This window comes from Microbispora corallina, assembly GCF_016863035.1.
Lineage (GTDB): Bacteria > Actinomycetota > Actinomycetes > Streptosporangiales > Streptosporangiaceae > Microbispora > Microbispora corallina.
In genome coordinates, this window is the sequence record NZ_BOOC01000006.1 from 113324 (window position 1) to 167456 (window position 54133).

Below are 54133 nucleotides of genomic sequence, written 5' to 3' on the forward strand. Positions count from 1 at the left end.
CACGACCCTCTTCCCGCCCGTACGGCCCCGGGGGTGGCTGGAGATCCGGTACCTCGACGCCCAGGGGCCCGACGACTGGCCCGTCTGCGCCGCCGTCGTACACGCCCTCGTCACCGACGACAGGGCGGCCGCCGCGGCGCTGGAGGAGGCGGCGGCGGTCAGCCACCGGTGGGAGGACGCCGCCCGGCTCGGGCTGTCCGACCCGGGCCTGCGGCGAGCAGCGTGCGCGTGCTTCCGGGCGGCCGCCGAGGCCCTGCCCCGGCTGGGGGCCGAGCCGTGGCTGACCGCCCGGGTCTCCGCCTTCGCCTCGCGCCACATCGAATCCGGCCGTTCCCCGGCCGTCGACCTGATGGAGGAGATGATCGCGTGACCGACCTCAACGACCTGCGTGACGTGACCGCCCTGAAGGAGAGGATCGCCGCCGAGCTGGCGGCCGTACGGGACCGGTCCCTGGCCTACACCGACGCCGACGACGAGACCCTGCTGCGCCAGCACTCGCCGCTGATGTCGCCCCTCGTGTGGGACCTCGCCCACGTCGGCAACTACGAGGAGCTGTGGGTCCTGCGCGAGGTGGGCGGCGTCACCCCGCTGCGCCCCGAGATCGACGACATCTACGACGCCTTCAAGACCCCCCGCAAGGACCGGCCGTCGCTTCCGATGCTCGCCCCGGACGAGGCCCGCAGGTACATCTCGGGCGTGCGCGGCCGGGTCCTCGACGTGCTCGACGCGGTGGACCTGGACGACTCCGACCCGCTGCGCGCCGGCGGCTTCGTCTTCGGCCTGGTCCTCCAGCACGAGCACCAGCACGACGAGACCATGCTGGCGACGCTCCAGCTGTCGCGGCAGCCCGGGCTCGTGCGGGACGGCGCGCTGCCGCCCGGCCGGTCGCCGAACCTGTCGGCCGCCCCGGAGGTCCACATTCCCGGCGGCGTCTTCACCATGGGCACCGGCACGGTTCCCTGGGCGTACGACAACGAGCGCCCGGCGTACCGGGTGCACCTGCCGGACTACTGGATCGACCGCTACCCGGTGACCAACGGCGCGTACGCCGCGTTCGTCGAGGACGGCGGCTACCGCGACCCCCAATGGTGGGTGCCCAGGGGATGGGAGTGGGTCGAGCGGGCCGGGGTCGAGGCGCCGCTGTTCTGGACCAAGGACGGCGGCGAGTGGTGGCGGATCCGGTTCGGCCGGGAGGAGCAGGTGCCCGAGGACGAGCCCGTGCAGCACGTCTCCTGGTACGAGGCCGACGCGTACGCCCGGTGGGCGGGCAAGCGGCTGCCGACCGAGGCCGAGTGGGAGAAGGCGTGCGGCGGCCGCCTCTACCCGTGGGGCGACGCCCAGCCCGGCCTCGAGCAGGCCAACCTCGGCCACCACGCCGCCCGGCCCGCCCCGGTCGGGGCCTACCCCGGCGGCGCCAGCCCGTACGGCGTGGAGCAGCTCGTCGGGGACGTCTGGGAGTGGACCGACTCGTGGTTCCAGCCCTATCCCGGGTACCGGAGCTTCCCGTACAAGGAGTACAGCGAGGTCTTCTTCGGCGAGACCTACCGGGTGCTGCGCGGCGGCTCGTGGGCCACGCACCCCTCTGCCGTGCGGACGACGTTCCGCAACTGGGACCACCCGATCCGCCGGCAGATCTTCTCCGGGTTCCGCTGCGCCCGCTCGGAGTCCTAGATGTGCCGCCACGCGGCGTGGCTCGGCCCGTCCAGGGCCGTGTCCTGGCTGGTCGGCGAACCGGAGCACGGCCTGATGCGGCAGTCGTACGCCCCGCGCATGCAGCGGTACGGGACGGTCAACGCCGACGGCTTCGGCATCGGCTGGTACGACGGGTCGCGCGGGGAGCCGGTCCGCTACCGCAGGACCGTCCCGATCTGGGCCGACGCCAACCTGCCCGGCCTGGCCTCGGTCGCGCGCTCGACCTGCCTGATGGCCGCGGTGCGGTCGGCAACGGTGGGCATGCCGATCGAGGAGACCGCGACCGCGCCGTTCGCCGACGGGCCCTGGCTGCTCAGCCACAACGGCCGGGTCCGCCGGGAGGCGGTGCGGGCCCTGGCCGGCGACCCGGAGAGCCTGTGCGACTCCGCGTGGCTCGCCTCCGCCGTGTTCGCCCGGCTCCGCGCGGGCGCCCCGCTCGGCGACGCCCTGACCGTCGTGGTCAGGCACGCCGCCGTCGAGGACCCGCCGGCCCGGCTCAACCTGCTCGTCACGGGAGGGACGGAGATCGCCGCCGTGGCCTGGGGCGACACCCTGTTCACACATCTCGACGAAGGGGTGCTGGTCGCCAGCGAGCCGCTCGACGACCGGCCCGGCTGGCAGGCCGTGCCCGACCGCACCCTTCTGCTCGCGTCTCCCGACGGCGTGCTCATCACACCCATCGACTGAGGAGCGACCCATGGCCGTGACCGACCACCTCGACGACGCGTATCTGCGGCAGTCACTGGAGCAGGACGTCCGCACCGGCCTCACCGCGTCGCCCAAGTGGCTGCCGCCGAAATGGTTCTACGACGCGGCCGGCAGCGAGCTGTTCTCCCGCATCACCCGCCTGGTGGAGTACTACCCGACCAGGCGCGAGCTGGAGATCCTGCGCCGCCACGCCGTCGACGTCGCCGCCGCCGGCGGGGCCGACACGCTGGTCGAGCTGGGCTCGGGCACCAGCGAGAAGACCGTGCTCCTGCTCGACGCGCTCGCCGCCGCCGGCACGCTGCGGACCTACACGCCCGTCGACGTGGACGCGGTCACGCTGGAGGCAGCCGCCACGCGGCTCGCGGTCCGCTACCCGGACCTCGGCGTACGGCCGGTCCGCGCCGACTTCGAGCGGCACCTGTCGCTGCTGCCCCGGACCGGACGGCGCATGGTGGCCTTCCTCGGCGGCACGATCGGGAACCTGCCGCCCGCCGCCCGCGAGGTGTTCCTGAAGGAGCTGCGGTCCACCCTCAGGCCGGGGGACACCCTGCTCCTCGGCACAGACCTCGTCAAGGACCCCCGGCGGCTGGTGGCCGCGTACGACGACGCCCAGGGCGTCACCGCCGCCTTCAACCGCAACGTCCTCCACGTCGTGAACCGGGAGCTCGACGCCGACTTCGAGCCGGACGCCTTCGCCCACGTCGCGCTCTACGACGAGGACCACGAGTGGATCGAGATGCGCCTGCGGGCCACCCGGCCCATGCGCGTCACGATCCGCGCGCTCGGCCTGCCGGTGTCGTTCGAGGACGGCGAGGAGATGCGCACCGAGATCAGCGCCAAGTTCCGCCCCGAGGGGATCGCGGACGAGCTGGATCGGGCCGGGTTCACGGTCTTGCGCTTCTTCACCGACACGGCCGGCGACTTCGGCCTCACGCTGGCCGGGCTCCGGCCCTCGTCCTCCTGACCCGTCACGAGGTGTGAGCCGCGTCAGGGGCGGACCGTCGACGGCGTCAGGCGGCGGGCTCCTTCTGGACCTGGCGCGCGGCGCGGCACAGTGGCAGGCGCAACACGAACCGGGCGCCGCGGGGGGAGTCCTCCACCCGGAGGGTCCCCTCGTGCGCCCCCGCGACGGCCCGGGAGATGGCCAGGCCCAGCCCCGTGCCCTTGGGATCGCGCCGCCGCCCGTCCTGGAGGCGGACGAACGGCTCGAAGACCCGCTCGCGGTCCTCGAGCGCGATGCCGTCGCCGTCGTCCAGCACGGTCACCACGGCCTCGCCGCCGTCCTGCTCGACCGTCACCCGTACGACGCTGCGGGCGTGCCGCTGGGCGTTGACGATGAGGTTGGTCAGCGCCCCGACGAGCTGGATCCGGTTGCCGAGGACGGTGAGGTCCGGCGCGGCGTCGGCGAGAACCGGGACGCCGCGGGTCCGCGCGGTCTCCTGCTCGACGAGCAGGCCGAGGTCGACGGGCTCCGGCTTCACCGGCTCCGCCGTCCGCAGGTGGGCGAGCATCAGGATGTCGTCGATGATCGCCTTGAACCGGTCGGTGGTCTCCAGCGCCGCCTCGATCGTCTCGTGGGGGTCCACCTCGTCCCGGTAGAGCAGCGCCTCCTCCAGGCTGGCGCGCAGGCCCGTCAGCGGCGACTTGAGCTCGTGCGAGACCACCGAGGCGAACAGGCGCTGCTGGCCGACGGCGGTCTCCAGCCGGGCGAGGGTCTGGTTCGCGGTCCTCGCGAGCTCCGCGATCTCGTCGCACCCGGACGGCTGGGGGACCCGCATGCTGAGGTCGCTCACCGTGATCTCCGACATCTTCGCGCGGATCTCGGCGACCGGTCGGAGCGTACGGCCGGTCCGGTACCAGTTCCCCCAGCCCCAGAGGCCGGCGGCCAGCAGCACGCCCGCCGCCGTGCCGAGCTCCAGCCGGTGCGTCGCCAGTATGGCCGGCTGCGCGCGTCCCGCGTACACGGCGTGGGTCTCGCCGCCCCAGATCAGCCCGGTTTGGAAGGGGAGCACCCGCAGCGCGACGAGCACGACGCAGCCGCCGTCCGGGCTGCACTCGGTGCGGTACTGGATGCGGTCCTCGGGAGGCGGCAGGGGAGCGGTCAGGGCCGGCCGGTTGGCCGCCGCCGTGCTCGACACCACGACCCGGTTCCGGGAGTCCACGAGCTGGAGGAGGTCCACCCTGGACATGGGGGTGGGGCGCGGGACGTCCCCCGGCCGCATGCTCGCCAGCCAGTCGGTCGCCGCTCGCTGGGCCTCCAGGTAGAGGTGCGTCTCGACCTTGTTGCGCACGCCGAGGTCGAAGGCGATTCCGAGCACCGTGAAGACGGCGAGGGACGCCAGGGCACTGCTCAACGCCGCCCGCATCTGGAGCGAGCGTGGGCACACGAGGCGTCGTAACGGCCGCAGCCTCACCCGTACCCCCTCACGGTCTCCATGGAAATGCCCTGGTAAAACACTATTGACCGTTTGGGGTTATGGAAATCGACATGACAGTAAGGGGGGTGGAATCAGCCGCAAAACAGACCGACGATCGACCTTCGCATTACGTTCGCCTCGGTCAGGAGGCGGCGGTCTGGTGGACGGGGATCTTCGGGGCGTGCAGCCGCCGGGTGCGGACCGGGGGCGTCGTGAGAGGCGCCTTCTCGAAGCGGAGGCGGTTGACCGCGAGGGCGAGCGAGACGCCCCAGACCAGGTGGCCGGCCAGCAGCGTGGCCTGGCGGCCCGCCCGGTCCTCGGTGGCCGGCGGGAAGGCGCCCACGCTCGGCGCCATCCCCTGATAGCCCAGGTACCAGACCGCCAGGCCGTACGCGGCGCCCATGGGGAGGGGGACGCGCTGCCCGGCGGACAGCAGCCCGAAGGCCGACCCGCACGCGGCGCCGAACGCGTAGTGCGCGATCGTGGCGAGCACGCTCTCGGCGGGCCCGGCGCCACGCCGGCCGGGGAGCATCGAGCGCACGAACCTCCTGGGCGGCCGCTCCTCCAGCAGGCCGGCCTTCTCCCCAGCCATCAGCACGGCGCTGTACACGGCCGTCGCCAGCGCGCCGCCGACGGCGCCGTTCACCAGGTTGCGCATCATGATGATGCCTTTTCCCACCCCGGCCGTCCCGGCCGCCTCCGGACTGCTCCGTTCTCGGCAAACAATCACAGTCAGCCCGTTGACCATGGCAGATGCCGGAAAACCGGCTGACCCGACTCCGGTGACGACGGGACGCGTCCGCTTCCGCTCACGCGCCTCCTGCTCACCGATCGACCGTTCGGGCAGGGGGCGCTCGGGAAACCGCAGCGCTTCGGATCGGGGGCGGCGATGAGGGCCTGGACACGAGCGCTCGTCGTCGTGCTCGCCTCGTTGACAGCCACGCTCGGTGTATGGGCCGGGTTCGCGCCGATGTCCTTCTATCAGCACGGCCCCCTGCCCTCCTGACACGGGCTGGGTGGCGATGCTGCCGCCGTACAGCGAACACCTGGTACGGGACTACGGCTTCATGAATCTCGGAATGACCGTGGGCTTCGTGGTGGCCGCGATCAGGTGACCCCGGTGTTGGTCCGTACCTGCGCGGCCGCGCTGTTCGTGTTCGCCGTACCGCACTCGGTGTTTCACAATCTCCACCTGCACCACCTGAGTGCCGCCGAGGCGGCGGTCCAGACGATCTCCATCGTGGTGCCGAGCGTCGTCCTCCCCGTCGTCGTGTTCCTGATGGCCGGTGGGCTCAAGCAAGCGGAGATCAAGACATGATTCCGTAGGTCCGGGGGAGGAGAAGCCACGCCGCTACCGGCCCGGACGCTGCGGATCACGCTCGCGCCTGATCGCCCCGCTGACCAGGTACTATCTGGCAGCGAGGTGGGGTCATGGACTCAGAAGTCGACTTCGAGGCGGTGTTCAACGCCATCGTTGTCCCGTCGGCGGTACTGACGCCGGACTTCGTCATCGTGGCCGTCAACGACGCCTTTCTGAGTGTGATGCATCGGACCCGGGCTGAGGTGCTCGGCCAACTGGCCTTCACCGCCTTCCCTGACAATCCAGGCGCTCCCAATGATCCCGCCGCGCATGGGATGCGTGCTTCGCTGGAGCGGGTGGCGGCCTCCGGCCGGCAGAACGTTCTGCCCATGCAGAGGTACGACGTCGAGGTGCCCGGCCGGCCGGGGGTGCTCGAGGAGCGGTACTGGAGCGCGGTCACCGCGCCCGTCCTCGGCCCGGACGGCGAAGTGAAACTGATCATTCACGCTGTCGAGGAAGTCACCGATTTCCTCCGGCAGCTACGGGGGCGCGGCGAAGACGGCGTGATCGACACCCGGACGGCGCTGGAGGCGATGACGACCAACGTCTACGCCCGCGCCCAGGAGCTCCACCACCTCAACGAACGGCTCAAACAGACAGCCGGACAACAACGCCATGCCATGGCGGCGCTGAGGGAGGCCATCGAACGGGAGCGGCGGTTCGTCTTCGACGCCTCCCACGACCTGCGCAACCCGATCACCGCGCTCCTGACCGAACTGGAGGTCGCGCTCTTAGAGCCCGACATCGACACGCATGAGACTTTGTCCAAATTGCTGCGGGACGCCGAGCGGCTCAACGAGATCGTGGCCGATCTGCTCGAACTCGCCCGCCTGGACACCGCGGCTCCCGACGCCGAAGTCGAGCTGATCGACCTGGGCCGCTTCGTCGTGGAGGAGCTGGAACGCCGTCGCATGACCGCTTCCGTCCACGCCCGGATCGATTCAGAGGTCGTGGTGACCGCCTGCAGGATCCGGCTGGCCCGGCTTCTGGGCAACCTGATGGCCAACGCCGAACGGCATACCACCACGACAATCGAGGTCGTCGTCGCCGCGGACCCGCCCCATGCGGTGCTTGAAGTCATCGACGACGGTCCCGGCGTCGCCCCAGCCGACCGCGAAAAAATCTTCGAACGGCTCTGCCGCCTGGACGATGCCCGTCACAAGGACCCCGGCGGCTCCGGGCTCGGCCTGCCCATCGCCCGGGAAATCGCCCGGGTCCACGGCGGTGACCTGTACGCCGCCGACCACCCCACCGGCGCCCGCTTCGTCCTCCGCCTCCCGCTCACTGCCGAGTAGCAGACGGTGCTTAGAGGGGTGTGAAGCGCTGTGCCAGCGCGAACAAGTGTGTCGAGGTCGCGCTGCTGCCCGGCGGCGACGTCGGCGTGCGGAACAGCAAGGACGAGGCCGGGCCCGTCCTGGTGTTCACCCCGGGGGAGTGGGACGCGTTCATCGGCGGTGTGAAGGACGGCGAGTTCGATGTCTGAGCCGAGCGCGGACGACTGTACGACCGCTACCCGGCCCGCTGTCGGCGCCGTACTCTCCGCTCACGACCAACCTCGGACTCCTCGACGCATGGAGCCTCTGGCTGGACGGCCAATCCACGATCGGCCACACCCTCTACGGCATCCCCATGATCTGGGTCGGACGAGCCGGCAAGATCCTCGCCTTCATCAGCGCCTTCGCCGTACTTGTCGACATCGTCGGGCCCGACCGGATCAGCCGCTACGGACGCTGGCTCACGAACGTCGACGAGCCCCTGGAGACCAAAACTCCCCTCATCTTCAACTACCTCATCATGGGGCTAGTCTTCGCGATCATCGCAGTGACACTGCGCATCATGCATGTACCACTGAACACACCCTGGCACTTCCCCGGACTGCCGCTGCTCGTCCTCCTTGTCCTCCTAGGGATCCCAGCAGCAGCCATGATGCTCGGGCCCAGACTCCTCGGATGGCTCTTCAGCAAACCGAGCTTCGCCACGGCCGTACGGATCCTGTCCCTGGCAGGGCTCATCATCGGCTTCCACTTCGACCTGCTCGCCTCCTAACTACGAGGATCGGATATGCCGCGTGGCGGGCGGTGAAGTGGTCATGACCCCGGCCGAGGAGGTCACCCTTCTGGTCGGCGAGCTCCGGCCGCTCATCGCCCAACTCGAGGACCTCCTCCCCGAGCCGGTCGAGGACGCCACCAAGGGGTCGACGCAGGCCCACAAGGTGACCGGCTCGCCGGCCCCGTGGCATGCCGAGGCCGGGCCGCTGCTGCTGACGATCCACGCCCGGCGTCCGCGAGCTGGAGGGCGACCTGCGGTACCACCTGACCGGCCACACGCGGTTGCGGCTGCGGTACGAGTCCACCGGGGAGCGCGGTGGCCGTACGGTCCGCCGGGTCGTGAAGGGGGACGCGCAGCGGGGCGGGTCGGACGCGAACACCGCGGCCGCGCTCGACTCCGTCGTGCGCCTGGCCCATGGCGTCCCCGACGACGTCGCGCGGCGAGCTCGGGCCGAGCTCGACCGGTGGGTTCGGCAGGCCCGCGAGGTCCGCGACATCGGCGAGTCGGAGAAGTGGATCCCGATCCACGTCCCGAAGGGCGCGCTCCCGCCGGCGTGCCCGTACTGCAAGACGTTCAGCCTGCGGATCGCACAGGACTCCGGCCGGGTGCGCTGCTCGAACCCCCGGTGCGAGGACGAGACGGGGGAGCGGCCGCGCGGCCGCATCGCCAAGAACCGGCTCGACGGCTCGGCCATGCTGGTCTGGGCTGACGGACGGACGATCTATTACGGAGAGGCCGGCTGACCGGCAGTGTTGATGCGAAAGGCCCTCGCGGCTCCGGTGAGGTCGAGGACACGCTTGAGGATGCCCCGGACGTTGGCGAGTTCCAGTGTGCCGCCCGCGGCACTGACGGTCCGCTCCGCCCGCAGCAGAGCCCAGATGCCGGATGTATCGCAGAAGGTGAGGTTGGCGACGTCCACCACGAGATGCTGTCGACCGCCCTGCAGGGCAGCGTCGATCGTGTCGGTCAGGCGGGCGCTTGAGACCATGTCGAGCTCGCCGTCGAGGGTGAGGATGGTCCGGGTGGATCCGTGCGTGATGGTGACTGACAGAGCAGTCATACCGGCTTCCGATCCCGATGCGAGAGAAGTCGTCTACACGCCCAAGTCGGGCAGGGACAAGTCACCGGTAAAACCACAGTAGCCCCGGATTGGTACCGCAACCACCCATGGAGGAGCAGTGACGAACCCGATCTACGGGGACCGCCCCCTGGGGAGCCCGTCCGGCTCCTGGCTGACGCGGTCGAGGTGCTCCGGCTGAACGGCACCACGAAGGTCATGGACCTGGTGGCCCTGGCCGACGTCGCCATCGGCGCCAGGACCGGTTGGATCGGCGCGATCGCGAGGGCGGGTGATCGGCCGTGACTGACCTGATTACGTTCCTCCATGCCCGCCTCGACGAGGAAGAGCAGACCGCCCGGGCGGCAGCCGCCGCGGCCGGAGGGATGCGCTGGCATGGGAGCGACACCGGGCTCTACAACGAGAACCACAGTGCGCATCCCGGGCCATCCCTGTCGGACGTTTACGGGTACCTCGACGAGGCTCTCGTGGCCCATCTCACTCGTCACGACCCGGCCCGCGTGCTGCGTGAGGTGGAAGCCAAGCGCTACGTACGGGACGGCACATCACTGTCCGCGCTACTTGCTCGATCTTTGCCGAGAACGGCAAGATCTCCACGCATCGTGAATACTTCGATCAGTTAGAGCTGTACAGCCAGCTCGGCTTCGAGCTCCATCCCGCGACGCAGACCCTCTCCAGGTGAGGAACTCCGAGGAGGCGAGGGGCCCCGATCTCCCGATCTCCTGATGGCCGGATACGAGCCGGCAGACCTGCCGTTACCTGTCCTGCCTGGGCGTAACGGTGGGTCGGCGTCGAGTCTGGGAGATCGACGCCGTCGTGCTCAACGGGCGCCAGTTCCTCCGCGACGCCGTCGAGCTATCGACGGTCTCACCGTCGGTGCCGTTCGCCCCGGGATGACCGGTGCAGCCAGGTGTCGAGTTCGATGGCGCACCTTTCGACGTGCCTGCGGCAGGAACCGTCCTGGGTGCTCGTCTGCACCATGACGCCGAGGAACTCGCCCTGGTCGCCCCGCACCACCGTAGGGCTGCCGACCTGGGCGAGGTTCCGGTTCCCAGACGCCTTTCCGGTGTTGACATTGGCCGAGCCGCCTCCGGGCGAGGGCCGGTGCGGCGGAAACGCGGAGACCGCCGCGCTGGCGTAGGCCGGGCGGGCGACGGTGGCGAGGGTGACGACGGCCCAGACGAGCAGGAGGGCGAACGAGGCGGATGAGGAGGCGGCCGGGGGAGCGGTCCGACGAGCGAGGGGGGAGCATCGCGTACGACCGTGTTCGCATGTCGGGCCTGCCATGTGTCTGTCCGCTTCCTGAGCGCCCACCCTCACGGGGTGAGGGAGATATCCTGGTAGGCATCCGTATACCCCGGGAGCACGGACGACTCGCGGGCTTCGGGATCTCTTTGCCGAGCTCGCAAGAAGCCGGCGCGCGAGGGCCGCACCCCTGAGGTCCAGGGCCCTGATCCTCAGGCGCCGCGCACCTCCCCCAGTCAGCGCAGTGCTGCTTCGACCGCACCTACTGTGGACATAACGCGCTGAACGATCTCCTGCTTCTCGCCCACCGGTGCTGCATACTCAATCGCGGTCGCGGCGGCGGTCTCGCCGACCGTGTGGAGCAGCGTCCACGCTGCCAGGTATACGGATGCCAGGCAGCCCCCGGCGGTCGCGATCGGACCCTCCGCATGGAATGGCGTGTCCAGTACCGTCACCCCCTGCTCCTCAAGCCAAGGCCGAGTGATGGTGTCGGTGCAGGCAGGCTGCCCGGCAAGGAGACCAAGGCGTGCCAGCACCAGGGCTCCGGAGCACTGCGAACCGATCAACTGGCGTGCGGGGTCGAGCGGCAGACTCGCCAGGAGCGTGTCATCGGCGACGACATCACGCGTCTTGATGCCACTGCCAAGGAGGACGACGTCGGCCTCCGTCACGAAGTCCAGCGGCCGCTGACAGGCCACCTCCACGCCATTCATCGAGGTCACAACGGGCACCGGCGACGTGATATATGCGGTCACGCCTGCGCCTTGCACGCGCGCGCGATTGATCAGCCCAGACGCGATAAAGCTGTCGAGCTCGTTGAACCCGTCAAATGTGACGACCGCGACCTGCAAGATGACTCTCCCCATGCATGTTCAGCTAGTACAAGTCTCGCACTTCGGGGCGACGAGTGCGGCTAACTCCATACTGGGGTAATGGCTTGGGAGTGGGTGGCTCCAACGGCGACTGGAGTCGCTGGGAGCTTAGGCATGTTCTTCACCTGGTGGTCTGGCCATCATATTCCCAGCGGGAGACCGATAGCCCGGCGCAGGCCGGGCTTTCGCGTATCCGGGGTCAGTCCACACCCCGATCACGCGCCACCGGCCCTGGCAGTGCACGAGTTCCATCACCCCGGACCTGGCCGGCCCCACCGCTCGGACCTTCCAGTGCCGGACGGTCAGCTCCTCGACCGACAGGCCGGCCCGGTTGCCGGTCCACCAGTCGCAGCTCCTCGCTGTACGGCTCCTCCAGCTCAGCCACCCGGTATGTCCGATCCCACGCCTGGGCTTCCTCGCCGGGCTGGCCTACCACCTGCTGATCGACAGGGACAAGAAGGCGCCGTGATCTGATGGCGAGCAAGGGGCGCGGCGGTCACGCCTATCGCCGCCTCATCACCCAGGTCAAGGCACGACCCGACGGGTGGACCTGCTGCCGGTGCCGCCACCCCGTCTACCCCGAGGTGCGCTGGCCCGACCCGCAGTCCTGGTCGCTCGACCACCTCGACCCCCTCATGCACGGCGGCTCGCTGCTCGACCCGAGCATGGTGATCCATATGCCCACGATCAACCGCGACGTTTCCGCAGGTCAGGGCAGGTTTTCTAGATCACTCTGGAAGGGAGACCCCGGGACGAATGACGGGCGTCGTCGGTCAGGGGGTCGGGTTCGCGGTGCCCGGTTCGTCGAGGAAGGCTTTCGTGGCCCGCATGGCGCGGGGGTCGAGCAGAGTCGTCGCGTGTCCTCGGCCGCGGAGCAGGAGGAGGCGGGCGTCCGGGATGCCGCGCGCGGTCGCTCGGGCGAGCTCGGGTGGGATGAGCGGGTCGCGGGTGCCGCCGACGACGAGCGTGGGTGCGGCGATCTCGCCGAGCCGTTCCGTCACATCCCAGTCCTGGACGGCCTCGATGAGCGCGACCTCGCCGGGGGCCCGCTCATCGCCGCCGCCCCGCGCGTAGAGGGCCGCCACGACCAGGCGCAGCGGGCCGTGCGCCACGAGGCCGCTGCCGATCCACGCGGAGGACTGTCCCCGACGTTCCAGCTCGACGCCGCGCAGCAGGTCACGTCGTCCCCGGTCGCTGACCCGGCTCGCGGCGACGCTGACGACCAGGCGGTGCACGACGTCGGCGTGGTCCATCGCGAGCTGGAGGGCGGTGATCCCTCCACCGGAGACACCCATGACGTCGACCGGCTTCCCGAACCGCTCCCGGAGCGCGAGGGCGTGCCATCCGGCCAGTTCGGCGATGGTGGTGCCAGAGCGCATGTCCACGGGACGGCAGATCAGGTGCGCCGTACGGCCGGACCCGAGCGCGACGGCGCGGACCGACCTGGCCAGCGAGCGGGGTACCTCCTTCGACAGGTCGGCGCCCTGGCCGAGACCGGGCAGGAACACCAAGGGCGGGCCGTCCCCGGCGGTCACCACGGACAGACCGTTGTTCAGCCGTTCGCCGCGCATGGGAACCCCCACTCGTGCTCGATGCCGGAAAGCCTACGCAGAAACAGCGGACAGGCGGCGCGGCCGCGCTACCGAGGAAACCCGATTGCCTCGGGGGCCATGGTTCGTGTTGGCTGCGCAGCATGTCTGAAATGCGTACCGATCGGTTGGTTCTTCGCCGATGGCGAGATTCCGACCTCGAACCGTGGGCGGCGATGAACGCCGATCCTGAGGTCCGGGAGTACTTGGGCGACCTGCTTACCCGCGAACAGAGCGATTCCTCCGTGTCGCGGTTCCAGAGCGAGTTCGATCAGCGAGGCTACGGGTGGTGGGCGGTCGAACTGCTTGCCACCGGCGAGTTCATCGGCTTCGCAGGCCTGGACAAGGTGGATGACGGCATGCCGTTCACGGGGGTGGAGATCGGCTGGCGACTCGCCCGCTCAGCATGGGGCCACGGTTACGCTACAGAGGCGGCCCTGGCCGGCCTGACCTTCGGCTTTGAGACTCTCGAACTCCCGGAAATCCTTGCGGTGACGACCGCCACCAACCTCCGGTCCCAAGCGGTGATGCGCCGGATCGGGATGACCCGGGATCCAGGCGACGACTTCGACGATCCCACAGTGCCCGCAGGACCACTGCGCCGGAACGTGCTGTACCGGATCGCCCGTGATGCGAGGACCTGACGTTGTGCGGCGCTAGCCGCGTCCGGTCTCGGCGAAGTGCTCGTGTCCCAGCACCGCGAGGAGTCGCAGCTTCTCGTGGCCCTCGGTGCGCGGGGGAGCGGTGAGCACGAGCAGCGCCTGGGACTGGTCCTCGGTGAACAGCACCTGACAGTCCAGCTCGATCGGACCGAGCTCGGGATGGATGAGCGTCTTGTGGTCCTCGAAGCGCGTGGCCACCTCGTGCCGGTCCCACAGCTCGGCGAACTCCGTGCTCGCCTTCTGCAGCGCCCGCACGAGCTCACCGGCCCGGGACCGCGGGCCCATCGATCCGTAGGCGACCCGCAGGTTCGCCACCTGGGCGCGGCTCTGCCTGTCGCGGTCTTCCTCCGGGTAGCGCAGCCGTTCGGAGGGGTCGGTGAACCACCGGTAGATCCCGCTGCGGGCGAGGCCCGTGTGGCCGGACTTGTCGCCGAACAGGGCGTCGGCCATCCGGTTCTGCACCAGCGTCTCGCCCAGGTTGGACAGGATGAGCGCCGGGGTGTCGTCGAGGCGGTCGAGCACCCGCAGCAGCGCGGGGGCGACGTGCGTCGCGGCGGTCACCGGCGCCGGGGCGTTGTGCCCCGCCATCCGGAACAGGTAGTCGCGCTCGTCGCCGGTCAGCCGCAGCGCGCGGGCGAGCGACGCGAGCATCTGCTCGCTGGGCTGCGGACCGCGCCGCTGTTCGAGCCGGGTGTAGTAGTCGGTCGACATGGCGGCGAGGGCCGCCACCTCCTCGCGCCGCAGGCCCGGCGCCCGGCGGCGGGCGCCCATGGGGAGCCCGACGTCCTCCGGCCGCAGCGCCTCCCGGCGCCTGCGCAGGAAGTCGGCGAGTGCACTGCGGTCCATGCGTTCAGTATCCGCTCCGCGGCCGGGGTCCGATTACCGCGAACCAGGGATCGCCGATCCCCCGATAAGCGCTCTCTGCACCCGCCGCCGTGCGCCGCCCACCCTGGAGGCATGAAAATCTCCGGCAACACCATCTTCATTCCGGGTTCCACGAGCGGCATCGGCCTCGCCCTCGCGGTCGAACTGAACGCCAGGGGCAACACGGTCATCGTCGGCGGCCGGCGCACCGAACTGCTGGATCGGATCGCCGCGGAGCACCCCGGCATCGACACTGTGCGGATCGACACGGCCGACGCCGCGAGCATCGAGTCCGCCGCGAAGGAGGTGCTGGCCAGGCACCCGGACCTCAACGTCCTGGTCACGATGGCCGGCATCATGCGCGTCGAGGACTGGCACAGCCCCGAGTCGTTCCTCGCCTCCGCCGAGTCGGTCATCACGACGAACGTGCTCGGTCCGATCCGTCTCATCGCCGCGTTCATCGAGCACCTGCAGACGCGGCCGGACGCCACCGTCGTCACCGTCTCCTCGGGCCTGGCGTTCACGCCGCTCAAGGTCACGCCGAGCTACAACGCGTCGAAGGCCGCGATCCACATGCTCAGCGAGTCGATCCGGCTGCAGCTCGCCGACACGACCGTGAAGATCGTGGAGCTCGAGCCTCCGTCCGTACGCACCTCGCTGCTGCCCGGCCAGGAGAACAGCGAGCACGCGATGCCGCTCGACGAGTTCGTGGCGGAGGCCGTCGAGCTGCTCAGGACGCAGCCCGACGCTAAGGAGATCCAGGTGGAGCGGGTGAAGTTCCTGCGCTACGGCGAGGCGCGCGGCGACTACAACCAGGTCGTCGAGACGCTCAACGCGTCCGACCCCCACGGCAGATAGCCGCCCGCGTAAGGGACCCGTGGCGGCCGTCCGGACGCCGGTCGTACGTGGTCAGGACTGGTACACCCGGGTCAGCAGCTCCATCAGCTGCCGGCCTTCGGCCGCGCTGAGCGGCGCCAGGAGTTCGGCGTTGGCCCTCTCCGCCAGCTCCGCGCACCGCTCCAGGGTTCGCACGCCCGCCGGCGTCACCGTCACGGCGTTCTTGCGGCGGTCCCGCGGGTCGGGCTCCCGTATCGCCAGCCCGGCCTCCTCCAGCTGGTTGAGCAGGATGACCACGTCCTTCGGGTCGAAGCCCAGCCTGCGCACCACATCCGCCTGGGCGACCGGGCCGTACTCGCTCACCGCCGCGAGCACGGCGTGATGCGACAGTTTCAGCCCCTCGCCGGCGATCGCCTCGGCGACCAGGCTCCGGCCGCGCTCCGCCACGCGGCCGGCCAGCCAGCTCGGCAGGGACTGGATGTGCGCCAGTGCGCGCGGGCGTTCGGTCACGGAGGCAGGGTATCCAAATCCATTGGACTTCCCAATGACTTCTCTCTACGCTGAGATCCGTTGGTAATTCCAATGAATTGGAGATGCCCGTGCGTCGTGTCCGCTACGAGGTGAGCGGCGGCCCTGAGGTCCTCTTCGTCGAGGAGGCGCCCGTTCCGGAGCCCGGACCGGGCGAGCTGCTCGTCCGAGCCGAAGCGGTCGGCGTCACGCTGCCGGCCGTACGGAAGGTGCGCGAGGCCGCGGACCCGGTCCCGCTCGGCGGCGAGGTGGCGGGCACGGTCGCCGCCGTGGGCGAGGGCGTCGCCGGCTTCGCCGTGGGCGACCGCGTCACCGGTCTCTGCTTCTCCCACGCCTACGCCGAGCTGGCCCTGATCCACGAGGCGATGGCCTCCGTCGTTCCCGGGGGGACGACCGGCATCGACGCCGTCGCCCTGGTCCGCAGCGGCCTGGTGGCGCGCGGCGCCTACGAGGCCGGACGCCCCCACCCCGGCGACGCCGTCCTGGTCACCGCGGCGGCCAGTGCGGTCGGCACCCTCGCACTGCAGTACGCGAAGGCGGGCGGCGCCTCCCGTGTGGTCGCGGCCGTCGGCAGCGCGGACAAGGCGGAGTTCGTCCGCGCCCTCGGCGCCGACGAGGTGGTCCTGTACGGGGACGGATCCTGGGGCGATCCGGTCGACGTCGTCGTCGACGGGGTGGGCGGAGACGTCCTCGGCCCCGCGGTGCGCGCCCTCGCGCCCGGCGGCCGGCTGGTCGCCTTCAGCTCGGGCGGCGGCACGGTCGACGCGTACGAGCTGCTGGTCCGCAGCGCCTCGGTCGTCGGCTTCCAGCTGGCGGCCATCGCGCGGGGCAGGCCCGAGGTGTACGCGCGCTGGCGTGACGAGCTGTGGGAGCTCCACCGCGGCGGCACGCTGCGCCCCCACGTGTTCGCCGAGATCCCGCTCGCCGAGGCGGCCCGTGCCCACGAGATCATCGAGTCCCGTCGCAACCTCGGCAAGGTCGTCCTGGTGCCCTGAGATCGGGACGAGCGTCGCCGGAGGCCGGACGTCCGCGGCGCGGTCGTCCGGTGCGCGCTACCAGGCGGTGGAGCCGCCGTCGACGGGGTAGTTGGCGCCCGTGATGTACCCCGCGCGGTCGGAGGCGAGGAACGCCGCCAGCTCGACGACCTCCTCGGGCCGGGCGAAGCGCTTGAGGAGCGTCTTGGCGGTGATCGCGTCCCGGGCCGCCTGGTTGTCGCCGAGGTCGCGGTCGCTGAGCGGGGTGAGGGTGGGTCCGGGGCTGATCGCCACCACCCGGATGCCGTGGGGTGCGCCTTCGAGCGCCAGTTGCCGCGTCATGCCGATGATGCCGGCGTTCGCCGCGCTGTGGGCGACCATCGGGGGGACGGCGCCGCCGATCATGCCGGCGATGGACGCGACGTTGACGATGACGCCGCCGCCGCGCCGGACCAGGTGCGGCCAGGCGAACTTCGACACGAAGAAGGGGATGTCGAGCTCGCCGGTCAGGGTCGCCCGCCAGTCCTCGATCGAGACGTCGGGCATCGGGCCGAAGCGGACCAGGGCGGCGTTGTTGTAGATCACGTCGAGCCCGCCGTAGACGGCCGCCGCGTCGTCGACGGCCCGTCGCACCTGTTCCGGTTCGGTGAGATCGACCGGCGCGAAGCCCGTCATTTCGCCGCCCGCGGCGCGGACGAGCTCGACCGTCTCGTCGTTGGTGCGGGGGTTGATGTCGAGTCCGACGATCTTCGCGCCCTCCCGCGCGAAGACCTGCCCGGCGACTCGGCCCAGGCCGCCTCCGCTGCCGGTGATCAGCACTACCTTCTCGTCAAGCGTTCCCATGGAATCTCTCCTGGTCCAGTCCGTGGTCGTCCGGGTGGCTCCGCGCGTCCCGGTCCGTGGCGCGGCCTCCGTGGTCGAGCCCCCTCGTCGGTACTTGACGAGTCAATCAAATCGATAATTGACGTGTCAATCACATGCCCGTCGTGCCGCCGTGACGCTCGTCACGCCGGTGCCGGCTGCCGGGCGCCTGCCATCATGATCGGATGCACGAGACGTGGAACGCGTGGGGACATGTCGTCGTCGCGGCCGTCCTGGCCCTTCCCGTGGCGGTCCTCGCCGCGTTCCTCCTCGCGCGCCGCCGCCGCCGCGCGGGACATCCCGCTCCCCGGCGGACGGCGTTCGCGGACGTCGCCGTCGTGGCCGGTACCGCCCCCTGGATCTGGATGATCCTCACGCCGGGGACGGCGCGGGGCGTGGACCTCGTCCCCCTGGTCGACCTGGCGGACCAGATCGTGTCGATGCCCCCGGTGGCGGCGTTCGTGCAGATCGGGGGCAATCTCCTGGACTTCGCGGCGCTCGGCGCGGCGCTTCCGGTCCGCTCGCCGCGCTTCGCCTCGCTCACCGCCGTGGCCGCCGTCGCGGCCACGGCCTCGCTCACCGTCGAGATCCTCCAGTACGCCCTCCGGATCGGGCGGGTGAGCTCGGTGGACGACGTGATCCTCAACACGGCGGGCGCGGTGCTCGCGGCGCTCGCCACCCGGAGGTGGTGGGCCCGGCCTCCCGGCCCTCGCCGTGGCCGCGCCGAGGCCCGGGAGGTCAGGCGGCGGCGATCTCGCCGAGCAGCCGGTCCCAGTCGGCCGTGAACCGGCGGATGTCGTAGCGGGCGAGCGCCGCGGCCCGGGCGGCCTTGCCCGCCTGGGCGGCGAGCTCGGGGTCGGAGGCGTACGCGTCGAGCGCCCGGACGAGCGATGTGATCTTGGTGGACACGACGCCGGCCTCCGGCGGCACGGCCTCCACGGCCTCGGTGGTCGCCAGCGCCACGACCGGCATGCCGATCATCATGGCCTCGATGAGCGACAGGCCCAGCGAGGTCCAGCGGTAGGGGTGCAGGTAGACGCGCCGGCGCGCGAGCCCGGCGTGCATCTCGGCCTGCGGCACGTCCTCGTACGCCTGGACCCGGTCCGTCAGGCCCAGAGTCGTGGGCAGCCCGGTGACCCCCATGCCGTACACGTCGAGCGGCGCGGCGGCGGCGAACGTGGGCAGCAGGTCGGTGCCGGCGACGCGCCACCTGCGGATCGGCTCGTTCACGACCACGCCCGCGTGCGGAAGCTCGCCCGTGTAGAGGTGGCCCGGGTCGACCACGCCGTGCTCGATCACATGGGTGGGAGCGTGCCCGGAGTCCCAGAACAGGTCGTTGAAGTGGGTGACGTGGACGAGCGGGATGTCCCCGCGGCCGGCCAGGGCGTGCCGGGTCTTCGGGACGTCGCCCGCCGGGGTGTTGTGCTCGACGTACACGCCGGGCACGGGCCGGCCGAGCCACTCCCGGGCCAGGTCGACCTCGTGCGGCCGCTGGTAGACGACCACGTCGACCTCCTCGTCCGCGAGCCGGTCGAACGGCACCTCGCGCACGTTCTCCGGCCATGGGTAGGTGCGGGCCCGCCCGCGTCCGTCGGGCCCGCGGTCGGGCGTCAGCGGAACCAGGTAGTCGTGGCCCCCCTGCACGAAGGAGGTGGTCCACGAGCCGTGCACGTGCCAGACCAGAATTCGCATCAGATCATCGCTCCCCGTCCGTCGATCGGTCGGCCTTCCCGCGGTCCCTCACGCCGCCCCGTCGGCCCCACCCCCCTGCCCCGCCAACCCGCCTTCATCCCCCTCGCGAGGCGTGCCCACGCCGGCGCCGTCCAGCACCATGTCCACGGCCGCGCCCAGGTCGGGCGCCACCTCGGGGGCGGCGGCCACCTCCTCGGGCAGCGTCACGGGCGTCGGTACGAGGATTCCCCGCGCGCCGGCCGCCCGTGCGGCCGCGACGTCGCGCCCGATGTCGCCGATCACCACGCAGTCGCCCGGCGCCACGCCCAGCGTCCGCGCGGCGCGCAGCACGAGCCCGGGGGCGGGCTTGCGGCAGTCGCAGCCGTCGTCGTCGTCGTGCGGGCACACGGCCCACACGTCGAACGGACCGAGAAGCTCCTCCACGCGGGCGTTCACCTCGCGCAGGGCCTCCGGGCTGATGATCCCCCTGGCCACCCCCGACTGGTTGCTCACGATCCCCATCGGGAGGCCGGCCCGGCGCAGGCGGTCGAGCGCCCGGCCTGCGCCCGGGACCGGTTCGACCAGGTTTGGATCGCTGTTGTATGGAACGTCCCGGATGAGCGTTCCGTCACGATCGAAGAGCACCGCGGCGGGGCGGCGCGAATGGCGTGGCAATACGTCCTCCTGCATGAACCGCCCCCCGGGCTACCCGGGCCTCAAGGTCGCAAACACGGCCATTGACTACTGACAGTGACGATTTCTGAGTTCACCCCCCACTCACGTCGAGTTATCCGCAAAGCGGTGTTTAGAAGCGCTTCTCTCGGTAACCAGACACCCACCGCGCAACGGAGGTAAACCGATGCGATTCCTGGGGATAAACGCGATATTCCATGATCCAGCCGCCGCGCTGGTCGTGGACGGAGAGGTGGTCGCGGCCGCCGAGGAGGAGCGGTTCAGCCGCCGCAAGCACGGCAAACGGCCGGTGCCGTTCTCCGCCTGGGAGCTGCCCGAGATGGCGGCCGCCTGGTGCCTGGAGCAGGCCGGGCTCCGCCCGGAGGACCTGGACGGGGTCGCCTACTCGTTCGACCCCCGGCTCGTCCGCCCCGGGCAGGCCGGGCTCGACGACCGCTGGGAGGACCTGCGCACCACCTACGCCCATCGCGCCCCCAACTTCCTCGCCACCGCGCTTCCCGGGCTCGACCCCGCCCAGGTGAGCTTCGTCCCCCACCACGTCGCCCACGCGGCGTCCGCCGGTCTCGCCGCGCCGTTCCGGGAGTCGGCCGTCCTCGTCTGCGACGGGCGGGGCGAGGCGGTCTCCCACCTCGCCGGGCACTACCAGGACGGCGAGCTGACCGTCCTGGCCACTCAGGAGCTTCCCCACTCGCTGGGACTCATGTACGAGGACCTCACCCAGCACCTCGGCTTCCTCAGGTCGAGCGACGAGTACAAGGTCATGGCCATGGCCTCCTACGGGCGCCCCCGCTTCCTCAGGGAGCTGCGCGAGCTCGTCCACCCGACGGGCGACGGGGGGTTCCGCGTCGAGCCGATCGACTGGAGCGTGTACGCCAAGGCCCTGTCGAAGGGCGAGGCGTGGACGGCCGACCACGCCGACCTGGCCGCCAGCGTCCAGATCCGCCTGGAGGAGGTCCTGCTGGACCTCGTCCGCTGGCTGCACGACCGGACCGGCGCCCGCCACCTGACCATGGCCGGGGGCGTCGCGCTCAACTGCGTGGCCAACACCCGCCTGTTCCACGAGGGTCCGTTCGAGGACGTGTGGGTGCAGCCGGCGGCGGGAGACTCCGGCACCGCCCTCGGCGGCGCGCTGCACCTGGCCCGAGCGCACGGCGACCCGGTCGTCCCGATGCCCGGCGCCGACCTCGGCCGCGGGTGGAGCGACGACGAGCTGGCCGCCTGGCTGGACGTGGCCAAGGTGCCGTACGAGCGGCCGGCGGACCTGGCCGCGGCCGTGGCCGCCGAGCTCGCCGCCGACAGGATCGTGGCCTGGTTCCAGGGACGGGCCGAGTACGGCCCGCGGGCGCTCGGCCGCCGGTCGCTGCTCGCGCACCCCGGCAGGCCGGGCAACACCGAGCGGCTGAACGACGTCAAGGGCCGCGAGCAGTTCCGTCCCATCGCCCCGATGGTGCGGGCGGAGCGCGCCCCCGAGATCTTCGGCAGGGGCCCGGTGCCGAGCCCGTACATGCTGTTCGTCCACGACGTGCGGCCCGAGTGGCGCGGGCGCATCCCCGCGGTCGTGCACGTAGACGGGACCGCGCGCATCCAGACGGTCGAGCGCGACCGGGACCCGCTGCTCGCGCGGCTGCTGGAGGAGTTCGAGGCGCGGACCGGGCTGCCCGTGGTGGTCAACACCAGCCTCAACACCGCGGGCCGTCCCATGGTCGACGACCCGCGCGACGCGCTGGAGTGCTTCGGCTCCGCGCCCGTCGATGTGCTCGTGCTCGGCCCGTACCTGGTGCGCAGAGGGGCGGTGTTCGCCGGATGACCAGACCGACGCCAGGCGGCGACCGCCGCCGCACGACCGCCGCCGCGCCCGGCGCCGCGGCGGAGACCACACCCCGCGCCACGCAGGCGAAGGCCCGCGGGAAGGCGTCCGGGACGGCCGCTGCCCGGGGCCGTACGGCGCGGAAGGACAGCGGGCCCGCCGTGACCGTCGTGATCCCGACGATCGGGCGGCCCAGCCTGGCCGCGACGCTCGCCGCGATCGGGCCCGGCCCGGAGATCATCGTGGTGGACGACCGGACCGGCGACCCGGAGCCCCTGGCCGTGCCCGCGCGCGTCCGGGTCCTGCGATCCGGCGGACGCGGGCCGGCGGCGGCGCGCAACGTCGGCTGGCGCGCCGCGACGACGCCCTGGGTGGCGTTCGTGGACGACGACGTCGTCCCCGGGCCCGGGTGGGTGGAGGCGCTGGCCCGCGACCTGGCGGACCTGCCGGCGACGGTGGGCGGCAGCCAGGCGCGGCTGGAGGTGCCGCTGCCCGGCGACCGCCGCCCGACCGACGCCGAGCGCAACACCGCCGGTCTTGCCGGCGCCCGGTGGATCACCGCCGACATGGCCTACCGCAGGTCGGCCCTGGAGGCGGCGGGCGGCTTCGACGAGCGGTTCCCGGCCGCCTACCGGGAGGACTGCGACCTCGCGTTACGCGTCGAGGCGGCGGGCTTCTCCCTGGTCGGGGGCGAGCGGCTGACGCGGCACCCCGTCCGCCCCGACGGGTTCTGGTCGAGTGTGCGGCTCCAGCGGGGCAACGCCGACGACGCGCTGATGCGCCGGGTGCACGGACCGGGCTGGCGGGACGCCATCGGCGGCGCTCCCGGGCGGCTTCGGCGGCACGCCCTGACGACGGGCGCCGCGGTCCTGGCCCTCGGCCTGTCCGCGGCGGCGGCCCTGACGGCCCGGCCCGGCCCCGGCCGGCGGGCGCTGGGCGCGGCGGCCGGAGCGGCCGGCCTCGCCTGGCTCGGGCTGACCGCCGAGTTCGCCTGGGCGCGGATCGCGCCCGGGCCGCGGACCGCGGAGGAGATCCTGCGCATGACGGTGACGAGCGTGGTCATCCCGCCGGTCGCGTGCGCGCACCGGCTCAGGGGCGAGGCGTCGGCGCGGGCAGGAGGGCGCTCGTGATCGGGACCGCCCTGGTGGTGCGGCCCGACAACGCGGGCGACGTCCTGCTGGCCGGCCCGGCCATCCGGGCCGTGGCCGCGGGCGCGCGCGAGGTCGTGCTGCTCGCCGGGCCGCACGGCCGGGCCGCGGGCGAGCTGCTCCCGGGTGTGGACCGCGTGATCGAGTGGCAGACCCCCTGGATCGATCCCGGCCACGTGCCCGCGACCGAGGCCCACATCCTGGGGCTGATCGACGCCGTGCGCGAGATCGCGCCCGACGCGGCGCTGATCCTCACCTCGTTCCACCAGTCGGCCCTGCCGACGGCGCTGCTGCTCCGGATGGCCGGCACGCCGGTGATCGCCGCCATCAGCGCCGACTACCCCGGCTCCCTGCTGGACGTGCGCCACGTCGTCGACGAGGACGTGGACGTGCCGGAGGCCGAGCGCATGCTCGACCTCGCCGGGGCCGCCGGGTTCGCGCTCCCGCCCGGCGACGACGGCCGCCTCGCCGTGCGGACGCCCCTGCCGGAGGTCGACCACTTCACCGGGCCGCCCGGGTACGTCGTGGTCCACCCCGGCACCACGGCCCCGGCGCGTGCCTGGCCTCCGCAACGCTGGGTCGAGGCCGTCGAGGGGCTCCTCGAGGCGGGGGAGCGGGTCGTGGTCACCGGCAGCCCGGGGGAGCGCGAGCTCACCGCCCTCGTGGCCGGGCCCAAGGCGCTCGACCTGGGCGGCGCCACGACCTTCGCCGAGCTCGCCGCCGTCCTCGCCGGGGCGAGCGCCGTCGTGGCGGCCAACACCGGCCCCGCCCACCTGGCCGCCGCCGTCGGCACGCCCGTCGTCAGCCTCTTCGCGCCCGTCGTGCCCGCCGCCCGCTGGGCCCCGTACGGCGTGCCGTCCGTGCTGCTGGGAGACCAGCAGGCTTCCTGCCGGGGGACCCGTGCGAGGGTCTGCCCCGTCCCCGGCCATCCGTGCCTCTCCTCCGTCCGTGGAGATCAGGTCGTCGAGGCGGTCCGCCGCCTCGCCGTCGTGAAAGAGAGGGTGCCATGAGGATCGCCCTGATATCGGAACACGCCAGCCCGCTGGCGACCCTCGGCGGTGTCGACGCGGGCGGGCAGAACGTGCACGTGGCGGCACTGGCCGTCGCCCTGGCCCGGCGGGGCAACGAGGTCACCGTGCACACCCGGCGGACCTCGCCCGGCCAGCCCGACCGGGTGGAGATGGCGCCCGGGGTCACGGTCGAGCACGTGCCCGCCGGGCCGGCCGAGCAGGTGCCCAAGGACGAACTCCTGCCGTACATGCAGGAGTTCGCCGAGCACCTCGCCCGCCGCTGGGCGGCCGGGCCGCCCGACGTGGCGCACGCGCACTTCTGGATGAGCGGGCTCGCGACCGTGACGGCCGCCGAGGACCTCGGCGTGCCCGTCGTGCAGACGTTCCACGCGCTCGGCACGGTGAAGCGGCGCTGGCAGGGCGCGGCGGACACCAGCCCGCCCCGGCGCGTCGCGGTCGAGCGCGACGTGGGACGCCGCGCGCTCGCGGTGATCGCCACCTGCAGCGACGAGGTCAGGGAGCTGACGGTCATGGGCGTGCCGGCCGACCGGATCACCGTCGTGCCCTGCGGCGTCGACCTGGACACCTTCCGCCCGGACGGCCCGGCCGCCCCCGGCAACGGCCGGCCGCGCGTGCTCAGCATCGGCCGCATGGTGCCGCGCAAGGGCGTGGACACGGTGATCCGGGCGATGCGCCTGGTGCCGGGGGCCGAACTCGTCGTCGCGGGCGGGGACCCCGCCGACCCGTCCGACGAGGAGACCGCCCGGCTGCGCGAACTGGCCGCCGCCTACGGCCTGGCCGACCGGGTCCACCTGATCGGCGGCGTGGGCCGCCGGGACGTGCCCGCTCTGATGCGCTCGGCCGACGTCCTGGCGACCGTGCCCTGGTACGAGCCGTTCGGCATGGTGCCGCTGGAGGCGCTGGCGTGCGGCGTGCCCGTCGTGGCCTCCGCGGTCGGCGGCCATCTCGACACGGTGGCCGGCTGCGGTGTCCTCGTCCCGCCCCGCAGGCCCCGCGCCCTGGCCCGGGCGCTGTGCGACCTGCTGGCCAGGCCCGCGCTGCGGGCCGCGCTCTCGGCGGCCGGGGTGCGCCGGGCCCGCGCCCGGTACGGCTGGCCGCGGGTGGCCGAGCAGACCGAGTCCGTATATCGCAACCTGATCGGCGGGCGCCTCGGCAGCCTCGCCGCGGCGGGAGGCTGAGCGATGCATCCTCACTTGGCCCGGCTGAGCACCGCGCTGTCGGCGGTCGACCCGGAGACCCCCAAGATCTACGCCTGGGGATTCAAGCTCGCGGGCGTCCTCAGCGGCGGCGGGCGGCTGCTCGCCTGCGGCAACGGCGGCTCGGCCGCCGAGGCCCAGCACCTGACGGCGGAGCTGGTGGGGCGCTACCGCGCCGACCGCCGGCCGTACGCGGCGATCCCGCTGCACGCCGACACCTCGACGCTGACGGCGATCGGCAACGACTTCGGCATGGGGGAGCTGTACGCCCGGCAGGTGCGGGCGCACGGGCGCCCCGGCGACGTGCTGATGTGCCTGTCCACCAGCGGGTCGAGCCCGAACGTCACCGAGGCCGCCGAGGCGGCGCGCGAGTGCGGGCTGACGACGTGGGCGCTCACCGGGCCCGCGCCGAACCCGCTGGCGGACCTGTGCGACGAGGCCATCGCCGTTCCCGCCGGGGACACCGCGACCGTCCAGGAGGTGCACCTCACAGTGATCCACATGCTCTGCGACGTGATCGAGAAGGCGTGCGCGTGACCGGACCCATCGGACCCATCGGACCCATCGTCATCGTCGGAGACTCCCTGCTGGACGTCGACGTCGAGGGCGACGCCAACCGGCTGTGCCCGGACGCGCCCGTCCCGGTGGTGGAGGGGCGGGCGGAGCACCACCGCCCCGGAGGGGCGGGGCTGGCGGCGCTGCTGGCCGCCCGCGACGGCACGGAGGTCGTGCTCGTCACCGCCATCGGGGACGACGCCTCCGGCAGGCGGCTGGAGAGCCTGCTCGCGCCCACCGTCGAGCTCGTACGGCTGCCGCTGCGCGGGTCCACGGTCCGCAAGACCCGGGTGAGGGCGCGCGGCCAGACGCTGCTGCGGATCGACACCGGAGACGGGGGACCGGCGGCGGACGCGGCCGCGTCGGGCCGGGCGGCGGCCGCGCTGCGAAGGGCCGCGGCCGTGCTGGTGGCCGACTACGGCGGAGGCGTGGCCGACCTCCACCGGGACCTCCTGGGCGGCCTCGACGTCCCCCTCGTCTGGGACCCCCATCCCCGCGGCTCGCTCCCGATCCCGGGGTGCGCGCTGGTCACCCCGAGCGAGGCCGAGGCCAGGACGCTGTCCGGCGAGCCGTACGCCCCGGCCGACCGGGCGGCCCGCCGCCTGGTCCGCGACCTCGGCGCGGAGGCCGTCGCCGTCACGCTCGGCGAGCGGGGGGCCGTGCTGGCGCGCCGGGGCGGCCGGTTCTGCGCGGTCCCGCCCCCCGCGGTCGCGGTCGGCGCCGACGTCTGCGGCGCGGGCGACCGGTTCGCCGCCGCGGCGGCGCTCGCGCTGGCCGACGGCGCCCCCACCGAGGACGCGGTCGTCCGGGCCGTCGGGGAGGCCACCCGGTTCGTGGAGGAGGGCGGTGCGGCCGGGCTGCGCCTCGCCCGGCCGGCGGCCGAGGTTCCCGCGCCGTTCGCCCCCGGGGCGTCGGCCTTCGAGGTGGCGGCCGCCGTGCGGGCGGCGGGCGGGCGGCTGATCGCCACCGGCGGCTGTTTCGACCTGCTGCACGCCGGGCACGTGAGCCTGCTGCGCCGGGCCCGGGCGCTCGGGGACGCGCTCGTGGTCTGCCTCAACTCCGACGCGTCGATCCGGCGCCTCAAGGGCCCGAGCCGGCCCGTGGTGCGCGAGCGGGACCGGGTGGAGGTCCTGCGGGCGCTGGGCTGCGTCGACGCCGTCACGGTCTTCGACGAGGACACGCCTTCGGAGATCATCGAGCGCCTCGGCCCGGACGTGTGGGTCAAGGGCGGCGACTACAGCGAGAGGTCCATGCCCGAGGCCGAGGCCGTGCGGCGGTCCGGGGGCGAGGTCGTCATCCTGCCGACCGTGCCCGGCTACTCGACGACCGGCCTGATCGCGGCCGCGCAGGCGGCCTCCTGACACGCGACTCGAAGGGACATATCGATGGTGGGAAACATTCTGATCACCGGGGGGGCGTCCGGCCTCGGGCGGGCCACGGCGACCGCGGTCGCCAAGGCCGGCGGCCGGCCGCTGGTGATCGACCTCGGCGAGCCCGACGGCGGCGTGGACCACGTCCGGGCCGACCTGTCGGACCGGGAACAGGCCGAGCGGGCCGTCCGCGAGCTGGCCGAGCGGGCCGGCGGTCTCGACGGCGTGGTGACGGCCGCCGGGATCGACGCCTGCGGACGGCTGGAGGACGTGCCGGCCGACGCCTGGGAGCGGGTGATCCGGGTCAACCTGCTGGGCACGGCCTCGGTCGTCCGGGCCGCCCTGCCGTACCTGCGCCGGTCGAACGGCACGGTCGTGACCGTGGCCTCCACGCTGGGGATCAAGGCGGTGAGCGACGCGACCGCGTACTGCGCCGCCAAGTTCGGCGTGGTCGGGTTCACCCGCGCGCTCGCGGCCGAGCTCGCCGGGGACGTGGGGGTCACGCTGCTGATCCCCGGGGGCATGCGCACCAACTTCTTCGACGACCGCGACGAGAAGTACAAGCCGGGGCCCGACGCCCGCCTCAACCAGCCCGAGGACGTCGCCGCGGCCGTCGTCTTCGCGCTCGGCCAGCCCCGCGGGTGCGAGGTCAGGGAGCTCGTGGTCTGCGCCTCCACGGAGACGTCATGGCCGTAGCGGACGGGCCGGGCCGGCCCGCGCTGCTCGTCCTGCGCGGGCTCGGGCTCGGCGACCTGCTCACCGCCGTCCCGGCGCTGCGGGCGCTGCGGCGGGCGTACCCGGAGCACCGGCTGGTGCTGGCCACCCCGGCGTACCTGGGCGGCCTGCTCCCGCTGATCGGCGGGATCGACGACCTGGTGGACGTGTCCGGGCCGGGCCCGGTGCCGTTCGCGGCCCCCGGCGTGGCCGTCAACCTGCACGGCAGCGGGCCGGAGAGCATCGTGGCCCTGCGCCGCACCCGGCCGGGCCGGCTGCTCACCCACGCACACGCCGGGGTCCCCGGCGCGGACGGCCCGCCGTGGCGTGCGGACGTCCACGAGGTGCGACGCTGGTGCGACCTGCTGGAGTGGCACGGCATCGAGACCGACCGCGAGGACCTCGCGCTGCTCGACCCCGGGCCCGGACCGCTCGACGGCGGCGAGGTGCTCGTCCACCCGGGGGCGTCGTCCGCCGCCCGGCAGTGGCCCCCGGAGCGGTTCGCCCAGGTGGCGGCCGAGCTGACCCGGCTCGGCCACCGGGTCGTCGTGACCGGCGGCGTCGGCGAGATCGCCCTCGCCCGGCACGTGGCGGCCCTCGCCGGGCTGCCCGAGGAGGCCGTGCTCGCGGGCCGCACCGACCTGCCCGTCCTGGCCGCGCTGACCCGGCACGCGGCGCTGGTCGTCTGCGGCGACACCGGGATGTCGCACCTCGCGACCGCCGTCGGCACGCCCTCGGTGGTCCTGTACGGCCCGGTGCCGCCGGTCCTGTGGGGTCCGCCCGAGAGCCATCCCCACGTCACGCTGTGGACGGGCAGGACCGGCGACCCCCACGCCGACCGGCCGTCGGAGGGCCTGCTGGAGATCGAACCCCCGGCCGTGCTGGACGCGGCCCTGTCCCTGCTGGAGGTGCGGGTCCGATGAAGGGCGCCAGGGTCGTGGTCACCGGCGGCGCCGGCTTCCTCGGCTCCCACCTGTGCGAGCGGCTCGTCGACCGCGGCGCGGCCGTCGTCTGCATGGACAACTTCCTCACCGGCTCGCCCCGGAACGTGGAGCACCTGATCGGCCGTCCCGCCTTCCGGCTGCTGGAGTGCGACCTCACCGGGTTCGTGCACGTGCCGGGCACGGTCGACCTCGTCCTGCACTTCGCCTCGGCCGCCTCCCCGGCCGACTACCTGCGCCATCCCATCGAGACGCTCAAGGTCGGCAGCCTCGGCACGCTGCACGCCCTCGGGCTGGCCACCGAGAAGGGCGCCAGGTTCGTCCTCGCGTCCACCAGCGAGGTGTACGGCGACCCCCTCGAGCACCCGCAGAAGGAGACGTACTGGGGCAACGTCAACCCCGTGGGGCCGCGCAGCGTGTACGACGAGGCCAAGCGGTTCGCCGAGTCCCTGACCACGGCCTACCGCAACTCCCGGGGGACCGGCACCGGCATCGTGCGGATCTTCAACACGTACGGCCCCCGGATGCGGCCGCACGACGGCCGGGCCATCCCCACGTTCATCCGGCAGGCGCTGACCGGTGAGCCGATCACGGTGACCGGGGACGGCAGCCAGACGCGCTCGATCTGCTACGTGGACGACACGGTCGAGGGCGTCCTCGCGCTCGCCGAGGCCGACGCCGCCGGGCCGGTCAACATCGGCAACCCCGCGGAGATGTCCATGGCCGAGCTGGCCGCGACGATCCGCGACCTCACCGGCTCGTCGTCGCCGATCCGCTTCGTCGAACGGCCGGTGGACGACCCCGCCGTACGGCGGCCGGACACCTCGCTCGCGGAGTCGCTGCTCGGCTGGCGTCCCCACATCGACCCGGTGACCGGGCTCCGCCGCACGATCGACTGGTTCGCCAAGGAGCTCCGCGCTCCCCGGTCCGCGCTCGCCTCCTGACCGCCGATCTCAACGGGTCATGCGGGCCGGCGTCGATCGCGCGGCACGAACAGGACCTTGCCGGAGCGCTCGGCCCTGGCCGCGTGGGCCAGGGCGGCGCGGTGGTCCCTCAGGGGATATGTCGCCTCGACCGGGGCCTTGAGCACGCCCTGCTCGACCAGGTCGGCCAGCTCGGCGTACACGCCCTCGAGCTCCTTGCGTGGGGTGTCGCGGATCCAGTTGAGGATGAAGAAGGCACGCAGGACGATGCCGCGGTAGATCAGGTCGCCCACGGGGACGGAGGGCGCCTGTCCGGTGGCCGCCGCGAAGGTGACCACGGTGCCGCCGTCCTCCAGCGACTGCACCAGCGCTGCGGTCTGCCCGGGGTCGGCAGTGCCCTCCAGAGCCAGCCGCAACCGCTCGCCTCCCAACGCGGCGGAGATGCGCTCGCCCAGGTCGGCGCCGTCGACGACGACGGCGTCCGCTCCCAGGGCGCGGACCTGCTCGGCTGCCGCCTCCCGCCTGACGACGGCCAGCGTCCTGATCCCCGCCCGCCTGGCCAGGGCGATGACGTGGTGCCCGACCGCGGAGTTGGCCAGGTTCAGGCCGATCCAGTCGCCGGGCCGCAGCGCCGCGTAGTCGTTGAGCAGCGCATAGGCCGTGGCGGGATTGACGGGCAGCATCGCGAGCTGCAGGGCGTCCGCCCCGTCCGTGACGGAGATCGGGACGACGGCGCTCGCCGGAACGACGACCTGGTCGGTCCACGTCCCGTGGACGAAGGTGGGCAGGATGAGGACGCGCCGGCCGACCAGCGTCCGGTCCACGTCTTCGCCGGCCCGCACGACGCGCCCGACGCCCTCGGCGCCCAGGGCCTGCGGCAGCTGGGGCTGGGCGGAGAACCAGCCCATGGTGAACAACAGGTCCGCGTTGTTGATCGGTGCCGCATCCACCTCGACCAGCACGTCGCCCGGAGCGAGGGGCGGGTCCTGGTCTTCGACCAGCGCGACGGTGTCCTGGAGATCGCCGCCGACGGCGGTGAGAACGAGACGGCTCATAGCGGGTGGCCCTTCAGTGATGTAATGGTCTTTCTGGGTTTGACGCTGTCAGTTCTAGCAGGGCTCCGCGAGCTATGTAAAGGGCTTTCGTCGATGACCATGTCGCCGTATGCTGGGGGCATGGTCAGCCAGGAGACGACGGGCGCGGCGCCGCGGCAGGCGCCCGCTCTCGCGGACGCGATCGTGGAACTGCTGAACTCACGCCCGCACGCCACGCCGCTGACCCCGGACACGCTCGCCGACCCCGAGATCGCCGAGCGGATCCTGCGCCCGTTCCGTGAACCGGCCCTGCCGCCCCCGTCCGAGGGCGACATCGCCCAGCTGCGCCGGCTGCGGGACAGCCTCGTCGACGTCGTCTCCCAGCCCGGCGCCGAAGCGGCGAAGGCGGCGTGGGCCGACGTGAACGAGACGACCGCCACGACGGCGTTCCGCCACGTCTTCGATGGCGACGGGCGCGTCGCCCTGCTGCAGGTGTCCGGTCCGCCGGTCGTGGGCGCCGTCGTCCGCGCCGTGGCGGAACTGGTCGCGCAGGGGCAGTTCTCACGGATCCGCGTCTGCGCCAACGCGGACTGCTCGCACGCCTTCTACGACACCACGCGCAGCCGCACCCAGCGGTGGCACTCCTACGAGATGTGCGGAAACCGGACCAACGTGGCCGCGTACCGGGCACGGGCCAGACGCTCGGTGTGAGACCGCGTCGGCCCGCCCCATGGAACAGCCCCTTACGGGAAAGGAACGGTCAAGGCATCGGTCCGGCCCGTCCACCTGGGAGTATGTCCGGTCCTGAGGCCGGGTAGGCCCTGCCCCGAGGACGGGGTGAGGGAGGCTGTCATGGCTGTCGGGCACGGCCCGCGCGGGCTGCGGCGCTCGCCCGCGCGCGGACGCCGCCGGGGACGGGGACGGCCGCGGTGATCGCGACCCGCACGGCGGGGCGGCCGCCGGCGTCGCGCACGCGTGGACGGCCACGGTGATCGGGCCCCTCGACGGCGGGGCCGGGGTGGTCGGGCCCCTGGACCCGGCGGGCGCGGTGGATTTGGCGGCGGCCCGCATGCAGATGGCCCTGTCGCTCGGCTGGCACATCATCGTTGCCTGCCTCGGGGTCGGCATGCCCGCCCTGCTGCTGTTCACCGAGTGGCGGGCCGTACGGACCGGGGACCCCGGCCACATGCGGCTCGCCCGGCGCTGGGCGCAGGCCGTGGGCGTCGTGTTCGCGGTCGGCGCCGTGTCGGGCACGATCCTCAGCTTCGAGATGGGCCTGTTGTGGCCCGGCCTGATGGGCGTGTACGGCCAGGTGGTCGGGCTGCCGTTCGCCCTGGAGGGGATCGCGTTCTTCCTGGAGGCGATCTTCCTCGGGATCTACCTCTACGCCTGGGACCGGCTGTCCCCCCGGGCCCACCTGCTGAGCGGCGTCCCGGTGCTGGTCGCGGGCGTCGCCTCGGCGTTCTTCATCGTCACGGCCAACGCCTGGATGAACCAGCCCCGCGGGTTCGACCTGGCCAACGGCCGGATCACGAACGTGTCGCCCTGGCGGGCCATGTTCAACCCGGCCACCCCGCCGCAGACCATTCACATGATCATCGCTGCGTTCATGGTCTCGGGGTACGTGACGGCCTCGGTGTATGCCGTAGGACTGCTGCGCGGACGGCGGGACCGCCACCACCGGCTCGGGTTCCTCGTGCCGTTCACGCTGGCGGCAGCGCTCACCCCCGTCCAGATCGTGGTGGGGGACTACGCCGCGCGCTTCCTGTCCACCTACCAGCCCACGAAGCTGGCCGCGATGGAGGGGGTGTACCGCACCGGACCGTACGCGCCGCTCACCCTCGGCGGGGTCTTCGTCGACGACCGCATGCGGTACGGCGTCGAGATCCCGAGCGCCCTGTCGATGCTGGTCGGGTACCGGCCGAGCGCCGTCGTCCAGGGCCTCGACCGGACGCCGCCCGGCGACCGGCCGCCCGTCACGCCCGTCCACCTGGCCTTCGACACGATGGTCGGGATCGGGTTCCTGCTCCTGCTCCTGGCGGCGTGGCTCGCGCTTTCATGGTGGAGGCGTCGGGACCTGCCGCGGTCGCCATGGTTCCTCCGGCTGGCCGCGGCCTCGGGCGTCCTCGCCGTCCTCGCGGTCGAGGCCGGCTGGGTGGTGACCGAGCTGGGGCGGCAGCCCTGGGTCGTGTACGGCAGGCTGCGCACGTCGCAAGCCGTCAACCCGGCGCCCGGCCTGTGGGCCGGTTTCGTCCTGCTGGTCGTGGTGTACACGGTTCTGACGGTCTCGACGGTGTACGTCCTGCGGCACATGACGCGCCGGTGGCGGGTCGCCCCCCAGGAAGCGGCGGCCGCCTGATGGACGCTGCCCAGGTCCTGCTGGCGGTGATGTGGGCAAGCCTCACCCTGTACGCGCTGCTCGGCGGCGCCGACTTCGGCGGCGGCATCTGGGACCTGCTGGCCGGCCGGGCGCGTGAGGGCATGCCGCAGCGGCGCCTCATCGAGCACACCATCGGACCGGTCTGGGAGGCCAACCACGTCTGGCTGATCTTCGTGCTCGTCCTGCTGTGGACCGGGTTCCCGCCGGTCTTCGCGGCCGTGATGTCCACGCTGTACATCCCGCTGACGCTGGCCGCGTTCGGGATCATCGCCAGGGGCGCCGCCTTCGCCTTCCGCAAGAGCAGCACGGAGCTGTGGCAGCAGCGGCTGTTCGGCGGGGAGTTCGCGCTGGCCTCGGTCGTCACGCCGTTCTTCCTCGGCGCGGTCGCCGGAGCCGTCGCGTCCGGCAGGGTCCCGCCCGGCCTCGCCCGGGGGGCTCTCGTGGGGAGCTGGGTCAACCCGTCCTCGCTGCTGGGCGGCGTGCTCGCGGTCGTCGTGTGCGCCTACCTCGCCGCCGTCTACCTGTGCGACGAGGCCGCGCGTTCCGGCGTCCCCGGGCTGGCGGACCTGTTCCGGCGCCGCGCGCTGGCGGCCGCCGTGGCCACCGGGGCCGTCGCCCTCCTCGGCGTCGCCGTGCTCCGCTGGGACGCGCCCCGGCTGTTCACCGGCCTCACCCACCGGGCGCTGCCGCTCGTGCTCGCCAGCGCGCTGCTGGGGGTCGCGTCGCTCGCGCTGCTGTGGTGGCGGCGCTACCTGCTCGTCCGCGTCACGGCCGTCCTCGCCGTCACCGCCGTGATATGGGGCTGGCCGGTCGCCCAGTACCCGTTCATGCTGCCGCCCCGGGTCCCGTACCAGGAGGCCGCCGCCCATCCGGCCGTCCTCCACGCCGTCCTCGCCGTCGCCGTCGTGGCCGCCGTCCTCGTCCTGCCGTCGATCGCGCTGCTGCTCGCCGTCCAGCGCCGCCTCCCCTACACCGAGGACGCCTCCCACTGACCCTCTTCGCCGTACGTCCCGGGGGAGAGGCCGCCACGACCACGAGCCGGTGGGTGAGAATGACCGCATGAAGGGCAGGATGATCATGATGGCGGCCCTCGCGGTCGCCGGCTTGGGCGGCTGCGGATCCCTGGCCGCGCCGGGCAGCGTGGACATGGGCCGGCTGCGCGAGCTGGGTGTCTCCCCGGACCTCGTCTATCTGGTCGACCTGCCGGGGCACGAGCTGGCCGAGCAGTCGCTCGGCGTCGTCAACGAGGAGGGGTTCGGCGCCTTCTACGCGTCGCCCGAGGGGCGTCAGGTGGAACTGCGTGTCGACCGGGGCACGTTCGACGACGAGATGTGCGCCGCCGTCCCCGTCGAGGCCGCGCCTCCGGACGCCGAGGTCGTCTGCGACCACGATGACGTGGGGTGGTACCGCCTGGCCGGTGACCGCCAGGAGTACGTGGTCCTCCGCGGGGATGCCCTCATCCGGCTCAGCGGCAGGGCCGCCGACGTCGGCCGGGCGGCGCTCAAGGCCGCCGTCGCGGGGGCGCGTCCCGCGACCGACGACGAGAACGCCACCCCGCCGCCGGCACGCGTCCCCGTCGAACGCGGCGACCTGCCGACCGCCGGCGACGGCGCCCCGAACAACGAGGTCGCCCCCGGCGGCTGAAGGCTCCGCCGTCTCCTCGCCTGTGAGGGCGCTGCTTCCCAGCCCCAGGACCCTGTAATGGATTAAACACAAGACGTAATCAGACAGGTGCCCATAGCATCAACGCTATGAGCTGGGGTACGGTGGAATTGGAACCAGAGGTCCGCACATGGCTGGAGTCCCTGCCTGCGGCGTCGTTTGCGAGGGTGGCTTTCTATGTCGATCTACTTGCCGCAGAGGGGCCTCTCCTGGGAGAGCCGTACACGAAGCAGCTCGATGGCAAGTTACGGGAGCTCCGGTTCCACCTCGACGAGTTCGCCGTGCGCATCACCTACTGGATCGCACCTCAACGCCGGATCGTGCTCTTGACCGTCTTCCACAAAACGCGGACGCGTGACGACCGTGAGATCGGGCGCGCACGTAGAGCCATGCGGCGGTGCATCGACCTGGCGCACACCGCCGATGAGGAAGAGGAGACGGCATGAGCGAGCAGGAGAGCTGGCGAGAGCTCAGAGATCGCCGCTTGACGGAGCCCGGCGCGCGCGAGGCGTACGAGGCCACCCGCCTGGCCTACGAACTGGGCAGGACGGTCCGGGCCATGCGCGAAGGGCGCGGGTGGAGCCAGAACGATCTGGCGCGCGAGGCGGGGATGACGCAGTCGGCGGTGGCCCGGTTCGAGGCGGGAGGAACGATCCCCACGCTTCCGGTGCTCGAACGGCTTGCACGCGCCCTGGACGCGCACGTCGAGGTCCGTCTCACCCCGCGGGCCCCGGCCGCCTGAAAGACGACGAGCGGGGCGGGCGGGCGAGGAGCTCAGCGGCCGGAGACGGCGCGGGTGGCGGTTCGGACGATGGCGTCGAGGCGGCTGCCGTGGGCGCCGTGCCAGTACACGCGGCCGCAGGCGAGGCAGCGGACGAAGGCGTCGTAGGTGCGGCGGGTGCCGGGCGGCAGGCTCTCCGCCACCTCGTCGCGGTCCACCCGCGCCAGGGTGCCGTTGCAGGCGGTGCACCGGGTCCAGGGGGCGAGCGGAGGGCGGAAGCGGTCGAGCACGTCGAGGAACTGCTCGTCCGGCCGGGAGCCCCGGACGTGGGCCCCCAGCCGGAGCGAACGGCGGCGGAGGATCCCCCGGTCCTGGGTGAGCAGGACCCTCCGCTCGGCGTTGGCCTGCTCCACCAGGGCGTCGTCGTCCATGTCGTTGCGGTAGGCGACGTCCACCCCGACCAGGCGCAGCCGCCGGGCCAGCGTGCCGAGGTGGACGTCGAGCACGAACCGGGGGTTCGGCACCCGCTGCGGCCGGGCCACCGCGAGCACCTCCACCGCCTCCCCGGGGACCGGCCGGTACGACGGGGGGACCGGCCGGCCTTCCGCGACCAGCCCGCCGACCTCGGTCAGCGGCACCCCCGCCGACTCGACCAGGTGGCCCAGCGAGGACGCCCCGTCGTAGGGGAGCGGCAGCGGCGAGCGGCGGTCGCGGGGCTGGAGGAACATCCACAGCTCCGGCGCGAAGCGCACCGGCACGCGCGTCACGTCCATGACCCCAGCATGCCCCCCTCCCGGCACGACCCGGACGGGACCGGACGGGACGGAGCCGGCGGCGCTTCAGTACACCATGTTCATCGCGGCCCTCACCTCGGTCAGCGTCGTGTCGGCGATCGCGGCGGCGCGTTCGTTGCCCTCGCGCAGCACCCGCCTGACGTGGTCCCGGTCCCGGGCGTGGAGGGCGCGGCGCTCGCGGAGCGGCGCCAGGCGCTCGTTGACCGCCTCGGTGACCACGGCCTTGAGCGCGGCCGCGCCCCGGCCGCCGATCTCCCCGGCGACCTCGTACGGATCCCGGTCGAGGCACAGCGCCGCCAGGAGGACCAGGTTGGAGACCTCGGGCCGGCCCGCGGGGTCGTAGGTGATGTGCCGGAGGGCATCGGTCTTCGCGCCGCGGATGAGCGCCGCGGTCTCGTCGGCGGTCGCCGCCAGCGCGATGGCGTTGCCCCGGCTCTTGCTCATCTTGGCGCCGTCGACGCCCAGCAGCAGCGGCGCCGCGGACAGCAGGGCCTCCGGCTCGGGGAAGATCTCGGCGTAGCGGCTGTTGAAGCGGCGGGCCACGGTGCGGGTGAGCTCCAGATGGGGTAGCTGGTCCTGGCCGACCGGCACCAGGTTGGCCTTGCAGAACAGGATGTCGGCCGCCTGGTGCGCCGGGTAGGTGAACATCAGCCCGCTGACGGACGACTGCCGCGAGTGGGCGATCTCGTCCTTCACCGTGGGGTTGCGGCCGAGCTCCGCGACCGACACCAGGCTGAGGAACGGCAGGAGCAGCTGGTTGAGCGCGGGGACCGCGCTGTGGGCGAAGATCGTGGCCTGGGTGGGGTCGACGCCGGCGGCGAGGTAGTCGAGCACGATCTCCTCGGCGTGCTCGGCCGGTCGTTCGGCCACGTCGCGGTCGGTCAGCACCTGGTAGTCGGCGATGAGGACCATCAGTTCCACGCCGATGTCCTGCAGGCGCACGCGATTGTGCACGGTGCCGAAGTAGTGGCCCAGGTGCAGCCGTCCCGTGGGGCGGTCCCCGGTCAGAACGCGAAAACGGCCGGGGTCGCGCCGGACGTCGTCGAATGTCAGCGGTCCGGCTGGTGCGGTTGTGGTCATGGTGTTCTCCTCGGTGATGGGCGGGTCCGCCGAAGGCGGCCCCGCCGGACGAGGAGAACGAGAAGGGCCGTCCATTCGAACGGCCCCGGTCGTGCGTGACAGCCGCTCCTACGAGGAGCGCCACCAGTTCAGGCACGACGTACGGTTCATGTGGATCAGTCTAGAAGGTGTTCCGCCGCGGCGTCGAGCAGCCAGGCGCCCAGGTAGCCGGCGAAGGACGAGCGGACGAGGATCATGAACGCGTCGCCCTCCCTGGCTGCCAGCACGACCTGCGCCCGGGCGAGCACGGTCTGGGCGCAGCGGCCCGGTCCGAACACCCGCGGGTGCAGGTCGAGGGCGCAGCCGTGGGCCAGCAGGTCGCGGGAGCGGGGGCCGTCCACGAGGACGGCCGTCCGCTGTGCCGAGACGTCGGTGATCCCCACGTGGGCGCCCGCGCAGGCCTCCCGCAGCCGGCCCTCCAGGCCCTCGGCGCCGGGCGGGGCGAGCACCAGCCACTCGTCGGGTCCCGTCCAGAGGACGTCGCAGTCGCCGCTCGCGTACGTGCCCGGCTCGGTGGGCAGCGGGACGCCGAGGGCGAGCCCGATCTCGGCCGCGGCCCGGCTCTTCGGGTCGACCCGCACGTCGAGCTGCGTGAGGAACGGGATCTCCTCGATGCGCAGGCTCTCGGCGGACACCGGCTCGAACCCGGCCAGCGGGCTCAGTCGCTCAGCCATCGCGGCGGGCTCCCTCGGGGTCGTAGAGGACGTGGTGGGTGACGGTCACGGGCACCGGGTCGCCGCCCAGCGGGACGTACAGCCGCTCGCCGATCCGCTCGCGCCCGCCGCTGACCAGGGCGAGCGCGAACGTGCGCCCGAGCGCGGCGCTGCGGTAGCTGGAGGTGACGTGCCCGAGCGCCCGCACCGGCGGCTCGGGCAGCCGGGAGGTCGCCACGAGGTGGGCGCCCTCGGGCAGCAGCAGCCCGGGATCCTCCGGGAGCAGGCCCACCAGGTGCTTGCGGTCGGGCCGGGAGGTGTCGGCGCGGGCGTGGGACCGCTTGCCGACGAAGTCGGCCTTCTTCTTCGACACCACCCAGTCCATGCCGAGGTCGGCGGGGGTGACGGTGCCGTCGGTGTCCTGGCCGATGATCGGGTAGCCCTTCTCGGCCCGCAGGACGTGCATGGTCTCGGTCCCGTACGGCGTGACGACGCCGGTGCCCACGACCGCCTCCCAGAGGGCGAGGCCGTCCCACGCGTTGACGTTGATCTCGTAGGCCAGCTCCCCGGAGAAGCTGATCCGGCAGACCCGGGCCGGGATCCCGGCCACCTCGGCGTCCCGCCACGTCATGAACGGGAAGCTCGCGGCGTCCACGGCGAGGCCGGGGGCGAGCCCGGCCAGCACCTCGCGCGAGCGCGGGCCGGCCAGGGCGACCGTGGCCCAGTGCTCGGTGACCGAGGTGCAGTAGACCCGCAGCGAGGGCCACTCGGTCTGCAGCCACTCCTCCATCCAGTCGAGGACGGCGGCGGCGTTGCCGGTGGTCGTGGTGGCCAGGAACCGGTCCTCCGCCAGCCGCATGACCGTGCCGTCGTCGAAGACCATGCCGTCGGCCCGGCACATCACGCCGTACCGGATGGCGCCGACCTTGAGCGTGCTCATCATGTTCGTGTAGAGCCGGTCGAGGAACTCGGCGGCGTCGGGGCCCTGCACGTCGATCTTGCCGAGCGTGGAGGCGTCCATGGCGCCGGCGCCCTCCCGCACGGCCCGGCACTCGCGGAGCACGGCGGTCTCCATGTCCTCGCCGGGCCGGGGGTAGTACCAGGGCCGCTTCCACTGCCCGACGTTCTCGAACAGCGCGCCGTGCGCCGCGTGCCAGCCGTGCAGCGAGGTGACCCGGACGGGGTCGTGGAGCATGCCGCGGTCGCGCCCGGCCAGGGCCGCGAAGCTCACCGGCGCGTACGGCGCCCGGAAGGTGGTGGTGCCGAGGTCGCCGATCTCCACCCCGGTGGCGTGGGCGACGACCGCGCTCGTCAGCACGCCGAACAGCTTGCCCTGGTCGTGGGCCGTGCCCGCCGTGGTGTACCGCTTGACGTGCTCGACCGAGCGCAGCCCGGCCCCGGTCGCCCGCATGACGTCGGCCACCGTGACCTCGCGCTGGAGGTCGACGAAGTGGGTCTCGTAGTCGTCGGCGGGCACCAGCCACAGACGCCCGGACGGCAGCGCCGTCACCCGCTCCGCGGCGGGGACGGGATGCGGCGGGACGCGGAACCCGGCGGCCTCGGCCGCCCGCGTCCCGGTTGCGACGCCGTCCTCCAGGCAGCCGGCGAGCGTGTACACGCCCCGGGCCGCCCCGGCGACCTCGACGGCCTGGGCCGCCTCCCCGGGCACGAAGGCGTGGAGCTCCTCGTCGAACCGCAGGGCGCCGCCCGACTGGCTGAACAGGTGGACGACCGGGTTCCAGCCACCGGACACGAGCAGCAGGTCGGCCTCGATCTCCCGCTCGCCTGAGGGCCCGGACACGGTGACGGACGCGACCGAGCCGTCCGGGGCCGACCCGACGCCCGTGACGACGTGCCCGGTCAGCACCTCGGTCCCGGCGAGGGGCCCGGCGACGGCGAGGGCCTCGTCGAGCGCGTGGGCGTCCCGCCGCACGTCGGCGACGGCGGCGATCTCGACGCCGGCCGCGGCGAGGTCGCGGGCGGCGTCGTACGCGCCGTCGCCGGTGGTGAACACGACCGCGCGGCGGCCCGCGAGCACGCCGTACCGGTTGGCGTAGGCCCGGGCCGCGCCGGCCAGCATGACTCCCGGCCGGTCGTTGCCGGCGAAGGCGATCGGCCGCTCGTGGGCGCCGGTGGCCAGCACGACGCGCCGGGCCCTGATCCGCCAGATCCGCTCGCGCGACGCCGCGCCCTCCTCCCGCCGCTCGACCGCCACCAGGTAGTTGTCGTCGTAGTAGCCGAACACGGTGGTGCGCGGCAGCACCCGCGCCTCGGGTCGCCCGGCCAGCTCGGCGAGCATGCCGGCGGCCCAGGTCGTCCCGGAGACCCCGTCGACGGTCTCGCCGGTGTCGGGCAGGCAGCCCCCGGCCGCCGGCCGGTCGTCGGCGAGGATCACCCGGGCCCCGGAGGCGGCCGCAGCGGTCGCCGCCGCGAGCCCCGCCGGTCCCGCGCCGACCACCAGCACGTCGCAGTGCGCGTGGACGGCGTCGTAGCGGGCCGGGTCCGGGCGGTCGGCCAGGCGTCCCCTTCCGCCGAGCCCGGTGGCCACCAGCCCGTCGTACAGCTCGACGGTCGTGGCCTGGAGCATCGGCTCGGGGAACGGCTCCTCGATCTGGACGAGCGCGTTGGGCTCCTCGGTCCAGGAGGCGTAGATCCCGCGGGGCCTGCCGAGTCCTCCGCTGCGGACGACGGCGCGGACGCCGTTGGCGAGCAGCGCCGCGGCCAGCGTGTCGCCCCGCAGCCCCTCGTAGTCGCGTCCGTCGTACCGGAACCGCAGCGTCTCGCCCGCGACGCCCTCGCGGCGGCGGGAGGTCATGCGCCCGCCTCCGATTCGAACACGCCGGTCGCGGTGTCGCGGGTGAGCGTGAACCACCGGCGGCAGCCGGCCGTGTGGCTCCACCGCTCCGCGAAGCGGCCCTTCGGGTTGTCGCGGAAGAACAGGTACCGCGCCCACTCCTCGTCGGACAGCGCGGCCGGGTCCGCGGGGTAGGCGACGTGCGCCTGCCCGCCGTAGTGGAACTCGGCCTCGTCACGCGGCCCGCACCACGGACAGGGGATCAACAGCATCGGGGTCGGCTCCAGGTCGTTAGTGGGCGACGGCCGCGGCGCCGTGCTCGTCCACGAGCGCGCCGGTGGTGAACCGTTCGAGCGAGAAGGGGGCGGCCAGGGGGTGCGGCTCGCCGTGGGCGATCGTGTGCGCGTAGCACCAGCCCACGCCGGGGGTCGCCTTGAATCCGCCGGTGCCCCAGCCGCAGTTGACGTACAGGTCCTCGACGGGGGTGAGCCCGACGATGGGGGAGGCGTCGGGGCTCACGTCGACGATCCCGGCCCAGGTCCGCAGCACGTGGGCCCGGGCGAAGACCGGGAACAGCTCCAGCGCCGCCGACATCTGCCGCTCGATGACGTGGAACGCCCCCCGCTGGCGGTAGGAGTTGTACGCGTCGATGCCGGCGCCCATGACGAGCTCACCCTTGTGGGCCTGGCTGACGTACACGTGCACGGCGTTCGACATGACGACGGTCGGGTGGACCGGCTCCAGCAGCTCGGACACCAGGGCCTGCAGCGGGTGGGTCTGCAGCGGCAGCCGCACCCCCGCGGTCTCCGCGACGACGGACGTGTGCCCGGCGGCGGCCAGGGCCACCTTCCCCGCGGCGATCCGGCCCAGCGGCGTGTGCACGGCCACGGCCCGGCCGTCCACCACCTCGACGCCGGTGACCTCGCAGTTCTCGATGAGGTGGACGCCCATCGCGGCGGCCGCCCGCGCGTATCCCCAGGCGACGTAGTCGTGCTTGGCGATGCCGGCCCTCGGCTGGTACGTCGCCCCGAGCACCGGGTAGCGGACGCCGGGGGAGACGTCGACGATCGGGCAGACCTCCTTGACCTCCTCCGGGCCGAGCCACTCGGCGTCCACGCCGTTGAGCCGGTTGGCGTGCACCCGGCGGACGCCGTCGCGCACGTCCTGGAGGCTGTGGGCCAGGTTGAGCACGCCGCGCTGGCTGAACAGCAGCGGGTAGCCGAGGTCCTCCTCCAGCCCCTCCCAGAGCTTGAGCGCGTGCTCGTAGATCCCGGCGCTCTCGTCCCACAGGTAGTTGGACCGGATGATCGTGGTGTTGCGTGCCATGTTGCCGCCGGCCAGCCAGCCGCGCTCCAGCACGGCGACGTCGGTGACGCCGTGGTTCTTGGCCAGGTAGTACGCCGTGGCCAGGCCGTGGCCGCCGGCGCCCACGATCACCACGTCGTACGACCTCTTGGGCTCGGGACTGGTCCACAGCCGCTCGGGCTGGGGCGGGACGTCGCGCATCGTCAGACTCCGGGGTAGAGCGGGTGCTTGGCGGCGAGCGCCTCGACCCGTCCGCGCAGGTGGGCGATCTCCGCCTCGGACCCGTCGCCGCGCAGCGTCGCCGCGATGACGTCCGACACCTCGGCGAAGTCGGCGGCCTCGAACCCGCGGGTGGCGAGCGCGGGGGTGCCGATCCGCAGGCCCGAGGTGACCATCGGCGGCCGGGGGTCGAACGGCACGGCGTTGCGGTTGACGGTGATCCCGGCGGCGTGCAGCCGGTCCTCCGCCTGGCGGCCGTCGAGCTCCGACTCCCGCAGGTCGACCAGCACGAGGTGGACGTCGGTGCCGCCGGACAGGACGCGCACGCCGGCCGCCGCCGTGTCGGGGCGCAGCAGCCGCTCGGCGAGGATCCGGGCCCCCTCCAGCGTGCGGCGCTGGCGGTCGCGGAACCACTCACCCGCGGCGATCTTGAACGCCACGGCCTTGGCGGCGATGACGTGCTCCAGCGGGCCGCCCTGCTGCCCGGGGAACACGGCCGAGTTGATCTTCTTGGCCAGCTCCCCGGTGGACAGCACGACGCCGCCGCGCGGGCCGCCGAGCGTCTTGTGCGTGGTCGTCGTGACCACGTGCGCGTGCGGCACGGGCGAGGGGTGCAGCCCGGCCGCGACGAGCCCGGCGAAGTGCGCCATGTCCACCATCAGGTACGCCCCGACCTCGTCGGCGACGCGCCGGAAGGCCGCGAAGTCGAGGTGGCGGGGGTAGGCCGACCAGCCCGCGATGATCAGCTTGGGCCGGTGCTCGCGGGCCAGCCGCTCCACCTCGTCCATGTCCACCAGGCTGTCGCTCTCGCGCACGTGGTAGGCCACCACGCGGTAGAGCCTGCCGGAGAAGTTGATGCGCATCCCGTGGGTCAGGTGGCCGCCGTGGGCCAGGTCGAGACCCAGGATCGTGTCGCCCGGCTCCAGCAGCGCGGCCATCGCGGCGGCGTTGGCCTGGGCCCCGGAGTGCGGCTGCACGTTGGCCGCCTCCGCGCCGAACAGCGCCCGCACGCGGTCGATCGCCAGCTGCTCGACCACGTCGACGTGCTCGCAGCCGCCATAGTAGCGCCGGCCCGGGTACCCCTCGGCGTACTTGTTCGTCAGGACCGAGCCCTGCGCCCGCATGACCGACACGGGGGCGAAGTTCTCGCTGGCGATCATCTCGAGGGTGGACTGCTGGCGGCGCAGTTCGTCGCCGATGGCCGCGGCGACCTCGGGGTCGACCTCGTCGAGCGGCGCGTCGGCCAGCGATTCGGGTGGGTTCACGGTGAATCCTCCAAAGACGCCGCGTCAGCCGCGGAGACGTTCCATTGCCGGGTCGAAGAGCGGCTCCTGCGCTACGACGGCGGGGACGCGCCGGTCGAAGTAGCCGATGTGGACGACCTGGCCGGGAGCGGACAGCTCGACCGGGAGCCAGGCGTAGGCGACGCCCTTGCCGACGGTGTAGCCGTAGGCGGCGCTGGTGACGTAGCCCACGCAGGAGTCGCCGTCGTACACCGGCTCCTTGCCCATCACGACCGCCTCGGGGCCGTCGATCGTGAGGCAGGTGAGCCGGCGGCGCACCGACTCGCGCCGGGCGAGCAGGGCGGTGCGGCCGATGAAGTCGCCCTTGTCCGGCTTCACGGCGAACCCGAGGCCCGCCTCGTACGGGTCGTGCTCGTACGTCATGTCGGTGCCGAAGGACCGGTAGCCCTTCTCCAGCCGGAGGCTGTTGAACGCCCCCCGGCCGCCCGCGACGATCCCGTGCGGCAGCCCGGCCTCCCACAGGACGTCCCAGAGCTTGGCGCCCATGTCGGCGGTGGTGTAGAGCTCCCAGCCCAGCTCGCCGATGTAGGACAGGCGCAGCGCGGTCACCGGCACCGGGCCGACGTACCCCCGCTTGGCCCGGAAGTAGCGGAAGCCGTCCTTGCCGAAGTCGGGGCCGGCCAGCGGCTCCACCACGTCGCGGGCCCGGGGCCCCCAGACGCCGACGCAGCAGGTGCCGGCAGTGATGTCGCGGATCACCACGTCGCCGGTGGCGTGCCGGTGGAACCAGTCGAGGTCGAGGTTGCCGTTGGCGCCGACCTGGTACAGGTCGCGGCCGAGGCGGGCGACCGTGATGTCGCTGCGGATGCCGCCGTCCTCGTCGAGGAGCAGGCAGTACGTCACCGAGCCGACCGACTTGTCCACGTCGCCCGTCGACAGGCGCTGGAGGAAGGCGGTGGCGCCCGGGCCGGCCACCTCGATCCGCTTCAGCGCGGTCATGTCGTACAGGGCGACCGTCTCGCGGGAGGCCTGGGCCTCGGCGCCGACGATCGGGGACCAGTGCCGGGACGCCCAGTCGCCCGGGTGGGGGATGTCGCGGCCGTCGAGCAGGGCGGCGTTGGCCTCGTACCACTGGGGGCGCTCCCAGCCGGAGGCCTCCAGGAAGTACGCGCCCAGCACGCGCTGCCGGGTGTGGAAGGGGCTGGTGCGCAGCGGCCGCAGGTTCGCCGGGGGCTCCAGCGGGTGGATGATGTCGTAGACCTCGACGTAGTTCTGGCAGTCGCGGGCCAGCACGTAGTCGGGGGCGAGCTGATGCGGCTCGAACCGGTTGACGTCGCACTCGTGCAGGTCGAACGACGAGCAGTGGCCGTCGGCCAGCCACTCGGCCATCGCCCGCCCGACGCCCGCCGAATGGGTCACCCACACGGCCTCGGCCACCCAGAAGCCCTTGACCTCGGGCGACTCGCCGAGCAGCGGCATGTTGTCCGTCGTGAACGAGAAGAGCCCGTTGATGCCCTCCTCGATCTTCGTCTCGCCGGTGCCGGGCAGCAGCGACCGGGTCTCGGCCCAGGCCGGGGCGAAGTCGTCCTCGGTGAACGGCGTGACCGACGGCATGACCTCGGCGGCGTCCACGGAGAGGATCTCGTCGGCGGTGATCGGCATCGGCCGGTGGCCGTAGTAGCCGATGCCGAGCCGGTCGAACCGCTCCCGGTAGTAGAGGTCGCTGTCCTGGTGGCGCAGGATCGGCCGGACCGCCTCCTCGGCCTGCCCGTGCAGCCCGGGGACGGGTCCCGTCCAGGCGAGCTGGTGGGCGAGCGGCGTCAGGGGGAGGGTCATCCCCACCATGCGCGCGACCCGGGGGCCCCAGATCCCCGCGCAGCACACCACCACGTCGGCCGGGATCTCCCCGCCCGAGGTGAACACGGAGGCGACCCGGCCGTCCACCACGCGGATGTCGAGCACCTCGTGGCGGTCGAGCACCCGCACGCCCCGCTCCCGGGCCCGGGTGAGCTGGACGTCGACGGCGCGCACGGCCTTGGCCAGGCCGTCGGTGGGGACGAAGAGCCCGCCGAGCACGCGCCCGACGTCCAGCAGCGAGTGCCGCTCGACGCACTCGCCGGGCGTGAGCAGGTGGGCCTCCAGGCCCCAGGCCGTCGCCCATCCGTGGCGGCGCCGCAGCTCGGTGAGCCGCTCCGGCGTGGTGGCCACCTCCAGGCCGCCCACCTGCAGGAAGCAGCCGAGCGCGCTCAGCTTCTCGACGGTGTAGCGGGCCATCTCGGTCATCGTCTTGGAGGAGTTCGTCTGGAACACCAGCCCGGGGGCGTGGGACGAAGAGCCTCCCGTCGCCGGCACCGGGCCCTGGTCCACGACCGTGATCTGGTCCCATCCCTTGGCGGACAGCTCCTCCGCGAGGGCTGCCCCGACGACCCCGGCTCCGATGATGACGACGCGTGGCCCTGCCATACACACCTCCGTCGTTGCGCATTCCGAAACGACATGCGCGTCCCGCAACAATGTCCCCCGTTTGCCACGGCACTGTCAATAACCGGTTCCGGCCTCACCGGGGGCGCATCGTGCCTGTTGGGAGGCATGCCTGAGACGCCCGCGGCGGGCGGGCGTCTCAGGTGGCATCTCAGGGACGGAACCAGTTCTGGGGACGCGGGTCGATGTTCTGCCAGACGTGCTTGATCTCGCGGTACTCGTTCAGCCCGGTCGGCCCCAGCTCGCGCCCGACGCCGGACTGCTTGAACCCGCCCCACTCCGCCTGCGGCACATACGGGTGGTAGTCGTTGATCCAGACGGTGCCGTGCCGCAGCCGGGCGGCCACCCGCTGGGCCTTCCCGGCGTCCCGGGTCCACACGGCCCCGGCGAGGCCGTAGTCGGTGTCGTTGCCGAGCCGGACCGCCTCGTCCTCGTCCCGGAACCGCTCGACGGTCAGCACCGGCCCGAACGACTCCTCCCGGACCACCCGCATGCCGCGGTGGCACTCGTCCAGGACGGTCGGCGGGTAGAAGTGACCCGGGCCGTCCAGCCGCCGGCCGCCGCACCGCAGGACGGCGCCCTCGGCGATCCCGGCCTCGACGTACGCCTCGACCTTGGCGAGGTGGGCGGCGGAGATCAGCGGCCCGGTCTCGGCGTCGGGGTCGAACGGCCCGCCGAGCCTGATCCGCCCGGCCCGCCGTACGACCTCGTCCACGAACGCGTCGTGCAGCGAGTCCTCGACCAGCAGCCGCGCCCCGGCCGAGCAGACCTGCCCGGAGTGGAGGAAGACGGCGGTGAGCGCGAAGTCGACGGCGGTGTCGACGTCCGCGTCGGCGAAGACGATGTTCGGGTTCTTGCCGCCGAGCTCCAGCGCGACCTTCTTCACGGTGCCCGCCGCCGCGGCCATGATCGTCCGTCCGGTGGCCAGACCCCCGGTGAAGGAGACCATGTCCACGTCCGGGTGCTCGGCCAGCGGCGCGCCGGCCTCCGCGCCCGCCCCCAGCACGAGGTTGCCCGCGCCCGGCGGCAGCCCGGCCTCCTCCAGCAGGCGCATCAGCAGGATCGCGGTGGACGGCGTCAGCTCGCTCGGCTTGAGCACGAACGTGTTCCCGGCCGCCAGGGCCGGGGCCACCTTCCACGACGTCTGGAGGAGGGGGTAGTTCCAGGGTGTGATCAGCCCGCACACGCCGACCGGCTCGTAGACGATCCGGCTGACGGCGTCGGGGCGGCCGGTGTCGACCACGCGGCCGGCGTCCGTGCCCGCGACGCCGCCGAAGTAGCGGAAGCAGCGCACGACGTCGTCCACGTCGTACTCGCTCTCGACCAGCCGCTTGCCGGTGTCCGTGGACTCGGCCGTGGCGATCTCCTTGCGGTCCCGCTCCAGCAGGTCCGCCACCCGCAGGAGCAGCCGGCCGCGCTCGACCTCCGGCGTGCGCGGCCACGGGCCCTCGTCGAACGCCTCGCGGGCCGCGGCGATGGCGCTCTCGGTGTCGGCTCGGGTGGCCTCGGAGACGGTCGCCGCGAGCGTGCCGTCGGCCGGGCAGCGGATCTCCCGGGTGCCGCCGCCGGACGCCTCGCGCCACCGGCCGCCGATGTACAGATCCTTCACGCCCGCTCCTGGGTCTCACGGTGCCGGTAGAACTCCGCGTGCTCGGGCGGCAGGGGAGTGTCGCCCAGGATCAGGTCGGCCGCCTTCTCCGCGACCATCATCACCGGGGCGTAGATGTTGCCGTTCGTGACGTACGGCATGACGGAGGCGTCCACGACCCGCAGGCCCTCCAGGCCGTGCACCCGCATCGTGAGCGGGTCGACCACGGACATCTCGTCGACGCCCATCCGGGCCGTGCAGGACGGGTGGAGCGCGGTCTCGCCGTCCCTGGCCACCCAGTCGAGGATCTGCTCGTCGGTCTCCACGCCGGGGCCGGGCGACAGCTCGCCCGCGTTGAACGCGTCCATGGCGGGCTGGTTGAGGATGGCGCGGGCCACCCGCACCGCCTCCACCCACTCCCGCCGGTCCTGCTCGGTGGACAGGTAGTTGAAGCGCAGCGCCGGCTTCACCCGGGGGTCCGCGCTCTTGATCTTCACCGAGCCCCGGGCGTCGGAGTACATCGGGCCGATGTGCACCTGGTAGCCGTGCCCGCCCGCGGGTGAGCTGCCGTCGTACCGGACGGCGACCGGCAGGAAGTGGAACATCAGGTTGGGGTAGTCGACGTCGTCGTTGCCGCGGACGAAGCCGCCGGCCTCGAAGTGGTTGGTGGCGCCCGGGCCCTTGCGCAGGAACAGCCACTGCGCGCCGACCCAGGGCCGGTTGCGCCACTTCATCGCGGGCTGGAGGGAGACCGGCTGCTTGCAGGCGTACTGGATGTAGACCTCCAGGTGGTCCTGGAGGTTCTCCCCGACGCCGGGGAGGTCGTGGACGACGCCGACGCCGAGGCGCTTGAGCTCGGCGGCGTTGCCGACGCCGGACACCTGGAGGAGCTGGGGCGAGTTGATCGCGCCGCCGCACAGGATGACCTCGCCGGCCCGGACCGTCGTCCCGTTGTACTCGACGCCCACGGCCCGGGTGCCCTCGAAAAGGATCTTGGTGACGAAGGCCCGGGTCTTCACCTCAAGGTTGGGGCGGTTCATCACCGGGTGCAGGTAGGCCCGGGCGGCCGACAGGCGGCGGCCGCGCCGGATGTTGCGGTCGAACGGGGCGAACCCCTCCTGCCGGTAGCCGTTCACGTCGTCGGTCAGCGGGTACCCGGCCTGCTGCACGGCCTCGAAGAACGCCCGGAACAGCGGGTTGGTCGCCGGCCCGCGCTCCAGCGCCAGCGGCCCGTCGTGCCCGCGCATCGGGTCGTCCGGCGCGGCGGCCAGGCAGTTCTCCATCCGCTTGAAGTACGGCAGGCAGTGGGCGAAGTCCCACGTCTCCATGCCCGGGTCGGCGCCCCAGCGCTCGTAGTCCATCGGGTTGCCGCGCTGGAAGATCATGCCGTTGATGCTGCTGGACCCGCCAAGCACCTTGCCCCGGGCGTGGTAGATCCGGCGGCCGTTCATGTGCGGCTCGGGCTCTGACTCGTACTTCCAGTCATAGAAGCGGCTGCCGATGGGGAAGGTCAGCGCCGCCGGCATGTGGATGAAGACGTCCCAGATGTAGTCGGGCCGTCCGGCCTCCAGCACGAGCACCCGGGTCGAGGGATCGGCCGACAGCCGGTTCGCCAAGGCGCTCCCAGCTGAACCACCGCCGACTATGACAAAGTCGTACATGTCTGCCTCCGGGCAGGATGATATTGATATGCGCAATAGAGTGCACCATTCGCAACGCGCGCCGGCCGTGGAGGCCGCGTCCGCGCGCTACAGTCCCGCTATGGCCGACGAATCCGCGTCCGCGCGCTCCGAGAGTGGCGGCGTCCAGTCCGTCGACCGGGCCGTCAGCATCCTGGAGATCCTGTCCCAGCGGGGGGAGGCCGGGGTGAGCGAGATCGCCCTGGAGATCGGGGTGCACAAGTCGACGGCGTTCCGGCTGCTCGGCGCCCTGGAGTCGCGGGGCCTGGTCGAGCAGGCCGAGGACCGAGGCAAGTACCGCCTCAGCTTCGGGATCATCCGCCTGGCCGGCGGCGTCGCCGCGCGGCTCGACCTCACCCAGCAGGCCCGCCCGGTCTGCCGCCGGCTGGCCGAGGAGATCGGCGAGACCGTCAACCTCGCCGTCGCCCGCTCCCACTACGCCGTCAACCTCGACCAGGTGCGCGGCCCGTCCGCGGTGACGGCCCACAACTGGGTGGGCCAGCTCACGCCCCTGCACGCCACCTCCAGCGGCAAGGTCCTGCTCGCCCACCTCGATGAGCGCCGGCGGGCGCAGCTCATCACGGCCGCCGGCCTGGAGAGCTACACCCCGAACACGGTGACCTCCCCCGACGTGCTCCGTCAGCAGCTCGACGAGGCACGCCGGAGGGGGTACGCGGTCACCGTGGAGGAGTACGAGATCGGGCTGAACGCCATCGCCGCCCCGATCCGGTCGTACGAGGGGGACGTGGTGGCCGCCGTCAGCGCGTCCGGCCCGGCCTACCGGTTCAGCGAGAAGCGGATGCACGAGCTCGCTCCTTCGCTCGTCGCGGGCGCCGACGACATCAGCCACCGCCTGGGCTACGTCGGCTGACCGGTGCCGAGCCGGTCGAGCACCCACTCGTGGAAGGCGCCGATGTGGTGCTCGGTCGGCACCAGCACGCCGCCCCGCGCGTACGCGCGCGACCCCATCGCCGGCTGGCAGCGCTCGCAGGCGTCGAAGTCCTGGACGTTGACCCGGTGGAACAGCTCCACGGAGGGCTCGATGTCCCGGCCGTCCTCCACCACGTCGGCGCGGAACAGCCAGTCGCACTCGACGATCGTGCGGTCCACCGCGAGCGGGAACATCCGGTGCAGGATCACGTGGTCGGGCACCAGGTTGAGGAACATGGTCGGCTTGACCGTCAGGCCGTAGTAGCGCCGGTCCTGGGTCTCGCTCACGCCGGGGATGCGGTCGACGCCGGCCGAGCCGTCCACGGTGAAGCCCTCGACGCCCTCGCCGAACTCCGCCCCGTGCCCGACGTACAGCTGGGTGGCGAGGCCGTCGGCGAACTCCGGCAGCACCTCGGTGAGCTCGGGGTGGATCGTCGCGCAGTGGTAGCACTCCATGAAGTTCTCGACGATGAGCTTCCAGTTCGCCTTGACGTCGTAGACGATCCGGCGGCCCAGCGCGAGGTTCTCGATGCCGTAGTTGTGGACCGCGTCGAGGTCGCCCAGGCGCCCGGCGACCTGCGCCTGCACCTCCTCCTCGAACGGCCGCGGCTCGTCGGCCAGGCACACCCACACGTACCCGAGCCACTCCCGCACGTGCACCTTCACCAGGCCGAACTCGACGCGGTCGATGTCCGGCATCCTGCTCAGGTTGGGCGCGGCGATGAGCTTGCCGTCCAGGTCGTAGGTCCAGGCGTGGTACGGGCACTGGAATGCGCGGCGCACCTCACCGGACTCCTCGGTGCAGATCCGGGCGCCCCGGTGCCGGCACACGTTGAGGAACGCGCGGATCGAGCCGTCCTTCGACCGGCTGACGATCACGCTCTCACGGCCGATCTGCACGGTGCGGAACGCCCCCGGCTTCGTCAGGTCGGCGGCCCGGACGGCGCAGAACCACATGGACTCGAAGATCCTCGCCTGCTCCAGGCCGAAGACGTTCTCGTCCGTGTAGTAGGTGCCGGGCAGGGTGGCGATGACGCTCGGAGGAAGGCTGCTCGTGGTCACGCCGCGCCGCCTTCCCCGGTCCGCGTCGTCCGCCATGACGGGGTGGCCGTCTGCTGGTTCACTTCCACTCCTTATCCCTCGGCGAGATCCCCGAGTCGCTCATCGCGCGCCGACAGGCTCGATCCGGCGGCGCCACCGGGTGAACTGGCGCACCTGGTCCACCCCGAGGACGGCGGTCGTCCGGCCGTCCCTGCGGTAGACCGCCAGGAAGCTGCGGGCGTCCGGATCGCCCTCCTCGACCGTCACCTCGTCCTCGGGCCCGGCGTGGCCCGCGAACTGCACGCGCCGGCCGTACTGGTCCGACCAGAGGTACGGCGGGGCGGCCTGGTCGGGCGCCGCTGTCCCGCCGGACAGGAGTGTGGACACCGCCGTGGCGGGCCGCTGCGCCGCGCCGGTCCAGTGCTCGACCCGGTGGTGGCGGCCCAGGCCGGGATCGAACCAGGAGGCGCAGTCGCCGGCCGCGACGACGCCGGGCACGCTGGTGCCTCCTCCAGCGTCGCACAGCACTCCGTCGCCCACCTCGACCCCCGCGCCCTCCAGCCACTCGACGGCGGGACGGGCGCCGATGCCCGCCAGCACCACGTCGGCCGGCAGCCGCCGCCCGTCCTCCAGCAGCACGCCGTCGACCCTGCCGTCGCCGGTCAGGGCCCGTACCGCGACGCCGCAGACGACCCGCACGCCGTGGTCCTCGTGCAACCCGGCGAGGACCGCGCCCATTCGCGGGCCGAGGGCCCGGGCGAACGGCGCGGGGGCGACCTCGACGATGACGACGTCCAGGCCGAGCGTCCGGGCGGTCGCGGCGACCTCGGCGCCGATGAACCCGGCGCCGATCACGACGAGCCGCCGCGCCCCGGCGAGGTCGGCGCGCAGCGCGCGGGCGTCGTCGACCGTGCGCAGCGTGTGGACCCCGCCGAGGCGCCACGGAAGCTCCCGGGCCACGGCGCCGGTCGCGATCACCACGCCGTCGGCCTCGACGGACGTCCCGTCGGCGAGAGGGACCGCGAAGCCGTCGCTCCGCCGCTCCAGGCCTGTGGCCGCGGCCCCGAGCCGCCACTCCGCGGCGAGGTCCTCCCCGTCCGCCTCCAGCACCAGGTCGGCCTCGGCGAGGTGCCCGGCGAGGAACTCCTTCGACAGCGGCGGCCGGTCGTACGGCCGGTGGGGCTCGGAGCCGATCATCGTGATCCGCCCGTCGAAGCCCTGGGCACGCAGGGCGCGGGCCGCGGACAGCCCGGCCAGGGACGCGCCGACGACCGCGACCGACCTCACGCCGACCTCGAGCGGACGCCCGGCGGCAGGTTGGGCGGCAGGTCGGACGGCTCGACGTAGACCGTGCCGTCCTCCACGACGACGCGATGGGTGCGGACGGGCGCCTTGGCGGGCGGCGCGTCCACCTGCCCGGTGCGCAGGTCGAACCGCGACGCGTGCAGCGGGCACTCCACCTCGCACCCCTCCAGCCATCCGTCGGCCAGCGAGGCGTCCTGGTGGGTGCACGTGTCGTCGATGGCGTACAGCTCGCCGTCCTCGGTGTGGAACACGGCGATCGGCGGGTCGGCGTCGAGACGGATGGCCTCGCCCCGGGGAAGGGCCGCGAGGGGGCACGCAGGGATCATGCAGCAGTCCCCAAGTTGTGTAAAGCGGAACAAGAAGCGCTATGCGCAACAGATTGCGGTGCGGGCCATCCAAAGTCAAGAGGCGACAAATCGGGCTAATCGTGCTAGTCCCGCTATTTCCCAGTGAGGCCCGCGGACATGCGAAAGCGGCCGGACCGGGCACCCCGGGGCGCGGGTGCCGGTCCGGCCGCGTGACCGGAGGAGGGATCAGGCGTTGACGGGCGTGCGGCCGCGGACCTGGAGGGTGGTCAGCAGGCCGACCACGACGGTGACGGCGCCGGCGATCCAGGCCGTCCAGGCCGCGGAGGCGTGGCCGTCGAAGCCGAAGGCCCACGGCGAGACGAACAGCAGCGCGCCGAAGGCGGCGGTCACCCAGGAACTCGCCCCGCCGGCGCCGAGGATCGCCCAGAGCGCGGAGACCACGAGCAGGGCGCCGAGGAGGAGCAGCGGCTGGTTGGCCGCGTTGACGTCGCTCGCCCAGAAGAACGGGGCCAGCACCGACACCAGGCCGGCGATGAGGGCGACGACGTCGGACAACGATCTCGTGAGATCCATCCGGGCCTCCGATGTGGGAGAGATGACCTGTTTGATCCCGACGGTCTGCCTGATTGACCGCCCGGTCAACACTCCGGACAGTCAGTGTTAGCTAACTGGCCGTGACACGACCGCCCGGGCGCCGGGACCCTCGGCGCCGAGGGTGCGGACGGGGACGCGGCCGTCGCCGAGGTGTGGACGGGCGCGGGGACGCGGCCGTCGCCGGATGGGCGGGTGCCGGGGTGTGGGCGGGCGTCGGGGTGTGGGCGTGCGTCGGGGTGTGGGCGGGCGCCTGTGTCAGCGGAAGAGCACGAGACGCACGGCCTCGTCGATCGGAACGCCGCCGCCGATCAGTTCGAGCACCCGGTGCCGGGTGTCGGGGGTGTCGAGCAGGGCGGCGATCACCGAGGCGACGTCGTCCCGCGGGACCGCCCCGCGCGGAAGCGGCGGGTCGGCCAGCGTCACCAGGCCCGAGCCCGGCTCGTCCGTCAGCCGGCCCGGCCGCAGGATGGTCCAGTTGAGCGGACGCGAGCGCAGGT

Annotated in this window: 58 protein-coding genes (2 of these 58 cut by a window edge); 31 read left to right on the top strand and 27 right to left on the bottom strand. The window is 72.8% G+C overall.

The window, feature by feature from the left end:
* The 4 genes in view from Mco01_RS10620 to egtD are tightly spaced (at most 10 nt apart) and all read left to right on the top strand, a layout consistent with a single transcriptional unit that may run on beyond the window.
* Positions 1-370 carry the end of a glutamate-cysteine ligase family protein gene (locus Mco01_RS10620; protein ID WP_204056706.1) on the top strand. The gene continues 755 nt to the left of window position 1, outside the view, so the window shows 370 of its 1125 coding nt (coding positions 756-1125); its start codon lies off the left edge, out of view; its stop codon occupies positions 368-370.
* Complete coding sequence (egtB, locus tag Mco01_RS10625) at positions 367-1671, top strand: ergothioneine biosynthesis protein EgtB (protein ID WP_239103501.1); 1305 nt, start codon at positions 367-369, stop codon at positions 1669-1671. The genes Mco01_RS10620 and egtB overlap by 4 nt, the downstream gene beginning before the upstream one ends.
* Positions 1672-2379: an ergothioneine biosynthesis protein EgtC gene (egtC, locus tag Mco01_RS10630; RefSeq protein ID WP_204056707.1), complete on the top strand. Its 708-nt coding sequence runs from the start codon at positions 1672-1674 to the stop codon at positions 2377-2379.
* 10 nt (positions 2380-2389) lie between these two features.
* Complete coding sequence (gene egtD, locus Mco01_RS10635; RefSeq protein ID WP_204056708.1) at positions 2390-3364, top strand: L-histidine N(alpha)-methyltransferase; 975 nt, start codon at positions 2390-2392, stop codon at positions 3362-3364.
* 46 nt (positions 3365-3410) lie between these two features.
* Here the strand turns inward: egtD and Mco01_RS10640 are convergent, their stop codons facing one another.
* Both Mco01_RS10640 and Mco01_RS10645 read right to left on the bottom strand, forming a co-directional pair.
* Positions 3411-4766, bottom strand: coding sequence for a HAMP domain-containing sensor histidine kinase (locus Mco01_RS10640; RefSeq protein WP_204056709.1), 1356 nt, complete (start codon positions 4764-4766; stop codon positions 3411-3413).
* Positions 4767-4959: 193 nt separating this feature from the next.
* Entirely contained in the window at positions 4960-5478 is a 519-nt protein-coding gene (locus Mco01_RS10645) for a DUF6789 family protein (protein WP_204056710.1), read from the bottom strand.
* A 450-nt stretch (positions 5479-5928) separates the two neighbouring features.
* On the opposite strand from Mco01_RS10645, the gene Mco01_RS10650 reads away from it, so the two are divergent.
* The 5 genes from Mco01_RS10650 to Mco01_RS10670 all read left to right on the top strand — a co-directional run bounded on the left by Mco01_RS10650 (position 5929) and on the right by Mco01_RS10670 (position 8969).
* Positions 5929-6135 carry a hypothetical protein gene (locus tag Mco01_RS10650; protein WP_204056711.1) on the top strand — a complete coding sequence of 69 codons (207 nt, stop codon included), beginning with the start codon at positions 5929-5931 and terminating at the stop codon, positions 6133-6135.
* A gap of 113 nt (positions 6136-6248) precedes the next feature.
* A complete protein-coding gene (locus Mco01_RS10655) occupies positions 6249-7472 on the top strand; it encodes a PAS domain-containing sensor histidine kinase (RefSeq protein WP_204056712.1) in 1224 nt (407 codons plus the stop codon).
* Between the two features lie 20 nt (positions 7473-7492).
* The gene (locus Mco01_RS10660) at positions 7493-7660 is read left to right on the top strand and encodes a DUF397 domain-containing protein (RefSeq protein ID WP_204056713.1); all 168 of its coding nucleotides are present in this window, start codon (positions 7493-7495) and stop codon (positions 7658-7660) included.
* 146 nt (positions 7661-7806) lie between these two features.
* On the top strand, positions 7807-8223 hold the full coding sequence (locus tag Mco01_RS10665; protein WP_204056714.1) for a hypothetical protein: 417 nt from the start codon (positions 7807-7809) through the stop codon (positions 8221-8223).
* A 341-nt stretch (positions 8224-8564) separates the two neighbouring features.
* Positions 8565-8969 carry a hypothetical protein gene (locus tag Mco01_RS10670; RefSeq protein WP_204056715.1) on the top strand — a complete coding sequence of 135 codons (405 nt, stop codon included), beginning with the start codon at positions 8565-8567 and terminating at the stop codon, positions 8967-8969.
* Here Mco01_RS10670 and Mco01_RS10675 read toward each other — a convergent pair.
* Positions 8951-9286 carry an STAS domain-containing protein gene (locus tag Mco01_RS10675; RefSeq protein WP_204056716.1) on the bottom strand — a complete coding sequence of 112 codons (336 nt, stop codon included), beginning with the start codon at positions 9284-9286 and terminating at the stop codon, positions 8951-8953. The genes Mco01_RS10670 and Mco01_RS10675 overlap by 19 nt on opposite strands.
* A gap of 299 nt (positions 9287-9585) precedes the next feature.
* Here Mco01_RS10675 and Mco01_RS10680 point away from each other — a divergent pair, with 299 nt between their 5' ends.
* Complete coding sequence (locus Mco01_RS10680) at positions 9586-9927, top strand: DUF6221 family protein (RefSeq protein WP_204056717.1); 342 nt, start codon at positions 9586-9588, stop codon at positions 9925-9927.
* A 244-nt stretch (positions 9928-10171) separates the two neighbouring features.
* Here Mco01_RS10680 and Mco01_RS10685 read toward each other — a convergent pair whose 3' ends face one another.
* Together Mco01_RS10685 and Mco01_RS10690 are read right to left on the bottom strand one after the other, a co-directional pair.
* Entirely contained in the window at positions 10172-10591 is a 420-nt protein-coding gene (locus Mco01_RS10685) for a hypothetical protein (protein ID WP_204056718.1), read from the bottom strand.
* Between the two features lie 194 nt (positions 10592-10785).
* The gene (locus tag Mco01_RS10690; protein WP_204056719.1) at positions 10786-11400 is read right to left on the bottom strand and encodes a DJ-1/PfpI family protein; all 615 of its coding nucleotides are present in this window, start codon (positions 11398-11400) and stop codon (positions 10786-10788) included.
* 352 nt (positions 11401-11752) lie between these two features.
* On the opposite strand from Mco01_RS10690, the gene Mco01_RS39765 reads away from it, so the two are divergent.
* Entirely contained in the window at positions 11753-11890 is a 138-nt protein-coding gene (locus tag Mco01_RS39765) for a hypothetical protein (protein ID WP_204056720.1), read from the top strand.
* Between the two features lie 304 nt (positions 11891-12194).
* On the opposite strand, the gene Mco01_RS10700 is transcribed toward Mco01_RS39765, so the two are convergent.
* Entirely contained in the window at positions 12195-12992 is a 798-nt protein-coding gene (locus Mco01_RS10700) for an alpha/beta fold hydrolase (RefSeq protein WP_204056721.1), read from the bottom strand.
* A 131-nt stretch (positions 12993-13123) separates the two neighbouring features.
* On the opposite strand from Mco01_RS10700, the gene Mco01_RS10705 reads away from it, so the two are divergent.
* Positions 13124-13654 carry a GNAT family N-acetyltransferase gene (locus Mco01_RS10705; protein WP_275410481.1) on the top strand — a complete coding sequence of 177 codons (531 nt, stop codon included), beginning with the start codon at positions 13124-13126 and terminating at the stop codon, positions 13652-13654.
* 12 nt (positions 13655-13666) lie between these two features.
* Here the strand turns inward: Mco01_RS10705 and Mco01_RS10710 are convergent, their stop codons facing one another.
* The gene (locus Mco01_RS10710; protein ID WP_204056723.1) at positions 13667-14518 is read right to left on the bottom strand and encodes a helix-turn-helix transcriptional regulator; all 852 of its coding nucleotides are present in this window, start codon (positions 14516-14518) and stop codon (positions 13667-13669) included.
* Positions 14519-14629: 111 nt separating this feature from the next.
* Here Mco01_RS10710 and Mco01_RS10715 point away from each other — a divergent pair, with 111 nt between their 5' ends.
* Positions 14630-15394 carry an SDR family oxidoreductase gene (locus Mco01_RS10715; RefSeq protein ID WP_204056724.1) on the top strand — a complete coding sequence of 255 codons (765 nt, stop codon included), beginning with the start codon at positions 14630-14632 and terminating at the stop codon, positions 15392-15394.
* Positions 15395-15445: 51 nt separating this feature from the next.
* Here the strand turns inward: Mco01_RS10715 and Mco01_RS10720 are convergent, their stop codons facing one another.
* A complete protein-coding gene (locus Mco01_RS10720; RefSeq protein ID WP_204056725.1) occupies positions 15446-15883 on the bottom strand; it encodes a MarR family winged helix-turn-helix transcriptional regulator in 438 nt (145 codons plus the stop codon).
* 83 nt (positions 15884-15966) lie between these two features.
* Here Mco01_RS10720 and Mco01_RS10725 point away from each other — a divergent pair, with 83 nt between their 5' ends.
* Complete coding sequence (locus Mco01_RS10725) at positions 15967-16896, top strand: quinone oxidoreductase family protein (protein WP_204056726.1); 930 nt, start codon at positions 15967-15969, stop codon at positions 16894-16896.
* A gap of 57 nt (positions 16897-16953) precedes the next feature.
* On the opposite strand, the gene Mco01_RS10730 is transcribed toward Mco01_RS10725, so the two are convergent.
* Entirely contained in the window at positions 16954-17718 is a 765-nt protein-coding gene (locus Mco01_RS10730; protein ID WP_204056727.1) for an SDR family NAD(P)-dependent oxidoreductase, read from the bottom strand.
* A 203-nt stretch (positions 17719-17921) separates the two neighbouring features.
* On the opposite strand from Mco01_RS10730, the gene Mco01_RS10735 reads away from it, so the two are divergent.
* Positions 17922-18521, top strand: coding sequence for a VanZ family protein (locus Mco01_RS10735; RefSeq protein ID WP_204056728.1), 600 nt, complete (start codon positions 17922-17924; stop codon positions 18519-18521).
* Here the strand turns inward: Mco01_RS10735 and Mco01_RS10740 are convergent.
* Both Mco01_RS10740 and Mco01_RS10745 read right to left on the bottom strand, forming a co-directional pair.
* Complete coding sequence (locus tag Mco01_RS10740) at positions 18475-19428, bottom strand: glycosyltransferase (RefSeq protein ID WP_204056729.1); 954 nt, start codon at positions 19426-19428, stop codon at positions 18475-18477. The genes Mco01_RS10735 and Mco01_RS10740 overlap by 47 nt on opposite strands.
* Positions 19429-19476: 48 nt before the next feature.
* A complete protein-coding gene (locus Mco01_RS10745; RefSeq protein WP_204056730.1) occupies positions 19477-20097 on the bottom strand; it encodes a D-glycero-alpha-D-manno-heptose-1,7-bisphosphate 7-phosphatase in 621 nt (206 codons plus the stop codon).
* Positions 20098-20266: 169 nt separating this feature from the next.
* Here Mco01_RS10745 and Mco01_RS10750 point away from each other — a divergent pair, with 169 nt between their 5' ends.
* The 9 genes from Mco01_RS10750 to Mco01_RS10790 are packed head-to-tail and all read left to right on the top strand — an operon-like array spanning position 20267 to position 29806.
* Complete coding sequence (locus Mco01_RS10750; RefSeq protein WP_204056731.1) at positions 20267-21907, top strand: carbamoyltransferase family protein; 1641 nt, start codon at positions 20267-20269, stop codon at positions 21905-21907.
* Complete coding sequence (locus tag Mco01_RS10755) at positions 21904-23037, top strand: glycosyltransferase family 2 protein (RefSeq protein ID WP_204056732.1); 1134 nt, start codon at positions 21904-21906, stop codon at positions 23035-23037. The genes Mco01_RS10750 and Mco01_RS10755 overlap by 4 nt, the downstream gene beginning before the upstream one ends.
* The gene (locus Mco01_RS10760; RefSeq protein WP_204056733.1) at positions 23034-24065 is read left to right on the top strand and encodes a glycosyltransferase family 9 protein; all 1032 of its coding nucleotides are present in this window, start codon (positions 23034-23036) and stop codon (positions 24063-24065) included. The genes Mco01_RS10755 and Mco01_RS10760 overlap by 4 nt, the downstream gene beginning before the upstream one ends.
* The gene (locus Mco01_RS10765; RefSeq protein WP_204056734.1) at positions 24062-25264 is read left to right on the top strand and encodes a glycosyltransferase; all 1203 of its coding nucleotides are present in this window, start codon (positions 24062-24064) and stop codon (positions 25262-25264) included. The genes Mco01_RS10760 and Mco01_RS10765 overlap by 4 nt, the downstream gene beginning before the upstream one ends.
* Positions 25265-25267: 3 nt before the next feature.
* On the top strand, positions 25268-25819 hold the full coding sequence (locus tag Mco01_RS10770; protein WP_204056735.1) for a D-sedoheptulose-7-phosphate isomerase: 552 nt from the start codon (positions 25268-25270) through the stop codon (positions 25817-25819).
* Positions 25816-27198: a D-glycero-beta-D-manno-heptose 1-phosphate adenylyltransferase gene (rfaE2, locus tag Mco01_RS10775; RefSeq protein WP_239103503.1), complete on the top strand. Its 1383-nt coding sequence runs from the start codon at positions 25816-25818 to the stop codon at positions 27196-27198. Before Mco01_RS10770 ends, rfaE2 begins: the two co-directional genes overlap by 4 nt.
* Before the next feature lie 18 nt (positions 27199-27216).
* Complete coding sequence (locus tag Mco01_RS10780) at positions 27217-27903, top strand: SDR family oxidoreductase (protein ID WP_204056785.1); 687 nt, start codon at positions 27217-27219, stop codon at positions 27901-27903.
* Positions 27894-28844, top strand: coding sequence for a glycosyltransferase family 9 protein (locus Mco01_RS10785; protein WP_204056736.1), 951 nt, complete (start codon positions 27894-27896; stop codon positions 28842-28844). The genes Mco01_RS10780 and Mco01_RS10785 overlap by 10 nt, the downstream gene beginning before the upstream one ends.
* Entirely contained in the window at positions 28841-29806 is a 966-nt protein-coding gene (locus tag Mco01_RS10790) for a UDP-glucuronic acid decarboxylase family protein (protein WP_204056737.1), read from the top strand. Before Mco01_RS10785 ends, Mco01_RS10790 begins: the two co-directional genes overlap by 4 nt.
* A gap of 17 nt (positions 29807-29823) precedes the next feature.
* Here Mco01_RS10790 and Mco01_RS10795 read toward each other — a convergent pair whose 3' ends face one another.
* Positions 29824-30840, bottom strand: a complete 1017-nt coding sequence (locus Mco01_RS10795) for a zinc-dependent alcohol dehydrogenase family protein (RefSeq protein ID WP_204056738.1) — start codon at positions 30838-30840, stop codon at positions 29824-29826.
* A gap of 120 nt (positions 30841-30960) precedes the next feature.
* Between Mco01_RS10795 and Mco01_RS10800 the strand changes: the two genes are divergently transcribed.
* From Mco01_RS10800 to Mco01_RS10825, 6 genes are all read left to right on the top strand, one after another.
* Positions 30961-31530, top strand: coding sequence for a CGNR zinc finger domain-containing protein (locus Mco01_RS10800; RefSeq protein ID WP_204056739.1), 570 nt, complete (start codon positions 30961-30963; stop codon positions 31528-31530).
* A gap of 277 nt (positions 31531-31807) precedes the next feature.
* A complete protein-coding gene (locus Mco01_RS10805) occupies positions 31808-33178 on the top strand; it encodes a cytochrome ubiquinol oxidase subunit I (protein WP_239103504.1) in 1371 nt (456 codons plus the stop codon).
* The gene (locus Mco01_RS10810) at positions 33178-34191 is read left to right on the top strand and encodes a cytochrome d ubiquinol oxidase subunit II (RefSeq protein ID WP_204056740.1); all 1014 of its coding nucleotides are present in this window, start codon (positions 33178-33180) and stop codon (positions 34189-34191) included. Before Mco01_RS10805 ends, Mco01_RS10810 begins: the two co-directional genes overlap by 1 nt.
* A gap of 67 nt (positions 34192-34258) precedes the next feature.
* On the top strand, positions 34259-34843 hold the full coding sequence (locus Mco01_RS10815; RefSeq protein WP_204056741.1) for a hypothetical protein: 585 nt from the start codon (positions 34259-34261) through the stop codon (positions 34841-34843).
* A 107-nt stretch (positions 34844-34950) separates the two neighbouring features.
* A complete protein-coding gene (locus Mco01_RS10820) occupies positions 34951-35307 on the top strand; it encodes a type II toxin-antitoxin system RelE/ParE family toxin (RefSeq protein ID WP_204056742.1) in 357 nt (118 codons plus the stop codon).
* Complete coding sequence (locus Mco01_RS10825) at positions 35304-35603, top strand: helix-turn-helix domain-containing protein (RefSeq protein WP_204056743.1); 300 nt, start codon at positions 35304-35306, stop codon at positions 35601-35603. The genes Mco01_RS10820 and Mco01_RS10825 overlap by 4 nt, the downstream gene beginning before the upstream one ends.
* A 32-nt stretch (positions 35604-35635) precedes the next feature.
* On the opposite strand, the gene Mco01_RS10830 is transcribed toward Mco01_RS10825, so the two are convergent.
* The 10 genes from Mco01_RS10830 to betA all read right to left on the bottom strand — a co-directional run bounded on the left by Mco01_RS10830 (position 35636) and on the right by betA (position 49440).
* Positions 35636-36355: a Mut7-C RNAse domain-containing protein gene (locus tag Mco01_RS10830; RefSeq protein WP_204056744.1), complete on the bottom strand. Its 720-nt coding sequence runs from the start codon at positions 36353-36355 to the stop codon at positions 35636-35638.
* Between the two features lie 66 nt (positions 36356-36421).
* Entirely contained in the window at positions 36422-37456 is a 1035-nt protein-coding gene (trpS, locus tag Mco01_RS10835; protein WP_204056745.1) for a tryptophan--tRNA ligase, read from the bottom strand.
* Between the two features lie 155 nt (positions 37457-37611).
* Positions 37612-38169, bottom strand: coding sequence for a sarcosine oxidase subunit gamma (locus Mco01_RS10840; protein WP_204056746.1), 558 nt, complete (start codon positions 38167-38169; stop codon positions 37612-37614).
* Positions 38162-40963 (bottom strand): 2Fe-2S iron-sulfur cluster-binding protein, encoded by a 2802-nt coding sequence (locus tag Mco01_RS10845; protein ID WP_204056747.1) that lies wholly within the window; start codon positions 40961-40963, stop codon positions 38162-38164. The genes Mco01_RS10840 and Mco01_RS10845 overlap by 8 nt, the downstream gene beginning before the upstream one ends.
* Positions 40960-41214, bottom strand: coding sequence for a sarcosine oxidase subunit delta (locus tag Mco01_RS10850; protein ID WP_204056748.1), 255 nt, complete (start codon positions 41212-41214; stop codon positions 40960-40962). Before Mco01_RS10850 ends, Mco01_RS10845 begins: the two co-directional genes overlap by 4 nt.
* A 19-nt stretch (positions 41215-41233) precedes the next feature.
* On the bottom strand, positions 41234-42448 hold the full coding sequence (locus tag Mco01_RS10855) for a sarcosine oxidase subunit beta family protein (protein ID WP_204056749.1): 1215 nt from the start codon (positions 42446-42448) through the stop codon (positions 41234-41236).
* A 2-nt stretch (positions 42449-42450) separates the two neighbouring features.
* Entirely contained in the window at positions 42451-43731 is a 1281-nt protein-coding gene (gene glyA / locus Mco01_RS10860) for a serine hydroxymethyltransferase (protein WP_036331716.1), read from the bottom strand.
* A gap of 24 nt (positions 43732-43755) precedes the next feature.
* The gene (locus Mco01_RS10865; RefSeq protein ID WP_204056750.1) at positions 43756-46173 is read right to left on the bottom strand and encodes a GcvT family protein; all 2418 of its coding nucleotides are present in this window, start codon (positions 46171-46173) and stop codon (positions 43756-43758) included.
* Positions 46174-46342: 169 nt separating this feature from the next.
* The gene (locus Mco01_RS10870; RefSeq protein WP_239103510.1) at positions 46343-47791 is read right to left on the bottom strand and encodes an aldehyde dehydrogenase family protein; all 1449 of its coding nucleotides are present in this window, start codon (positions 47789-47791) and stop codon (positions 46343-46345) included.
* A 5-nt stretch (positions 47792-47796) separates the two neighbouring features.
* The gene (gene betA / locus Mco01_RS10875; RefSeq protein ID WP_204056752.1) at positions 47797-49440 is read right to left on the bottom strand and encodes a choline dehydrogenase; all 1644 of its coding nucleotides are present in this window, start codon (positions 49438-49440) and stop codon (positions 47797-47799) included.
* Positions 49441-49540: 100 nt separating this feature from the next.
* On the opposite strand from betA, the gene Mco01_RS10880 reads away from it, so the two are divergent.
* Positions 49541-50329, top strand: a complete 789-nt coding sequence (locus tag Mco01_RS10880) for an IclR family transcriptional regulator (RefSeq protein ID WP_204056753.1) — start codon at positions 49541-49543, stop codon at positions 50327-50329.
* Here Mco01_RS10880 and Mco01_RS10885 read toward each other — a convergent pair.
* The 5 genes from Mco01_RS10885 to Mco01_RS10905 form a co-directional block, all read right to left on the bottom strand.
* Positions 50317-51450: an aromatic ring-hydroxylating oxygenase subunit alpha gene (locus Mco01_RS10885; protein WP_372444816.1), complete on the bottom strand. Its 1134-nt coding sequence runs from the start codon at positions 51448-51450 to the stop codon at positions 50317-50319. The genes Mco01_RS10880 and Mco01_RS10885 overlap by 13 nt on opposite strands.
* Positions 51451-51549: 99 nt before the next feature.
* On the bottom strand, positions 51550-52716 hold the full coding sequence (locus Mco01_RS10890) for an NAD(P)/FAD-dependent oxidoreductase (protein ID WP_204056755.1): 1167 nt from the start codon (positions 52714-52716) through the stop codon (positions 51550-51552).
* Entirely contained in the window at positions 52713-53060 is a 348-nt protein-coding gene (locus Mco01_RS10895) for a bifunctional 3-phenylpropionate/cinnamic acid dioxygenase ferredoxin subunit (protein ID WP_036331726.1), read from the bottom strand. The genes Mco01_RS10890 and Mco01_RS10895 overlap by 4 nt, the downstream gene beginning before the upstream one ends.
* A gap of 207 nt (positions 53061-53267) precedes the next feature.
* Entirely contained in the window at positions 53268-53615 is a 348-nt protein-coding gene (locus Mco01_RS10900) for an SPW repeat protein (RefSeq protein ID WP_204056756.1), read from the bottom strand.
* A 276-nt stretch (positions 53616-53891) separates the two neighbouring features.
* Positions 53892-54133: the 3' portion of an NAD(P)H-binding protein gene (locus Mco01_RS10905; protein ID WP_204056757.1), read on the bottom strand. It continues 421 nt past the right edge of the window; 242 of the gene's 663 nt are visible here — the last part of the coding sequence; the start codon falls outside the window, past its right edge; it ends in the stop codon at positions 53892-53894.

Excerpts from the sequence above, each read along its gene's own strand:
- egtC (WP_204056707.1), top strand. The coding sequence starts at position 1,672 with ATGTGCCGCCACGCGGCGTGGCTCGGCCCGTCCAGGGCCGTGTCCTGG.
- egtD (WP_204056708.1), top strand. The coding sequence starts at position 2,390 with ATGGCCGTGACCGACCACCTCGACGACGCGTATCTGCGGCAGTCACTG.
- Mco01_RS10640 (WP_204056709.1), bottom strand. The coding sequence starts at position 4,766 with ATGCGGGCGGCGTTGAGCAGTGCCCTGGCGTCCCTCGCCGTCTTCACG.
- Mco01_RS10645 (WP_204056710.1), bottom strand. The coding sequence starts at position 5,478 with ATGATGCGCAACCTGGTGAACGGCGCCGTCGGCGGCGCGCTGGCGACG.
- Mco01_RS10655 (WP_204056712.1), top strand. The coding sequence starts at position 6,249 with ATGGACTCAGAAGTCGACTTCGAGGCGGTGTTCAACGCCATCGTTGTC.
- Mco01_RS10665 (WP_204056714.1), top strand. The coding sequence starts at position 7,807 with ATGATCTGGGTCGGACGAGCCGGCAAGATCCTCGCCTTCATCAGCGCC.
- Mco01_RS10675 (WP_204056716.1), bottom strand. The coding sequence starts at position 9,286 with ATGACTGCTCTGTCAGTCACCATCACGCACGGATCCACCCGGACCATC.
- Mco01_RS10685 (WP_204056718.1), bottom strand. The coding sequence starts at position 10,591 with ATGGCAGGCCCGACATGCGAACACGGTCGTACGCGATGCTCCCCCCTC.
- Mco01_RS10700 (WP_204056721.1), bottom strand. The coding sequence starts at position 12,992 with ATGCGCGGCGAACGGCTGAACAACGGTCTGTCCGTGGTGACCGCCGGG.
- Mco01_RS10705 (WP_275410481.1), top strand. The coding sequence starts at position 13,124 with ATGCGTACCGATCGGTTGGTTCTTCGCCGATGGCGAGATTCCGACCTC.
- Mco01_RS10710 (WP_204056723.1), bottom strand. The coding sequence starts at position 14,518 with ATGGACCGCAGTGCACTCGCCGACTTCCTGCGCAGGCGCCGGGAGGCG.
- Mco01_RS10715 (WP_204056724.1), top strand. The coding sequence starts at position 14,630 with ATGAAAATCTCCGGCAACACCATCTTCATTCCGGGTTCCACGAGCGGC.
- Mco01_RS10725 (WP_204056726.1), top strand. The coding sequence starts at position 15,967 with ATGCCCGTGCGTCGTGTCCGCTACGAGGTGAGCGGCGGCCCTGAGGTC.
- Mco01_RS10730 (WP_204056727.1), bottom strand. The coding sequence starts at position 17,718 with ATGGGAACGCTTGACGAGAAGGTAGTGCTGATCACCGGCAGCGGAGGC.
- Mco01_RS10735 (WP_204056728.1), top strand. The coding sequence starts at position 17,922 with ATGCACGAGACGTGGAACGCGTGGGGACATGTCGTCGTCGCGGCCGTC.
- Mco01_RS10740 (WP_204056729.1), bottom strand. The coding sequence starts at position 19,428 with ATGCGAATTCTGGTCTGGCACGTGCACGGCTCGTGGACCACCTCCTTC.
- Mco01_RS10745 (WP_204056730.1), bottom strand. The coding sequence starts at position 20,097 with ATGCAGGAGGACGTATTGCCACGCCATTCGCGCCGCCCCGCCGCGGTG.
- Mco01_RS10750 (WP_204056731.1), top strand. The coding sequence starts at position 20,267 with ATGCGATTCCTGGGGATAAACGCGATATTCCATGATCCAGCCGCCGCG.
- Mco01_RS10755 (WP_204056732.1), top strand. The coding sequence starts at position 21,904 with ATGACCAGACCGACGCCAGGCGGCGACCGCCGCCGCACGACCGCCGCC.
- Mco01_RS10765 (WP_204056734.1), top strand. The coding sequence starts at position 24,062 with ATGAGGATCGCCCTGATATCGGAACACGCCAGCCCGCTGGCGACCCTC.
- Mco01_RS10770 (WP_204056735.1), top strand. The coding sequence starts at position 25,268 with ATGCATCCTCACTTGGCCCGGCTGAGCACCGCGCTGTCGGCGGTCGAC.
- Mco01_RS10785 (WP_204056736.1), top strand. The coding sequence starts at position 27,894 with ATGGCCGTAGCGGACGGGCCGGGCCGGCCCGCGCTGCTCGTCCTGCGC.
- Mco01_RS10790 (WP_204056737.1), top strand. The coding sequence starts at position 28,841 with ATGAAGGGCGCCAGGGTCGTGGTCACCGGCGGCGCCGGCTTCCTCGGC.
- Mco01_RS10795 (WP_204056738.1), bottom strand. The coding sequence starts at position 30,840 with ATGAGCCGTCTCGTTCTCACCGCCGTCGGCGGCGATCTCCAGGACACC.
- Mco01_RS10800 (WP_204056739.1), top strand. The coding sequence starts at position 30,961 with ATGGTCAGCCAGGAGACGACGGGCGCGGCGCCGCGGCAGGCGCCCGCT.
- Mco01_RS10810 (WP_204056740.1), top strand. The coding sequence starts at position 33,178 with ATGGACGCTGCCCAGGTCCTGCTGGCGGTGATGTGGGCAAGCCTCACC.
- Mco01_RS10815 (WP_204056741.1), top strand. The coding sequence starts at position 34,259 with ATGAAGGGCAGGATGATCATGATGGCGGCCCTCGCGGTCGCCGGCTTG.
- Mco01_RS10820 (WP_204056742.1), top strand. The coding sequence starts at position 34,951 with ATGAGCTGGGGTACGGTGGAATTGGAACCAGAGGTCCGCACATGGCTG.
- Mco01_RS10825 (WP_204056743.1), top strand. The coding sequence starts at position 35,304 with ATGAGCGAGCAGGAGAGCTGGCGAGAGCTCAGAGATCGCCGCTTGACG.
- Mco01_RS10830 (WP_204056744.1), bottom strand. The coding sequence starts at position 36,355 with ATGGACGTGACGCGCGTGCCGGTGCGCTTCGCGCCGGAGCTGTGGATG.
- trpS (WP_204056745.1), bottom strand. The coding sequence starts at position 37,456 with ATGACCACAACCGCACCAGCCGGACCGCTGACATTCGACGACGTCCGG.
- Mco01_RS10840 (WP_204056746.1), bottom strand. The coding sequence starts at position 38,169 with ATGGCTGAGCGACTGAGCCCGCTGGCCGGGTTCGAGCCGGTGTCCGCC.
- Mco01_RS10845 (WP_204056747.1), bottom strand. The coding sequence starts at position 40,963 with ATGACCTCCCGCCGCCGCGAGGGCGTCGCGGGCGAGACGCTGCGGTTC.
- Mco01_RS10850 (WP_204056748.1), bottom strand. The coding sequence starts at position 41,214 with ATGCTGTTGATCCCCTGTCCGTGGTGCGGGCCGCGTGACGAGGCCGAG.
- Mco01_RS10855 (WP_204056749.1), bottom strand. The coding sequence starts at position 42,448 with ATGCGCGACGTCCCGCCCCAGCCCGAGCGGCTGTGGACCAGTCCCGAG.
- Mco01_RS10865 (WP_204056750.1), bottom strand. The coding sequence starts at position 46,173 with ATGGCAGGGCCACGCGTCGTCATCATCGGAGCCGGGGTCGTCGGGGCA.
- betA (WP_204056752.1), bottom strand. The coding sequence starts at position 49,440 with ATGTACGACTTTGTCATAGTCGGCGGTGGTTCAGCTGGGAGCGCCTTG.
- Mco01_RS10880 (WP_204056753.1), top strand. The coding sequence starts at position 49,541 with ATGGCCGACGAATCCGCGTCCGCGCGCTCCGAGAGTGGCGGCGTCCAG.
- Mco01_RS10895 (WP_036331726.1), bottom strand. The coding sequence starts at position 53,060 with ATGATCCCTGCGTGCCCCCTCGCGGCCCTTCCCCGGGGCGAGGCCATC.
- Mco01_RS10900 (WP_204056756.1), bottom strand. The coding sequence starts at position 53,615 with ATGGATCTCACGAGATCGTTGTCCGACGTCGTCGCCCTCATCGCCGGC.